Annotated in this window: 49 protein-coding genes; 11 read left to right on the top strand and 38 right to left on the bottom strand. The window is 48.5% G+C overall.

The window, feature by feature from the left end; all coding sequences use genetic code 11:
• Positions 1–280: 280 nt before the first annotated feature.
• From HMPREF2909_RS02090 to HMPREF2909_RS02050, 9 genes are all read right to left on the bottom strand, one after another.
• Positions 281–562 (bottom strand): F0F1 ATP synthase subunit epsilon, encoded by a 282-nt coding sequence (locus HMPREF2909_RS02090; RefSeq protein WP_071415044.1) that lies wholly within the window; start codon positions 560–562, stop codon positions 281–283.
• Positions 562–2,019, bottom strand: coding sequence for a F0F1 ATP synthase subunit beta (gene atpD, locus HMPREF2909_RS02085; protein ID WP_071415043.1), 1,458 nt, complete (start codon positions 2,017–2,019; stop codon positions 562–564). The genes HMPREF2909_RS02090 and atpD overlap by 1 nt, the downstream gene beginning before the upstream one ends.
• 10 nt (positions 2,020–2,029) lie before the next feature.
• Complete coding sequence (locus tag HMPREF2909_RS02080) at positions 2,030–2,977, bottom strand: F0F1 ATP synthase subunit gamma (protein ID WP_071415042.1); 948 nt, start codon at positions 2,975–2,977, stop codon at positions 2,030–2,032.
• Complete coding sequence (gene atpA / locus HMPREF2909_RS02075; RefSeq protein WP_071415041.1) at positions 2,977–4,635, bottom strand: F0F1 ATP synthase subunit alpha; 1,659 nt, start codon at positions 4,633–4,635, stop codon at positions 2,977–2,979. The genes HMPREF2909_RS02080 and atpA overlap by 1 nt, the downstream gene beginning before the upstream one ends.
• 50 nt (positions 4,636–4,685) lie before the next feature.
• A complete protein-coding gene (locus tag HMPREF2909_RS02070; protein WP_071415040.1) occupies positions 4,686–5,504 on the bottom strand; it encodes a F0F1 ATP synthase subunit delta in 819 nt (272 codons plus the stop codon).
• 11 nt (positions 5,505–5,515) lie between these two features.
• A complete protein-coding gene (locus HMPREF2909_RS02065; protein WP_021617779.1) occupies positions 5,516–6,034 on the bottom strand; it encodes a F0F1 ATP synthase subunit B in 519 nt (172 codons plus the stop codon).
• Positions 6,035–6,070: 36 nt separating this feature from the next.
• Complete coding sequence (gene atpE / locus HMPREF2909_RS02060; RefSeq protein ID WP_021617778.1) at positions 6,071–6,301, bottom strand: ATP synthase F0 subunit C; 231 nt, start codon at positions 6,299–6,301, stop codon at positions 6,071–6,073.
• Positions 6,302–6,361: 60 nt separating this feature from the next.
• Positions 6,362–7,180, bottom strand: coding sequence for a F0F1 ATP synthase subunit A (gene atpB / locus HMPREF2909_RS02055; RefSeq protein ID WP_021617777.1), 819 nt, complete (start codon positions 7,178–7,180; stop codon positions 6,362–6,364).
• A gap of 96 nt (positions 7,181–7,276) precedes the next feature.
• Positions 7,277–8,326, bottom strand: a complete 1,050-nt coding sequence (locus tag HMPREF2909_RS02050; RefSeq protein WP_021617776.1) for a homoserine O-succinyltransferase — start codon at positions 8,324–8,326, stop codon at positions 7,277–7,279.
• 289 nt (positions 8,327–8,615) lie between these two features.
• Between HMPREF2909_RS02050 and HMPREF2909_RS02045 the strand changes: the two genes are divergently transcribed.
• The 4 genes from HMPREF2909_RS02045 to HMPREF2909_RS02030 are packed head-to-tail and all read left to right on the top strand — an operon-like array spanning position 8,616 to position 10,785.
• Positions 8,616–9,305 carry an AzlC family ABC transporter permease gene (locus tag HMPREF2909_RS02045; protein ID WP_071415039.1) on the top strand — a complete coding sequence of 230 codons (690 nt, stop codon included), beginning with the start codon at positions 8,616–8,618 and terminating at the stop codon, positions 9,303–9,305.
• Positions 9,302–9,637: a branched-chain amino acid transporter permease gene (locus tag HMPREF2909_RS02040; protein WP_071415038.1), complete on the top strand. Its 336-nt coding sequence runs from the start codon at positions 9,302–9,304 to the stop codon at positions 9,635–9,637. The genes HMPREF2909_RS02045 and HMPREF2909_RS02040 overlap by 4 nt, the downstream gene beginning before the upstream one ends.
• 12 nt (positions 9,638–9,649) lie before the next feature.
• A complete protein-coding gene (locus tag HMPREF2909_RS02035; RefSeq protein ID WP_071415037.1) occupies positions 9,650–10,042 on the top strand; it encodes an arsenate reductase family protein in 393 nt (130 codons plus the stop codon).
• Positions 10,021–10,785 carry an acetyltransferase domain-containing protein gene (locus tag HMPREF2909_RS02030; RefSeq protein ID WP_071415036.1) on the top strand — a complete coding sequence of 255 codons (765 nt, stop codon included), beginning with the start codon at positions 10,021–10,023 and terminating at the stop codon, positions 10,783–10,785. Before HMPREF2909_RS02035 ends, HMPREF2909_RS02030 begins: the two co-directional genes overlap by 22 nt.
• A gap of 32 nt (positions 10,786–10,817) precedes the next feature.
• On the opposite strand, the gene HMPREF2909_RS02025 is transcribed toward HMPREF2909_RS02030, so the two are convergent.
• On the bottom strand, positions 10,818–12,299 hold the full coding sequence (locus tag HMPREF2909_RS02025; RefSeq protein ID WP_071415035.1) for an amino acid permease: 1,482 nt from the start codon (positions 12,297–12,299) through the stop codon (positions 10,818–10,820).
• Positions 12,300–12,376: 77 nt separating this feature from the next.
• On the opposite strand from HMPREF2909_RS02025, the gene HMPREF2909_RS02020 reads away from it, so the two are divergent.
• Positions 12,377–12,688, top strand: a complete 312-nt coding sequence (locus HMPREF2909_RS02020; protein WP_071415950.1) for a YhbY family RNA-binding protein — start codon at positions 12,377–12,379, stop codon at positions 12,686–12,688.
• 108 nt (positions 12,689–12,796) lie between these two features.
• Here HMPREF2909_RS02020 and HMPREF2909_RS02015 read toward each other — a convergent pair whose 3' ends face one another.
• The 8 genes from HMPREF2909_RS02015 to HMPREF2909_RS01980 form a co-directional block, all read right to left on the bottom strand.
• A complete protein-coding gene (locus tag HMPREF2909_RS02015) occupies positions 12,797–13,867 on the bottom strand; it encodes a LacI family DNA-binding transcriptional regulator (protein WP_071415949.1) in 1,071 nt (356 codons plus the stop codon).
• Positions 13,868–14,029: 162 nt separating this feature from the next.
• Positions 14,030–14,908, bottom strand: a complete 879-nt coding sequence (locus tag HMPREF2909_RS02010; RefSeq protein WP_071415034.1) for a carbohydrate ABC transporter permease — start codon at positions 14,906–14,908, stop codon at positions 14,030–14,032.
• Between the two features lies 1 nt (position 14,909).
• A complete protein-coding gene (locus tag HMPREF2909_RS02005) occupies positions 14,910–15,815 on the bottom strand; it encodes a carbohydrate ABC transporter permease (protein WP_148130779.1) in 906 nt (301 codons plus the stop codon).
• A gap of 132 nt (positions 15,816–15,947) precedes the next feature.
• Positions 15,948–17,321, bottom strand: a complete 1,374-nt coding sequence (locus tag HMPREF2909_RS02000) for an ABC transporter substrate-binding protein (protein WP_071415032.1) — start codon at positions 17,319–17,321, stop codon at positions 15,948–15,950.
• A gap of 45 nt (positions 17,322–17,366) precedes the next feature.
• Positions 17,367–18,923, bottom strand: a complete 1,557-nt coding sequence (gene arfA / locus HMPREF2909_RS01995; RefSeq protein ID WP_071415031.1) for an arabinosylfuranosidase ArfA — start codon at positions 18,921–18,923, stop codon at positions 17,367–17,369.
• Positions 18,924–19,765: 842 nt separating this feature from the next.
• Positions 19,766–20,155, bottom strand: a complete 390-nt coding sequence (locus HMPREF2909_RS01990) for a tryptophan synthase subunit alpha (RefSeq protein WP_084797206.1) — start codon at positions 20,153–20,155, stop codon at positions 19,766–19,768.
• Positions 20,156–20,347: 192 nt separating this feature from the next.
• Positions 20,348–21,157, bottom strand: coding sequence for a sulfite exporter TauE/SafE family protein (locus HMPREF2909_RS01985; protein WP_373604532.1), 810 nt, complete (start codon positions 21,155–21,157; stop codon positions 20,348–20,350).
• A 68-nt stretch (positions 21,158–21,225) separates the two neighbouring features.
• The gene (locus tag HMPREF2909_RS01980; RefSeq protein ID WP_071415029.1) at positions 21,226–22,713 is read right to left on the bottom strand and encodes an APC family permease; all 1,488 of its coding nucleotides are present in this window, start codon (positions 22,711–22,713) and stop codon (positions 21,226–21,228) included.
• A gap of 188 nt (positions 22,714–22,901) precedes the next feature.
• Here HMPREF2909_RS01980 and HMPREF2909_RS01975 point away from each other — a divergent pair, with 188 nt between their 5' ends.
• Both HMPREF2909_RS01975 and HMPREF2909_RS01970 read left to right on the top strand, forming a co-directional pair.
• Complete coding sequence (locus HMPREF2909_RS01975; RefSeq protein WP_071415028.1) at positions 22,902–24,254, top strand: Abi family protein; 1,353 nt, start codon at positions 22,902–22,904, stop codon at positions 24,252–24,254.
• A complete protein-coding gene (locus HMPREF2909_RS01970) occupies positions 24,235–24,870 on the top strand; it encodes a 5' nucleotidase, NT5C type (RefSeq protein WP_071415027.1) in 636 nt (211 codons plus the stop codon). Before HMPREF2909_RS01975 ends, HMPREF2909_RS01970 begins: the two co-directional genes overlap by 20 nt.
• 188 nt (positions 24,871–25,058) lie before the next feature.
• On the opposite strand, the gene HMPREF2909_RS01965 is transcribed toward HMPREF2909_RS01970, so the two are convergent.
• The 17 genes from HMPREF2909_RS01965 to HMPREF2909_RS01890 all read right to left on the bottom strand — a co-directional run bounded on the left by HMPREF2909_RS01965 (position 25,059) and on the right by HMPREF2909_RS01890 (position 49,788).
• Positions 25,059–25,460: a (deoxy)nucleoside triphosphate pyrophosphohydrolase gene (locus tag HMPREF2909_RS01965; protein ID WP_071415026.1), complete on the bottom strand. Its 402-nt coding sequence runs from the start codon at positions 25,458–25,460 to the stop codon at positions 25,059–25,061.
• 21 nt (positions 25,461–25,481) lie between these two features.
• On the bottom strand, positions 25,482–26,327 hold the full coding sequence (locus tag HMPREF2909_RS01960) for a type II restriction endonuclease (protein WP_071415025.1): 846 nt from the start codon (positions 26,325–26,327) through the stop codon (positions 25,482–25,484).
• A gap of 8 nt (positions 26,328–26,335) precedes the next feature.
• Positions 26,336–27,106 carry a DNA-methyltransferase gene (locus HMPREF2909_RS01955; RefSeq protein WP_210387853.1) on the bottom strand — a complete coding sequence of 257 codons (771 nt, stop codon included), beginning with the start codon at positions 27,104–27,106 and terminating at the stop codon, positions 26,336–26,338.
• A 21-nt stretch (positions 27,107–27,127) separates the two neighbouring features.
• Positions 27,128–27,958 (bottom strand): DNA adenine methylase, encoded by an 831-nt coding sequence (locus HMPREF2909_RS01950; protein WP_071415023.1) that lies wholly within the window; start codon positions 27,956–27,958, stop codon positions 27,128–27,130.
• Positions 27,959–28,539: 581 nt separating this feature from the next.
• The gene (locus tag HMPREF2909_RS01945) at positions 28,540–29,277 is read right to left on the bottom strand and encodes a TetR/AcrR family transcriptional regulator (protein ID WP_084797205.1); all 738 of its coding nucleotides are present in this window, start codon (positions 29,275–29,277) and stop codon (positions 28,540–28,542) included.
• Positions 29,278–29,383: 106 nt separating this feature from the next.
• Positions 29,384–30,760, bottom strand: coding sequence for a GH1 family beta-glucosidase (locus HMPREF2909_RS01940; protein ID WP_071415022.1), 1,377 nt, complete (start codon positions 30,758–30,760; stop codon positions 29,384–29,386).
• 507 nt (positions 30,761–31,267) lie between these two features.
• Positions 31,268–33,727 carry a glycoside hydrolase family 2 TIM barrel-domain containing protein gene (locus HMPREF2909_RS01935; protein WP_071415021.1) on the bottom strand — a complete coding sequence of 820 codons (2,460 nt, stop codon included), beginning with the start codon at positions 33,725–33,727 and terminating at the stop codon, positions 31,268–31,270.
• Between the two features lie 85 nt (positions 33,728–33,812).
• The gene (locus tag HMPREF2909_RS01930; RefSeq protein WP_071415020.1) at positions 33,813–34,265 is read right to left on the bottom strand and encodes a hypothetical protein; all 453 of its coding nucleotides are present in this window, start codon (positions 34,263–34,265) and stop codon (positions 33,813–33,815) included.
• A 1-nt stretch (position 34,266) separates the two neighbouring features.
• Positions 34,267–35,682, bottom strand: coding sequence for a glycoside hydrolase family 3 N-terminal domain-containing protein (locus HMPREF2909_RS09280; protein WP_210387851.1), 1,416 nt, complete (start codon positions 35,680–35,682; stop codon positions 34,267–34,269).
• Complete coding sequence (locus HMPREF2909_RS09275) at positions 35,628–37,349, bottom strand: glycoside hydrolase family 3 C-terminal domain-containing protein (RefSeq protein WP_210387850.1); 1,722 nt, start codon at positions 37,347–37,349, stop codon at positions 35,628–35,630. The genes HMPREF2909_RS09280 and HMPREF2909_RS09275 overlap by 55 nt, the downstream gene beginning before the upstream one ends.
• A 57-nt stretch (positions 37,350–37,406) precedes the next feature.
• Entirely contained in the window at positions 37,407–39,068 is a 1,662-nt protein-coding gene (locus HMPREF2909_RS01920; protein WP_071415019.1) for an MFS transporter, read from the bottom strand.
• On the bottom strand, positions 39,069–41,669 hold the full coding sequence (locus HMPREF2909_RS01915; protein WP_071415018.1) for a family 78 glycoside hydrolase catalytic domain: 2,601 nt from the start codon (positions 41,667–41,669) through the stop codon (positions 39,069–39,071).
• Positions 41,670–42,127: 458 nt separating this feature from the next.
• Positions 42,128–43,426 carry an ATP-binding protein gene (locus HMPREF2909_RS01910; protein WP_071415017.1) on the bottom strand — a complete coding sequence of 433 codons (1,299 nt, stop codon included), beginning with the start codon at positions 43,424–43,426 and terminating at the stop codon, positions 42,128–42,130.
• Positions 43,423–44,139 carry a LytR/AlgR family response regulator transcription factor gene (locus tag HMPREF2909_RS01905; RefSeq protein ID WP_071415016.1) on the bottom strand — a complete coding sequence of 239 codons (717 nt, stop codon included), beginning with the start codon at positions 44,137–44,139 and terminating at the stop codon, positions 43,423–43,425. The genes HMPREF2909_RS01910 and HMPREF2909_RS01905 overlap by 4 nt, the downstream gene beginning before the upstream one ends.
• Before the next feature lie 50 nt (positions 44,140–44,189).
• The gene (locus HMPREF2909_RS01900; protein ID WP_071415015.1) at positions 44,190–45,464 is read right to left on the bottom strand and encodes an MFS transporter; all 1,275 of its coding nucleotides are present in this window, start codon (positions 45,462–45,464) and stop codon (positions 44,190–44,192) included.
• Between the two features lie 174 nt (positions 45,465–45,638).
• Positions 45,639–48,392, bottom strand: coding sequence for an alpha-L-rhamnosidase (locus HMPREF2909_RS01895; protein ID WP_084797204.1), 2,754 nt, complete (start codon positions 48,390–48,392; stop codon positions 45,639–45,641).
• 13 nt (positions 48,393–48,405) lie between these two features.
• Positions 48,406–49,788, bottom strand: coding sequence for an MFS transporter (locus tag HMPREF2909_RS01890; protein ID WP_246815494.1), 1,383 nt, complete (start codon positions 49,786–49,788; stop codon positions 48,406–48,408).
• A 193-nt stretch (positions 49,789–49,981) separates the two neighbouring features.
• Here HMPREF2909_RS01890 and HMPREF2909_RS01885 point away from each other — a divergent pair, with 193 nt between their 5' ends.
• A complete protein-coding gene (locus HMPREF2909_RS01885; RefSeq protein WP_084797203.1) occupies positions 49,982–50,692 on the top strand; it encodes a TetR/AcrR family transcriptional regulator in 711 nt (236 codons plus the stop codon).
• Between the two features lie 81 nt (positions 50,693–50,773).
• On the opposite strand, the gene HMPREF2909_RS01880 is transcribed toward HMPREF2909_RS01885, so the two are convergent.
• Positions 50,774–51,712, bottom strand: a complete 939-nt coding sequence (locus tag HMPREF2909_RS01880) for a M15 family metallopeptidase (RefSeq protein ID WP_071415014.1) — start codon at positions 51,710–51,712, stop codon at positions 50,774–50,776.
• 31 nt (positions 51,713–51,743) lie between these two features.
• Complete coding sequence (locus HMPREF2909_RS01875; protein WP_148130778.1) at positions 51,744–52,826, bottom strand: serine hydrolase; 1,083 nt, start codon at positions 52,824–52,826, stop codon at positions 51,744–51,746.
• 87 nt (positions 52,827–52,913) lie between these two features.
• On the opposite strand from HMPREF2909_RS01875, the gene HMPREF2909_RS01870 reads away from it, so the two are divergent.
• Positions 52,914–54,716 (top strand): DUF4037 domain-containing protein, encoded by a 1,803-nt coding sequence (locus HMPREF2909_RS01870; RefSeq protein WP_246815493.1) that lies wholly within the window; start codon positions 52,914–52,916, stop codon positions 54,714–54,716.
• Here HMPREF2909_RS01870 and HMPREF2909_RS01865 read toward each other — a convergent pair whose 3' ends face one another.
• Complete coding sequence (locus HMPREF2909_RS01865; protein ID WP_021617728.1) at positions 54,717–54,932, bottom strand: hypothetical protein; 216 nt, start codon at positions 54,930–54,932, stop codon at positions 54,717–54,719.
• 68 nt (positions 54,933–55,000) lie between these two features.
• Here HMPREF2909_RS01865 and HMPREF2909_RS01860 point away from each other — a divergent pair, with 68 nt between their 5' ends.
• Together HMPREF2909_RS01860 and gdhA are read left to right on the top strand one after the other, a co-directional pair.
• Entirely contained in the window at positions 55,001–55,618 is a 618-nt protein-coding gene (locus HMPREF2909_RS01860) for a DUF4125 family protein (protein ID WP_071415011.1), read from the top strand.
• Between the two features lie 152 nt (positions 55,619–55,770).
• On the top strand, positions 55,771–57,120 hold the full coding sequence (gdhA, locus tag HMPREF2909_RS01855) for an NADP-specific glutamate dehydrogenase (protein WP_071415010.1): 1,350 nt from the start codon (positions 55,771–55,773) through the stop codon (positions 57,118–57,120).
• The last annotated feature ends 551 nt before the right edge of the window (positions 57,121–57,671 follow it).

Below are 57,671 nucleotides of genomic sequence, written 5' to 3'. Positions count from 1 at the left end.
TGACAGCGAGCCAAAACCAACAAAACTACATACACAAAAACTTGACACCCTCCTCGTTGGCGCGTGAAACATGGAACGCTATACCACAGCACGTTTCACGAAACACTCGCCCACTCGCTCTTATCTGTCGGAATAATCCGAAGAATAAAACCCAATCAATAAAAAACTCGCACAGCCGAGAATAAGAGAATTCGAAAATACGAAATTCATATAATCTCAGCTGCGCGAGTTCAACAAAGTTCAAAGTCCGTACACTACAAACTGCCGAACCTATCAAGCGCTAGAAGGTCTCGTCAACCCCCACGGTCAGAGTATTCTCTTCGAAAGACAGGAAGCCTGCCTTTACGTTGAAAGTCTCCTTATCCTGAGCATCCGTGGTAACTGTAACGACGCCTTCGCCCACCAAAGCAAGCACAGGCTCATGGTCTGGCAAAATACCCATGTAACCTTCCATAGTTGGAACGACTACAGAGGTAGCAGTGCCACTCCATAACGGCTTGTCTTCGGAAATAATATGCACGTCCATAGTGCGCCCAGCACGAGCGCCACCAGATGCAGCCATTACGCCAATTCCTTCTGCATGTCGTGCCACTTAGCTTCGAGGTCATCAATACCACCGATGCCAGTAAAGGCCTGCTCAGGAATATGGTCATACATACCGTCGCAAATGCGCTTAAAGGCTTCAACGGTCTCATCAGCAGATACGTAGGAACCTGGACGACCGGTAAACTTTTCTGCCACGTAGAAGTTCTGACCGAGGAACTGCTCGATACGACGAGCGCGCGCTACGGTGGTCTTATCTTCTTCGGACAGTTCATCGATACCAATCAGAGCAATAATGTCCTGAAGTTCCTTGTTACGCTGCAAAATAGCCTTAACGCGGTTTGCGGTCTCGTAATGAGCCTGGCCCACATAACGAGGGTCAAGAATACGAGAGGTAGAGCTCAACGGATCTACTGCTGGGTAAATACCCTTAGCTGCGATGTCACGAGCAAGCTCGGTTGTTGCATCCAAGTGTGCGAAGGTGGTTGCAGGAGCAGGATCGGTGTAGTCATCTGCTGGCACGTAAATTGCCTGAAGCGAGGTAATAGAGTGACCGCGCGTAGAGGTAATACGCTCCTGCAAGGCACCCATTTCGTCAGCCAAGTTTGGCTGGTAACCTACTGCAGAAGGCATACGACCGAGCAGAGTGGACACCTCAGAACCTGCCTGAGTAAAGCGGAAGATGTTGTCGATAAAGAGCAACACGTCCTGGTTCTGTACGTCGCGGAAGTACTCAGCCATGGTCAAAGCAGTTAACGGCACGCGCAAACGGGTACCTGGCTGCTCATCCATCTGACCGAACACAAGCGCGGTCTTTTCGAGAACGCCTGCTTCTTCCATCTCGCCGATCAAATCGTTACCCTCACGGGTACGTTCACCAACGCCAGCGAATACAGACACACCACCGTGGTTCTGGGCAACGCGCTGAATCATTTCCTGAATCAAAACGGTTTTACCCACACCAGCACCACCGAACAGACCAATCTTTCCACCCTGTACATAAGGGGTGAGCAAATCGATAACCTTAATACCGGTTTCGAACATTTCGGTCTTGGATTCGAGCTGATCGAAGGCTGGAGCATTGCGGTGAATCGACCAGCGTTCCTTCACCTCGATCTTCTCGTCTAGCTTAGCGTTCAAAATATTGCCGGATACGTCGAATACGTGTCCCTTGGTTACATCGCCAACTGGCACCTCGATAGGGCCGCCAGTATCGGTAACAAGAGAGCCACGCACCAGACCATCGGTTGGCTTCAAAGCCACAGCGCGCACGATGGAGTCGCCCAAATGCTGTTCGACCTCCAAAGTAATGGTTGTAGCGCTCGAGCCTTCTTCGCCCTGTACACCGTCGATAGTAACGGTTAGAGCGTTGTAAATCTCTGGCAAGCGTCCAAATGGGAACTCAATATCGATAACTGAGCCCTGGACTCGAATAATACGGCCTTGTGCAGGGGCATTATTTTCAGTTTCTGCCATGTGCGGCCTCCTATTCTTCCTCGTTGTTCAGTGCATCAGCACTGCCGATAATTTCGGTAAGTTCTTGGGTAATCGAAGCCTGACGGGAAGCGTTGAGCTTGCGCGTTAACTCCTCTACGAGGCTTCGAGCATTATCCGTAGCAGTGTGCATAGCATTTTGCCTACAAGCTGTTTCAGATGCCGCTGCGGTAAGTAGACATTCATGAATACGTGATTGCAGATACTTTGGCAAGATATGATCGAGCACCTCTTCCGCGCTTGGCTCGAAAGAGTACAGCGGATACGAGCTATGACCGAAGGTCGTTACTGAGTTCGACGACATCTTCTGTTTATCGGCCACGCCCTCATAGCTATCGTCTACCAGCTCCACTTCTACCGGAAGCATGCGAATAATACGCACCTTCTGGGTAACCATGTTAATGAATTCGGTAAAAACGATATAGAACTCGTTTACGCCGCCTTCACGCGCTGGCTTCATATATGCTTTGTACAGTTCTTCACTGATTTTTTCTGCAATATCTACCCCAGGAGCGTCAGTATGACCTTCCCACGTAGCTGCTACGTCACGACCGCGGTACTTGTAGTACGAGACACCGCGGCGACCGTAAACGAACAGTTCGGGCTTTTTACCGTCTTCGTCCAGACGGTTAAGCAAGGCTTCTGTTTCGCGGATAATGGAGGAGGTATATGCTCCAGCCATACCGCGATCAGAGGTGAGAGCAAGTACTGCTACTCGATTATTTTCTTCTGATTTGCCCAAGATTGAGTGCTTGAGCACTGTATGAGAAGCCATTGCCTTCACAGCATGGAAGATCGCATCTGAATATGGCTTCGCGGCCAAGGCTACGTCACGAGCCTTGGCAATGCGCGAAGACGCAATCATCTCCTGAGCGTTAAAGATCTTCTCCAACGACTCAGTGGATGCTATGCGTGATTTAAATGCGAGCTGGGAAGCCATTACTTATCTGAGTCCTTTGCCTTGTCCTTAGCCTTGCGTGCAACAAGCTTTTCCTGTTCCACTTCAGCTGGTACGAAACCAGGAGCAGCAGTGTGGTCAATAAGCGGCGTGCCGTCTACCTTCACATAGGTATCGCGATATGCGTCTACTGCAGTAGCAAGCTTCTCTTCTGTTTCGGAAGTAAAGTCGCCGGTTTCGCGAATAACATCGAGAATATCGGTGTTGTGAGCTACGTAGTCGAGCAGTCCCTTTTCGAATGGAAGAACGTCGGCCAACTCGAGATCGTCGAGTTTACCGTGAATACCTGTCCACACGGATACTACTTCCTGTTCGGAAGAGTATGGCGTGTACTGAGGCTGCTTAAGCAACTCGGTTAAGCGAGCACCACGGGTGAGCTGAGCCTTCGATGCTGCATCCAAATCGGAAGCGAACATTGCGAAGGATTCCAAGGAACGGTACTGAGCCAAAGAAATCTTCAAGGTACCAGAAACCTTCTTCAAAGCCTTAGTCTGAGCCGCACCACCCACACGAGACACAGAAATACCTACGTCTACTGCTGGGCGCTGGTTAGCGTTGAACAAGTCGGACTGCAAGAAGATCTGACCATCGGTAATAGAAATAACGTTGGTTGGAATGTATGCAGATACGTCGTTTGCCTTGGTTTCAATAATTGGAAGACCGGTCATGGAGCCGCCACCCAAATCGTCGGATACCTTAGCACAACGTTCCAGCAAGCGAGAGTGCAAGTAGAACACATCACCAGGGTATGCTTCGCGCCCTGGTGGACGACGCAGCAGCAAGGAGATGGAGCGGTATGCTTCTGCCTGCTTGCTTAAATCATCGAAAACAATGAGCACGTGCTTGCCGTTGTACATCCAGTGCTGACCAATTGCAGAACCCGTATATGGTGCGATGTACTTAAAGCCTGCGGAATCGGATGCAGGAGATGCCACGATGGTGGTGTACTCCATAGCACCAGCATCTTCCAAAGCACTGCGCACGGAAGCAATGGTGGAACCCTTCTGACCGATAGCTACGTAAATGCAGCGTACCTGCTTCTTAGGGTCTCCAGACTCCCAATTGGACTTCTGGTTAATAATGGTGTCGATTGCGATTGCCGTCTTACCGGTCTGGCGGTCACCAATAATCAGCTGGCGCTGACCGCGGCCAATTGGCGTCATTGCGTCAATAGCCTTAATACCGGTTGCCATTGGCTCGTCAACTGGATGACGATGCATAACGTCTGGAGCCTGAGCTTCCAGAATACGGCGTCCTTCGCTAGTGATGTCGCCAAGGCCATCGATTGGGCGACCCAATGGATCGACAACGCGACCCAAGTAGCCGTCGCCTACTGGAACGGACAGAACTTCGCCGGTACGACGAACTTCTTGACCTTCTTCGATACCTTCGAAATCACCAAGGACTACCACACCGATTTCGCGTGGATCCAGGTTAAAAGCCAAACCCAAGGTGCCATCGGCAAATGTTAACAATTCATTTGCCATGCAGCCTGGAAGGCCTTCCACGTGGGCGATACCATCGCCTGCCGTCTTAACATATCCAACTTCTTGAGTTGGAGCATTGGACGGAGTGTAGGAATCCACGAATTCGTCTAATGCCTGACGAATCGAGGCGGGATCAATGGTCAAACCTGCCATTTTCACTCCTTATTTGTGTTCTTATTCGCGCGCGTCTGAGTTCTCACGAACTAACCGAGCGTGCGCTGCAAAGCCTTTAATTGTGCTGCTACAGTCGTATCTGTTACGCGCGCTCCGTGCTGGATACGCATACCTCCTATAACGCGGGGATCGACAACGGAATCAATAAATACCGATGTTCCCAGCTTCTTAGAGTATGCGCTGTCTATACGCGAACGCTGTTCTTCGGTGAGCGGCACGGCAGTAATCACTGTTACTACGCGGTCGCCTTCATGGTCCGAAATACGTTCGGTGAGCCAGTTGAGCGCGGAGAGGAAGCGACGACGACGAGGCTGATGCGCCACGTGGTCAATCAAAAACTTCGTTAACGGATGCAGTTCGTCTGTGCGCACTACAGCGTTAAGCAGTCGAGCACGAGCATCCCACGATGCGCGTGTATCCGACAAGCCAGACAGAACTTCTGGTAGATTGAGCAATGCCGAGTGAACGCGAGACAGTTCTGCAGACACCTGCGAGGTAACGCCCTGCGCATCCGCTGCATAAAATACAGCCTCGACTGCAATATCTTCTAAAGAGTTCACTAAATGCATTGTCTTGCTCCAGCGCTTACGCACCAGAGAGCATAAAATCTGCTCAGACAGGTCGTCTACGCGACCGCCGAAAATCGTGTGCACAAGAGCCACACGCTCGTCGGTTGCGCGACCTGGGTCTGTCAGTTCTCGCTGCAAACGAGTATTGTCATCGAGCACAGCAGTAATATCCAAGAGTTGACGTGCTATGTCTAAAGCATGCTCATCTTGCTCCTGGAGGCAGCCAGCCCACGCTTCGCGGGTTAGTCGCGCAGATGCTAATGATGCTTCACCATGCATATGTCACCTCCTTAATGTTCAAGCTCGTTAATAGCGTCGTCAATCATGGACGATTGCACATCGCTACTGGTTAACTTGCTGCCCAAAATCTTGCCAGCAAGAGCTGTAGCAATTGCTCCAACTTCGCCCTTTAAGCTCACCAATGCCTGAGAACGCTGCACTTCAATAGCTTTTTGTGCAGAAGCAGTTACCTGATCTGCTTCTTTTTGAGCGGTCTTCTTGGCGTCTGCAATAATGCGCGTAGCTTCTGTGCGCGCGTCATCGCGGATCTTGGAGGCTTCTGTACGAGCGTTTCGGAGCTGATCTTCGTACTGCTTTTTCTTTTCTTCTGCTTCTGCCTCTGCTTGAGCAGCTCGTTCGAATCCGCCCTCGATTTTATTGGCACGTTCATCAAAAATTTGATTGAACTTAGGCATAAAGAAGAAATAGAAGAAAGCTGCGAGGATGACGAGGATAACAGCTGACCAGAAAAGGTCGTAGCTTTCCGGCAAGAACAGAGCGATTCCGTTTGCTTCTTCTGCTAAGAGCATGTTTCCTCCTTTCCTTTCACGTTGTTTCGGTACAGTTTAGCGAGCCATCATGAATGCTACGAAGCCGAGCAAAGCCAAAACTTCGATAATTGCCAAACCGATGTACATGATCACGTTAAGCTTGCCGGATGCTTCTGGCTGACGAGCAGTAGATTCCAGAGCCTTACCGAACATGATGCCCAAACCGATACCAGGGCCCAGAGCTGCCAAGCCGTAGCCGAGAACAGAGAGGTTACCTGCAACCGCTGCGAGAGTTACGAGATCCATGATTATCCTTTCGTTTAATGTCTGTATGCGTTTGTTACCAAGCGCCTACAAAGTCTATTTTTATTCTTCCCCGAGGCTTTGATTAATGTATACGCAGGAAAGAATGCAGAAGATAAACGCCTGCAAAGCTGCGACGAATATCTCGAAAGCTGTTAAAGCGAAACCGCCAACAAACCAGATAACGCCTACGCCCTTCATTGCAGCCTGCTGGGCTTCAATGATGTAGAAGTTCGACATTGCCAATGTAATAGCCACCAACAAGTGACCAGAAATCATGTTAGCGAAAAGTCGAAGAGTTAAAGAGAATGGTCGAATAATAACAATCTCAAGCAACTGAATAGGCGTGAGCAGAATATAGACAGGCCATGGCACGCCAGCTGGGAACAGTTCTTCCTTAAGGAAGCCTCCCAAACCATGAGAGCTAATGCCAGCAGCCCAATACTGGATTGCGGTCCACAGTGCGAAAACTAAAGGCATAGCAATAGTTGCTGTGGCTGCAATATTTGCGCCTGGAATAATACCGCACAAGTTGAAAACCAAGATGGTTAAGAACATGGTGGTGATCATTGGCACGTACTTCTTGCCGCGCAGTTCGCCAATAATGGCGTACACAATATTATTGCGCACAAACTCAAGCAAGAATTCCACAGCTCCCTGCCAGCGTCCAGGAACAACCTTTGCGCGAGCAGCGGTTAAACCTAAGACCAGCAAGATAAGAGCTGTTGCTACAACGCGCACCAAAATAATGCGGTTCATAGCAAAAGGAGTACCTTGGAAAAGAATGACTGGAGGTAAGAAATCTTTAAGTGACGGAAGTTCCGGCCCGCGTTCGGCTAGAACTCGAGCGGAAAACGCAGCAGCGTTTAATAAACCGTTCATCTTTCGTCTCCTTAGTGCATAGTCTTATGCAAACCCAACTAAGCTTACTCCACTTCACGACATTAGTTCTGTAATATTTACACTATGTGAACAGTGTCATCCCTGAGTGCGGACAGCGTCGCGAACTCCATAGGTAGTGCCCTTAAACGGGGCAAAGTTGTCTTCGCGAGGAGCGCCTGGTTCGTGCTTAATATTGCGGTCGGTACCGAGCTTTCCTTCGGCCTTAAGCCCTGGAATTTCAGTCAAATCGTATGGTGTGGTCTGGTACACCCAGTTGAGCCAGTTACGCCACAGCAAGTTCGCATGCGCACGCCAAGAGAAGAGCGGCGATAGCGTTGGGTCATTATGTGGATAATAATTCTCAGGAAATGGAACATTATCCAAACCACGCTTCATATCGCGCTCATATTCGCCAGCCAAGGTATCGCGCACATACTCCCAGTGACCCAAGATAAAGACTTCCGAGAAATCGCGCGTGGCTATCAAACCCGAGCCAGCGCGTTCTCCGCGCGTAAGCACCTGCAAAGCGGGATGCGCGGCAATCATATCTTCGTCCATACTTGCTACGCGCGAATGAGGTTGCAAGCAAATCTCGTCGAAACCGTTCGTTAAGAAGTTGTACTCGTCTTGTAGCCACTGCTCAAAAACGCCAAAAATCTTACTGGACTCAATGTGCTTTTCGATGCCGTAGCGGTAGTAGAGGCCGGCCATCGCTCCCCAGCACAGATAAACAGTGGAGAAAACGTGGGTTTGTGCCCAATCGATAATGTCTTTGAGCTCGTCCCAGTAGTCAACCTGCTCGAACTCGAGGTGCTCAACCGGGGCACCCGTAATAACGAAGCCGTCGTAATAATTGTCTTTGAGAGCGTCGCGGGTCTCGTAGAACTTAATAAGATGATCGGCGCTCGTGTTCTTCGTCTCGTGCGAGCTGACGCGCATAAAGTCGATGTCTAGCTGCAGTGGTGACTTCGACATAAGGCGCAGAATTTGAGTTTCCGTTTCGATCTTCTTGGGCATGAGATTAAGAATGCACATGCGCAGCGGGCGCACCTGCTGCTCCTGTGCATCACGCGCGCTCATCGCGAAAATGCGTTCGGCGTCGAGAATCTCTTTTGCGGGAAGACCTTCCGGGAATTTAATAGGCATACATACCATTATGTAACAGGTGAGGTACGAATGAGGTATTGGCAATTACGTGGTGAGCCATGCAGCATCCCACACTTCATGCCATACTGCATTCTGGGGCGCAAAAACGGCGCTAAATCTGCCGTGCGTTATACACCGTCGCAGCGCCTCATGCGCCACAGCCCTTAGCACACTTAGCCCCCACCCTCACCTCGTGAGATACCTCTTGTATAGTGCCGAGCAACCGTTAAGATAAGTGTTTTAAGTACGCAGAGAAAGAAAACAGAGAGAAAGAACACCACACAAATCCATGAATTCCAAAATTACGCGCGCCCTCGTCGCCGCATTCCCCCTCACCATTCCTATCGGTTTCGCTTGGTTCTTCCTCGGCGTCTCCTACGGTCTACTCATGGAATCGAAAGGTTTTGCCGTCTGGTACACCGCGTTTATGGCGGCCTTCATTTTTGCGGGGTCTATGGAATTCATTACCGCCGACCTGTTGCTCGGCGCCTTCAATCCGCTGCTTGCCTTCTTTATGGCGCTTATGGTTAACGCACGTCACCTCTTTTACGGTTTGGCGATGCTGCGCAAATATAACGGTGTAGGGCCGAAGAAATGGTATCTCGTATTCGGCATGGCAGACGAAACTTTCGCATTAAATTCCTCCGCTCGTATTCCCGACGGCATCGACCGCGGCTGGTTCTATTTCTGGACGACCGCACTCAATCAGTTCTATTGGGTGGTCAGCGCTGTTTTCGGCTCCCTTATCGGCGCACTTATTCCGTTTAGCACGAAGGGTATTGATTTTATTTTGGTGTCCATGTTCGCCGCGATTTTCTTAGAGGAATGGCTCAGCTCGAAAAAGCACTCCTCTGCTGCTGTGGGCGTGCTCGTGTCGCTCGCAAGCCTGCTGATTTTTGGCCCGAACGCTTTCCTTATCCCCGCTATGGTGGGCATTTTAGCTATTTTTACCGTCATGTACTGGAGGCGCAACCGATGACTATGACCGCTCTTCAAGCCGTTCTCATGATTACCGCGGCAGCCCTTGGCACCATGATTACGCGTTTTCTGCCTTTCCTTGCTTTCCCCGAGAGCAAGCCGATTCCGAAGTTTATTACCTATTTAGGCGAGGTTCTTCCTCTGGCCGTTATGGGCATGCTCGTTGTGTATGCGCTGCGCAATACGCCAATCACGACAGGTGCGCATGGTATTCCTGAGCTTATTTCTTTGGTTGCGCTCGCCCTCGTTCACATCCGTTGGCGAAATCTCCTGGTAAGTATTGGAACGGGAACCGTAGTATATATGGTATTAATCCAAACCATCTTCGCGTAGAAAGGGTCCGCGATGAGCGCTTCATACACCGTTTTGTGTCATCCGCGTTGCTCCACCTGCAAGAAAGCTCTCGCCTGGCTCGATGAGCACAATATCGAGTACACGTGGCGAAGCATTATCGAGGAGAACCCAACAACCGATGAGCTCTCCCAATGGACGGCAGAAAGCAATCTCAGCATCCGTCGCTTCTTTAACACTTCGGGTATGGTCTACCGTTCTGCGCATGTTAAAGATCAGCTTGACGATTGGGAGAAGAACCTCTCGGCCGATCAGGTGCGCGCGCAGGCTGTAGAACTGCTAGCTACCGATGGCATGCTGTGCAAGCGCCCGCTGGTTATCGATGCCGATGGTCATTTTGTTGCGGTAGGTTTTAAGGAGAGCGAGTGGCAAGCAGCACTTCTGTAGAACGCCCGCGATACCTCGTTATCGATTGGCTGCGCGGTTTAGCAGTTATCTGCATGATTGCCTACCACACCGTTTGGGATTTTGTCACACTATGGGAGACTGATTTTTCTGGACCTTGGCATCGCACCCTTTTCGAACCGACGGTCACTTGGATTCCGCAATATATCGGCTTTACTTTTATATTTATTGCTGGTATGAGCTTTACGCTCGGTTCGCGTCACCTTGTTAAAGGTCTGCAGCTGATTGCCTGGAGCGCTGTTATTAGCCTGATTACATGGTTCGCTATTCCCGAAGACCCGGTTCGCTTCGGCGTTCTGAACCTGCTAGGCTGCGGCATGATTGTTTTGTGGGCACTCGACCGCGTTCTGCCAGGACGGGCAAGCACGCTCGGTTTCGTTGTTTCTCTAGCTCTTTACACTTTCTTCTTTGACGCTCAGCGCGGCACTATTTGGGGCATCGATCTGCCCGACGCTTTGTATCGCAACGATGTAACTGCCTTCTTTGGCTTCCCACCGTCGGACTTTATATCCTCGGACTACTACCCTCTTATTCCTTATGTTTTAGTTATGATTGCCGGCTACTGTGCTTTTAATACTCTTGCTCGTACGAACCGCTTAGCGCTTCTATCCGTAGATTACACGGGCGCTCTTGGCCGCGCACTGCGTTGGATGGGTAGGCATTCGTTGATCATTTATCTGTTGCATCAGCCTGTTATATTCGGCGCGCTTTATCTCTTAGAGTAAAAGGCCCAGCTCCCACGAGCCAGGCCTTAGCGCTACTTCACCGAATCTAACTGCGAATGTCTATAGGAATAGAGGAAGTAAATCGAGATTCCGATAGCCAGCCAGACGGCGAAGCGAATCCATGTGAGCACGGACAGGTTCACCATAACGACCAAACAAGCCAGCGCCATAATCAGCGGGAACCATGGGCTTCCTGGCACGCGGAAAGCGCGGTCTAAATCGGAACGACGGCGGCGCATAATCGGAACACCCACGCATACGAGCACGAAAGCACTGAGCGTACCAATGTTCACCATGTCTGCGAGCACGGCAACATCCAAAGTGGAGGCGATAATCGCAATGCCCAGGCCTACCAAAATCTGCAAGCGAGCAGGAATACCCTTAGCGTTGGTGTGCGAAAGACCGCGAGGCAGCAAACCGTCACGGCTCATCGCAAAAATAACGCGCGTTAAACCGAGCAGAAGCACCATAACAACAGTGGTTAAACCAATCACAATGCCGAAGGAAATAATGGTTGCGGCCCAGTTAGCGCCCACGAGCTCAAACGCGGAAGCCAGCGAAGGGCTACCCTGCTTGGCCAAAACCTTGTAGGAGACCATACCCGAGGTAACGATAGCCACAAGAATATAGAGCACAATCACCATGCCCAAGCCGAGCGTAATGCCGCGAGGAATGGTGCGCTTCGGATCTTTGGCTTCCTCCGAGGCGGTGGCCACTACATCGAAACCAAGGAAAGCGAAGAACACAAGCGCCGCACCGGAGAAGATGCCGGCGATACCGTACATGGTTACCGGCTGACCGGTTGCCCACGCAATCAGCGGCTGCTCAAGGTTGGCAGACACCGCGCCCGTCCCTACCGATACAGCTGCCTGAGATTCAGGAATAAACGGTACGAGATTGCTAGACTTAAAGTAGAAGAAGCCGACAATAATAATAAAGAGAACAACACCCACCTTCAGCACGGTAAGCGCTGCATCGACGCGGCTCGATAATTTCGTGCCGATGAGCAGAAGCACAGTAAAGAACATAACCACAACAAATGGCGCAAAATCAATCGAAAAATGCTCGGAAACTTGCCACGTTGTGTTTATATTTATGCCTATTAAGCGCAGGAAATCGTGCAGATAAACGCCCCAATATTTGGAGACCACCGAACCGGCCATAAGCATCTCCAAAATAAGATCCCAGCCGATAATCCACGCAATAAATTCGCCCAGGGTTGTGTAGGTAAACGTGTATGCCGAGCCTGCAGCCGGAACCATGGAAGCGAACTCCGCGTAGCACAGCGCCACACCCGCGCACACAACACCAGCAATAATAAAGCTAATAATGGCAGCCGGACCTGCATGGAAGGCAATAGTTTGCGCACCGATAGAGAAGATGCCCGCGCCCACAGCAACGGCCACAGCCATCGTGGCCAAATCCCACACGCCCAGTTCGCGCTTCAGCGAGTGCCCCTCAGCATGCGTTTGTTCAACGGCTGATTCAATTGATTTTGTTCTAAAAATTTTCACAGGCTACAGTTTAGCGCACAGCCCCGTTTTTGCGCGTATGCGCGCGGTTTTATGAGATATGCCGTACCATGGCATACATGACGACTTTAACAAAACCTCAGATTAAGCAGTTGCGCGGTTTAGCTCATCAGCTCAGCCCGCTCTTACTGATTGGAAAAAACAATATTACCGAAACCGTTCTGTCTCAGACAGAACAGCTTCTCGATGATCATGAGCTGATTAAAGGCCAGCTGCAGGAAGGTTCTTTGCTGACTGCAAAAGAAGCTGCTGCCGAGCTGGCCGAGGAAACGGGTGCCGCGGTTGTGCAGACCATCGGTCACCGTTTTGTGCTGTACCGCGCTTCTCGTCGCAAGGATTACAAGAATCCTATTCGCTTAGTACGCGACTAAAACTGCGCACAGAATCTCTAAAGCTTCAAACAAACGAGTCGATATTCGCCATTGAATATTGACTCGCGCTTTACTTTACAGTTTTCTTACAGTTATTTTATAACATTTTTACAGTTGACATGACTGCCGCACTTCTACAGTACACGGTGACGAATAACGCCGTGTTGAACCTTTATAGCCTTCAATGCGCTCAATCAAAAAGTTCACAGCATGTTCAGCGTAATCATCCACATGAGGATTAATGGTGGTGAGCGTTGGATTAGAATAATGAGCTTCGGGAACGTTATCGAAACCGACCAGCTCTACATCGCCAGGAATAGCAATATTATTTTTAGCAAGCTCGTGAATCATGCCGAAAGCAAGAGCGTCGTTGGCGCACACCATAACCTGCGGCATTTCGAGTTTGCCCTGCTCAACGGCAGCGAGCAGATCCTTGACGAGCTGAGCACCGTTCTTGTGATCCAAAAATTCACTGTGCAGCAGGTAGCGGGAGTCAAGCTCAAGCCCTGCGTTTTCGAGCGTATCGATGTACGCGCGCGAACGCATGTCTACCGTACCGAACTCGGAGGCTTTAATGCGCGCAACGTAATCAGCCTCGCTCTCTAAGTTGTTGCGAAGCGGCGCGCCAGCAAAAGCGATGCGTTTCTTTCCGGCGACCAGCAAGCGCTCAACAACCCCGCACACGCCCTCGTAGCTGAGCATGGTGACGCTGTCGACTTTATCGAAAGCGTTAAAATCTGAGGCGAGCACAACCGGATACGTCTGTTGGAAAATAACCGAATCCTCTTTAACCGGCTGACCAGTGAAGAAAATCCAGCCATCTGCAGGTAGCTGATGCGTTTCGTTAACAATCGACTCAACATCCTGATTATGGTAGCCGTATGTGCTCGTGAGAACGCCGTAGCCTCGCGAGCGCGCCGCCTGAATAATGCTGTCGGTGAGGTAGGGGTTAAACGGCTGCGAGAAATCCGCTATGCCTAGGCCGATGAGTTTAGTGGCGCCGGTACGCATACTGCGCGCGGCGAGGTTAACCTGGTAGCCCAGTTTGTTCATAACCTCGCGCACACGTTCGCGCGTTTCGGGACGCATATTGCCCGTGTTATTGAGCACGTTCGAGACAGTTTTAATGGAAACACCGGCTTCTTGAGCCACTTGGGTGATGGTAACTCTATTAGACATCGGAGAATCCCTCGTTTTCTGGATACGCTCAATGGCATGGGCCATTTGTGTTTAGTATATAGTGAACTCTTTACCCCAGTCCTTAGGAAAGCAAGGCATGCCATCAAGCTCACGCTCAGTAGCATGCCCTCGAATGGAGGAGAAAAGGGAAGAGAAGATTGTTTATGCCTTCACCGAACCGGCGGTTAAGCCGCCTATCCAGTAGCGTTGCAGGAAGAGGAAGGCGAGAATCATTGGCACAATAGATAGGAACGCGCCCGATGTTACCAAGTTCCACACCTGTTCAGATGCTGCACCTGCTTGAGACTTCACCTGCCAATTCGTAAGACCTACGGTGATTGGGAAGAGCTTTTGACTGGTAAGCACTACCTGTGGCAGGAAGTAGTTGTTCCACGCGGCTACAACCGACAGGAGGAAAACGGTTGTTACAGCTGGACGCATGATTGGCAGCGAGACCTTAAAGAAGGTGTACATTTCATTCGCGCCATCCACGCGGGCTGCTTCAATCATTTCGTCTGGCAGTGATTCATGACAGTAGATGCGCATAAGGTATACACCCATCGGATTGAGCATACTTGGAAGCAGAACTGCCCAAATGGTATCGGTCAGCTCGAATTTGCTCATGAGCAAGAAGGTTGGGATAACCAGAGCTGTCGATGGAATCATTAATGCACCGAGCACGATATTAAAGAAGAGGTTCTTGCCGCGGAAACGGTATTTTGCAAAACCATACCCAGCGAAAACAGCAACTGCTGTGGCCAGGAAGCCCCCTACGAATGCGTAGAAGAAGGAATTTAAGATCCAACGCCAGTAGATACCACCCTGATAATTCGTAAGTGCAACAATATTGTCCCATAAGGCAAATTTCTTATCGAACCACAAGCTACCATGTGCACCGAAGAACAGACCAGAGTTTGTTTTCGTAGCCGCCACAAACAGCCACCAAACTGGAACAATAAAGTAGATGCAAGCTACAACAAGCACGCCAACGGTAAAGGCACGAGGCTGCTTCTTAATTTTATGTGCTGGAACCTGAGCCATCTTAGTCCCCCAATCCAGACTGTTTGCGAGTTAAGCGCATAAAGATCATGCTGAAGATAACAACGATAAATCCGAGCGCAAACGATACGGTTGCCGAGTAATTTGTTTGGTTGTAGTTGAAAGCCAACGCCTGTGCATACATGTTCGGCGTATATTCTGGCTGAATAATTGTTGGCGCTTGGTTGCGCAAAACATTTGGCTCCGTGTAGAACTGAAGGGTACCAATCAGCGAGAAGATAGTGACCATAACCAGCGAACCCGATACCATCGGTACTTTAATGCGCGTTGCAATCTTAAATTCGTTAGCACCGTCGATGCGAGCCGACTCATACAAGCTCGGTGAGATAGATTGCAGTGCGGAATACAGAATAACCATATAGTAGCCAGTCCACTGCCAAGTAACCACGTTAACCAAAGCACCGAAAATTCCTTGAGAGCTCAAGATTTCTGGAGCTGGAAGACCAAACAGTTCGAAGATTGTGGTAAACGGCCCCATGTTCTTGGAATACATAAAGCCCCACATGAGCGCACCGATAACGCCTGGAACTGCATACGGTAAGAAGATAACCAAACGGCTCACAGAAGCGAAACGATTCTTTAACGAATCCATCAGCAAAGCAAAAATCAATGCTAAACCGAGCTGAACCGGAACCATAACAATTGTGTAGATAATAACGCGGCCTAAACCGGTCAAGAAAATTTTATCGGTAAAAACGCGCTGATAATTTGCTAATCCCGAGAAGTGCTCACCGTGAACCTGCGTGTACGTAAACAGAGACACAATAAACGCGTAAACGAGCGGGATAACAAGGAAGAGTACGAAAATAATGAGGAACGGAGCGGTAAAGATCCAGCCCCACAAGCCTTGGCGACTCAAACTTTTAACTTGGGTATTTGTATTTTTCACCTTAATGTCCTCTCAAGCTTTCATTCGCCATTGAATGCGGTGAAGGAAAAGTAAGGAAATGTGGGGCGGATGGAGAAACCGCACGAGGCGAGCCGCCCCACTCTATTGGAAAGGAACTATGCGAACGAGGTTTTACTTGGTGGTAAAGCCTTGCTGCTTAGCGTAGTCATTGAGAGATGTGGTTAGATCTGCAAGACCCTTCTTAGCATCTTTGCCGTCACGCACAATGCTGGTAAAGGCCTTGGTCTGTGCGTCATAAGCGTAAGTTTGGAATGGAAGGAAGTCTTCGCCCTTGTACGCTTGTGCCGTTGGAATAGTTACTTCGTTAATCTTCTGGTTGCCGAAGAATGGATCTTCCAGATTCTTAAAGAAGTCGGATTCGAGCATCTTGTTCCATGCTGGGAATAGACCTGCTGTTGTTACACCAATCTTCTGAGCTTTATCGGAGTCGAAGAGATCGTGTGCCACCTGTGCTGCAACCTTCGTGTTTGCAGCCTGATCTGTTACTGCCCATGCAGAACCACCCTGGTTTACAGCAGGAGTGGAATCATCCCACACTGGAGCCTTAGCCAAGCGGAAGATGCCCTGCTCAAAACCGTCCAAGCCCTTCAAATAACCGCCGAGCCAAGAAGCCTGAACATACAGAGCGTACTTACCCGACACCATGGAAGTGTTCCAATCAGTGGTGTTTGCGTCTGTAGTATCGACGAGGCCTTCCTTAACAAGCCCCTGCCAGAACTCCATAACGTCTTTCACGCCCTCGGAGTTAAAGTCGATGCCTACCTGATCTGCCTTTTCTGCAGAGTAGGTGTATGGCTTAGCACCCTTTTGTGCGAACAAAGCCATGTTCACAGCGGTACCGTTCGGGTTCCAGTCAGACAGATATCCTTCGAAGCCCGCAGCCTTTAAGTCGCGACCAACCTGAGCAAATTCTTCCCACGTTGTTGGAACCTTCAGGTTGTACTTATCGAATACTGGCTGGTTCACATACATAACGAATGGACCCAAATCCACAGGAATGCCGTAGACAGAGCTACCGCCACCAACGGTTACGCCGTTCCACGCACCCTCGGTATATTCGCTCTTGTACTTATCCATGCCGTACTTACTCAAATCTACCAAGTGCTTTTGTGCACCCGATACAAACTGAGGCATCGCTTCGTATTCAAGCTGAATAATGTCTGGGCCGCCCTTGCCAGCCTTAATAGCGTTCTGGAACTTTACATACTCTGGGCTACCCTGACCAGCATTGTTCCAGCAAACCTGCACATCGTCATGCGTTTCGTTGAAGTTATCGACAATCTGTTCGATGGCTGGGTACCATGCCCACACCGTAACTTTTTCTACGCCTTCCTTCTTTACCTTATTCTGGCAGCTCGCAGAATCGTTCTTGTGAGCATCAGTTCCTTCTTTTTGGGAACTGTTTGAAGCAGATGGGCTACATGCAGCCAAACCGATTGCCAAACTAGCAGCAGCAATACCGGCTAGAACCTTCTTCAATTGCATCGAGTACTCCTTTGTCCTCTTTGTCTTTCTCTTACTTCACTACTGTTATTTCACTTCCACAGCCGTCCACGACACTGCTGGCAAAGTAAGAGTTACTCGCGCGCCCTGCTCGTCGAGTTGAGCGGAGGTGTTGCGAGATGGTGTTACGCGATTGTGATCGTCTGCAGTGTTGGCTGCGTAGATGTCGTCGTCGTGCACCGTTGTTGCTTCTACAGTGCTAAATCCTGCGTGAGGCAACGAAATTTCTACGTCTGCAGCCTGCTCGAGCGAACGGTTCGTCAGGAGAATAACGTGCGATCCGTCTTCGCGCTTTACGACTACAGAATTTACTGACTCTACTTCCCCGTACGCCTTTACAGCGATTGGAGTAGATGATTGCTTTGGCTCCAAAACCGTTCCGCCCTTGGTGAGCTTGGCGGTTAAGGCGAATGGGTAGAAGGTCGTTTGACGCCATGCGTCGCCACCCTTTTGAGTCATGATTGGAGCAATCACATTCACCAGCTGTGCTAAGCTGGCAGCCTTTACGCGGTCTGCGTTCTTGAGCAACGTGATCATAAGATCACCGAAGACGACAGCATCCATCGCGTTGTACACATCTTCGAGCAGGTGTGGCGCAACCGGCCAATTTCCAATACCTTGAGGTACCTTGCTTGGCTCAGCACTCTGATACCACACGTTCCACTCGTCGAAGCTAATATATACGTCGTGATTACTGCGCTTCTTCGCCTTCACAGTATCGATAATGGCACCCACTTCCTTAATAAAGCGATCCATATCGACGCCGGATGCCATGAAGCTTTGCAGATCGCCATCGTAATGAGCTGGCTCATAGTAGGCGTGGCACGACAGGAAGTTCACCAGATCGTATGTGTGTTCAAGCACGGTTTCTTCCCACTGACCGAAGGTCGGCATATCGTGAGCCGCCGAACCGCACACCGCTAGCTGCAAGTCTGGATCGATTTGACGCAAACCGCGCGCAACATCAGCCGCTAGCACACCGTAATCTTCTGCCGACTTATGACCGAGCTGCCATGAGCCGTCCATTTCGTTGCCCAAGCACCAGAGGCGAATATCGAATGGCTCTTCGGCACCGTTTGTTTTGCGCTCATCCGATAGCTTGGTTCCGCCAGGAATATTGGCGTATTCCACGATGTCGAAAGCTTCTTGCAGACCGCGTGTACCAAGATTGATGGCTTCCATCAGCTCGTTTGGCTTACCATCGACGGACACCTTCTTAAGCCATGCATCCATTTCGTGCAGACCAAACTCGTTCGTTTCGGTCGAATGCCATGCTGTATCAAGACGACGAGGACGCTGTTCTACTGGACCGACGCCATCTTCCCAGCGATAGCCAGAGACGAAGTTTCCGCCCGGATAGCGGATCGTTGTGGCACCCAGTTCGCGTACCAGCTCGATAACATCTTGACGGAAGCCGTTTTCGTCCGCGCTTGGATGACCCGGCTCGTAAATTCCCTCGTATACGCAACGTCCGAGATGCTCTACGAAAGATCCGAAGATGCGGTTTGGAACTTCAGAGAGTTCGAATTCATCGTCCGCTACGATACGCGCGGATAATGCTGATGGATTGTCGGCGTGCGCCATATGCTGCCTCCCGTTTAGATATAACTCATACTTACTGCTTCCTCATCATTGGAGATTTAACCGTTTCGAGTAAATGGAACGTAAGTAAAAGTAAGTAATTTGAGCTAGTACAACCTTGTATTAATGATTTTTAGTATATCGTTTACCTAAATATTTGACTAGCGCGACACGCCGAGAGATTTATATGGCTCGGCTTGCGAAGGATTCGCCTCGCGCCACCTGTGGTGTAGCTAGGGTTTGCTGTTGCAGCTTTTACATCTGACCGCGCGCGCAAAGGTTGCCACGGAAAATGGCTGTTTGTGAACGTTCGCTTTGTGGCAGCTTTTGCACGTGACTTCTCGTGTGAAGTTGACCTCTTTAACTGTTACAGCTATAGACAGCGATACACGTTACAGCAGTCAGAACCCTCATACAAAGCCTGGTAAAAGCTTTACCGAGTACAGATAATCAACAGCTGTAAAAGCTAAAGCTCAAAACGTACCCCATCGCATGTGATCGAGCGCACAGTTTCACACTGAGATTACATTTTTCTCAGACTTTTCTCAGGTTCTTCTTGGGGTGTTGTTCAGCTTCGGACGGTTATATATAAATCATGCAAGGAAAACCGCACAGGAACCCGAACTTGAGTTTCAGGCAGAAGGACGCTGAGCTGATTCTTCCCCAAGAAAATTGAACCCTCTTCTTCTTTTCTCTTACACCTCGACGCTTGCAGCAGAATGCACGCCGAGGTTTTCTTTTTCTCCGACAATCTGGGTGTCACGAATGAGTTAAAATGCAAATCATCTCGCACACCCCTATTTTGGCTGTGCGAGATGATTCACATTTCAGCTCATTTACTGCGCCTACAAAGCATCCTTCATGCTCTTCACGAACGCACCAATATGTGCCGGCGCTTCCGTGCCGTACCGTTTGATCAAGCGGATAATCGCCGAACCCACAATCGCACCATCCGAGATTGCGACCATATCATGCGCCTGCTGCGGAATCGAAATTCCAAACCCAACCGCACACGGAACGGACGTATTCTCGCGAATCGTTGCAACAAGAGAACTCACATCCGTGGTAATCTCCGCACGCTCCCCCGTCACTCCCAAACTGGAGACAACATAGATAAAGCCTCGAGTCTCGCGCGCGATCATGGCGATGCGGTTAGCGGAAGTTGATGCGATAAGCGAAATAAAATCAACGCCATGTTGCGCGAAAAATGGTATGCAGAACGCAAGGAAATACACGTATCCCTAAGTGTAAAAAGAATGCTGCGTTCTGACCCTACGAAAGAGTGTCAGACCTTCAAGTTGGAACGAAGTCGAAAGAGGGCGCGGCAGAGCTGAGCGCGAAACGTGGCTGAGAGCTCTGAGCGGTCATAATGGTCTTCCTTTGAACTGTTATTGGCAACCGTAGCGAGAAAAAGCTCAGCTCGTGAGCTATCTTCCAGTATGTGAGACTTTGAGCGCGGATAGTACGCTTTTTACGAGCACGAGCAGCAGGAAGAAGTTGAACATCCACAGGTTGATGGTTGGCGCGAGAAAAGCTGCCAGCCGCGCGCCTGCAGGGGTAACGAGCATGGCTGCGACGCCAATAATTCCAGCGGCTTTGAGGTCGACGATGTTAGCTTTAAGATTGCTGATAGTGCCGCTGATTGCACCGGGCATCATGGCCAGCAGGGAGGTTCCGCGCGATACCAGATCGCTGGCGCCGAACACGACGCTCATGCCCGGAACGAGCACCGCGCCGCCGCCTACGCCGAGCAGAGCGGACAGAACACCCGAGATGATGCCGAGCAGCACCATGCCTGTACCGGTGAGCCAGGTGACGGTGACGTGCGAGATGCGCGACGGGCTTTCGAAGAATTGGCTAATAACAATGCCTACAAGGAATACAACGAAGGCCCAGCGTAAGAATTTTTCGGAAAGTTTTTGCAACAGTTTCGAGCCGACCCATGCGCCGGTGATAGTGCCGATAATAACCAGTGCGCCCATCGCCCAATTTACGTGGCCGCCGAATGCGTACGAGATGATTCCACCCAAACTTGTCAATGGCATGGCTGCGAGCGATGTGGCCGATGCTTGGCGCTGCGTAAGGCCGTAGAGCAGCAAGCCGGGAACCATAACCGTTCCACCGCCCACGCCGAAAAGGCCGGAGAAAATACCGACTGCGATGCCAATGGCGAGGAGGAGAAGGACGGAGCGCGTGTTTTTCTTCATGATTGCCATGGTAGGGCGAGCGGCGAACAGGTGGCGTATGGCGGTGGGGTAAATACCGTCGCAACGCTACTTACCCCACCACTGTGCTAATAAAAAACTCAAGCCTTCTCATTCAATCGCGAATGCCTGTAGGAATACGCGAAGTAAATGGTAATGCCAGCTGCAAGCCACACAAGGAATCGAGTCCAGGTGAGAACAGACAGGTAAAGCATCACAACGAGGCACACTGCTGCAACAATCAGCGGCAACCACGGGCTTCCTGGAGCCTTAAACGCGCGCTCCAAATCAGGACGCTTCTTGCGCATGATTGGCACACCCACGCACACGAGTACGAAGGCGCTCAGCGTACCAATATTCACCATATCGGCGAGAACACTAATATCCAACGTAGAAGCAATCAGCGCAACAACAATACTGGAAACAACCTGCAGGGTTGCTGGAACGCCACGCTTGTTGGTGTGCGAAATGCCTTCTGGCAGCAGCTTGTCGCGGCTCATAGCGAAAATGACGCGGGTTAAGCCCAGCAGCAGAACCATAACTACAGTGGTCAAGCCAACGAGAATACCAAACGAAATAATCTGAGCGGCCCAGTCAGCGCCTACAAGCTCGAACGCGGCAGCCAGCGAAGGGCTCTTCATCTGAGCGAGCTTATCGTAGGAAATCATGCCCGAGGTAACGAGAGTAACCATAACGTACAGGAAGATAACGATGCCCAGGCCAATGGTAATGCCAAGCGGAACTGTGCGCTTTGGCTCCTTTGCTTCTTCGGCTGCGGTCGCAATAATGTCAAAACCGATAAACGCGAAGAAGACGAGTGCCGCACCCGAGAGAACACCGCCAAAACCGTACATGGTATCTGGCAAGCCGAGAGCTTTCTGCAGAAGCGGCTGTTCAAGCGAGGTGAGTACGGACGAGCCGGAACCGGTCACGGCTTCTACGGACTGCTGAGGAGGCACGAACGGCGTGAGGTTGCCAACTTTAAAGTAGAAGAAGCCGGCCACAATAATAAAGAGGACGACGCCTACCTTCACAACGGTAAGAACAGCGTCGAAATCGCTGGAAATCTTCGTGCCCATAAGAAGCAGAACGGTAAAGAAAGCGACGATAGCCATTGGCGCGAAGTCAATGGTAAAGTGCTCGGATACGTGCCACTGCGTCTCGACGGGGAAGCCGATAAGGCGGAAGAATTCGCGGAAGTACAAGCCCCAGTATTTGGAAATAACTGACGCGGCCATAAGCAGTTCGAGGATAAGATCCCAACCGATAATCCATGCGATAAATTCACCCAAAGTAGTGTAGGTAAAGGTATACGCCGAGCCAGCGGCCGGAACCATCGACGCGAACTCCGCATAGCAGAACGCCACACCCACGCAGGCAAGACCTGCGATAAGGAAGCTCACAATAGCTGCCGGACCCGCATGGAACGCGATAACCTGCGCACCTACAGAGAAAATACCTGCACCTACGGATACTGCCACAGCCATCATGGCCATATCCCAGACACCTAAGTTACGTTTGAGGGAATGACCCTCTGCATGAGTTTGTGCCAACGCAGACTCAATTGATTTCGTTCTAAAAAGTTTCACATGGATACTGTACCGTGTTCCCTCGCGTTTGTAGAGAGAAAGAGGGCGAAACAGGGCTGATTATTTTACCTAGTGGGACAGTATTGCTAGGTGAGACAGAAAATGACCACTAGGTGGAACGCGCTGTGGCATTTAAAGCTCTACAATTGAGGAGAGATTCGTTTTGAGCAGCAAACGATGGGAGAAACATGGACGTTCCAGACACACCAGACAAAGAATCGCAGCGCCTCGAAAAATTCCTCCGCGCCCGCGAGCGCGCACGCGATGCGTATAGAAACAACTTCAACAACGATTTCGATACGCTTAACACGGACGAGCAGATTAAGTATTTTAAGCGCCGCGGTATTACATTCGAGCGCTACAGCGAGAATAAAGCCAAGACGTTTATGCTCGAAAGCACGTACTTCTTTAAGCTCAAAACTTTCGCCACGAATTTCTTAACCGATCCAGATACGAATACTTTTATAAACCTCGACTTCGCTCAACTGCGCGATGTGTCTATTCTCGATTACCGTTTGCGCTCGCTGATTAACTACTTTTCGAGCAATATTGAGCACGCTTTACGTATCCGCTTTAACCGCGTTCTTGAGCATTTCGACGACGATAGCGATGAGGCTACACGTCCGTACATTGAGTATCGTCGCAAGGCAAACCCTCGTTATGATGTGAGTCGCGAGCTCAGTCGCAGTATTTACACGTCGAATCTTATTCAGCAGTACGATTTCGCCCAGATGAAGCCGGTCTGGCTATTATGGGAAACTACGGATTTTCATACGCTTATTATGAGCTACCGCTCGTACGTGTACTCGAAAAATCTCAGCGACGTAATCGATAGTCTATTCACGCCGTCTCGCAAAATTCGTAACGCGGCAGCGCATCATAATAGCGTGCTTATTCCAACGCGTCAGGAAAAGCGCGACTATAGCGAGCTCTACTATCTTGCCAATATTTTCCTGCCATGGGGCGAGCACACGCACGCTGAGCATCTTAAGCGCGCCGATGTTATGCGCACGATTATGCACGAGCAGATGGTCAGCCAGTTTGCCTCGCTCCTGCTCGTGCACGTGAATCTTGTGGCGAGCGCTGCTGTGCGCCAAAGCGCGGTTAAAGAGGTGAAAGATTATCTGAGCCGTCTCGAGTATCACTGGGATTGGTACGCGGGGTCGAACAGTTCGTGCCCGACGTTAACGCGCAAGCTTACGGCTATTAAGACGCTGCTCGAGAGTTTCTGCTCTTTTATGGAGACGCTCGATAATGATGCGCTTAACGAGGACGAGCAGCTTCTTCTTCTGCCTCCTACCCCACGCGCCGAGACTGAAGAGATGCTGCATTATATGGAAAACTGCTTTATTGAGGATGTGCGCGATAATATTCATGAGCTCAACGAGTTTGAGGAAACGAGCACGGATGAACTGCAGTCGGAGTTACAGCTGATTGAGGACGCCGATACAGATTCTCAGCAGCCGCCAAGCGAGGAAGAGATGCTCGCTGAAATTATGAGGCAGATTGAGGAGATTAAGCATGACGAAGCGCGTTCCTGAACAGTACGAAAATCAGCGTGTGGGCGTGCAAGGCTACCGCGTTTTAAACCTCGACCTCGACGGCGTGTGCGCGGATTATAACGCGGGAGTAAAAGAGTATTGTGTGCGTCACGGTTTAATGAGCGCGAGCGTTACTCCTCCCATGCACACGTACGCTTTATGGGAGAACGAGGGATGGCCGTTCCACAACCTGCAAGAGTACATCGAGATCCATAAAGCTGCCGCCCTTGAGGGACTGTACGAGAACTTGCTCGCTCTGCCCGGTGTTACTCAGGTTCTGCACCGTTTAGCGCATGAGCACGTGTACATTCGTATTGTGACACACCGCTTGTTCGTGTCCGGTCGGCACGAGCGCGTCGTGCAGGATACCGCGCGTTGGCTCGAAAAGCACAAGATACCATATATGTCGCTGTGTTTCGCAGGATTAAAAGATTCGATTGCCGCCACGGTTCACATCGATGATTTGCCTGCAAATATCGACGTTTTGCGCGCAGCCGACCAGCAGGTTGTTGTGTTCGAGCAAGATTACAACCTTGATTGCGCTGGATCTCGTATTCGCGATTGGAGCGAGGAGAGCGTTGATTATGTGCTAGAGCTGTTTGAGAACGCTCAGTAACGCGCAAGCGAACCACACTCTCAGGTTTCTTTCAGGTTTTCCTCGGGGCGTTACTCAGGTTCGTGCGGTCATATATAAAACATCAAGCAAGGAGGTAACACACTTCCCCAAGAAAACTTAACCCCTTCTTCTTTTCTCTCTCTTTTCTTTAAGATTCCTCTACGATATGCAGAGGAATCTTTTTGTTATTACACTATATTTTCCTGTCTAAGAATCTCCACCGCTTCCCTATACGCTGGCGCCCACTGCAGTGTTTTCAAATCAGCTGGCTTTAGCCATCTGGAATCCATATGCTCAAGAAGCTTTAACTCGCCAGACACAAGGTGAGCGCGATACGTCTTCATAACGACAGTTCCAAAGGAATAATCGTACGTTGCTTCATTCACGTAACTAAGCACTTCAATATGCGCGCCAAACTCTTCTCGAATTTCGCGTTCCAATGCTGCTTCAGGAGTTTCACCTTGCTCGATCTTTCCACCAGGAAACTCCCAGTATCCTTCTAAATCCTTACCTTTGCCACGTTGAGCACAGAAAATTAAGCCATCTTTTTCGATAGCAGCAGCTACGACGGGGATGATTTTCTTAGTCACATTTACTCCAGGAAACTGATACTAAACGAATATCGAGTTAAATATTCCTCGCTCCAGATCAGCAATGTTATAGAGGTGTTCTAATACATCGAAAGTCTCATGTAAGTTTCTACGAGCGCTCTTCCACCCGCCTCCGTCCGTAATCCACACAAATTCAGTATCAGGAATACTCTTAGCTTCCTCTGCAATCATTTTATAGCTTCGTGACGTCTCATTTAACTTTGAGCCTCCGCTGGAATAAAAATTCGTCTCAATCAGATATATCCGCTGGTCGGTTTTAACAACGAAATCCCAGCGTTTTGTTGATGTACCTTCGGCTGAAATTGCAGATAGGTCCACTCCCCAGGTCTGTTCTATCTGCGTGAGATACATTTCTTTATAATATTCAAGTCCTGCTTTCTTCAGATACACTTCAACCAAGCGTTCCATTTGGTGACCGCCCCGGTTTTTTCTAGCATTACTATCGAGCCCTGTTTCGATTCCTAGACAGTAATCAACGAGATTGTTGATGATATGCTCTCCTATTAAGGAGAGCAAACCGGTCTTTTTCATAAATGCTATATACTGCTCCACGGAGTAATTCATCCGAGAAAAATCGTATAGAAATGCTCCCTCTTCATCCTGCGCATATATCTCATGCTGCCTAACAGCCAATAATGTAGGAATACAACGAAGTGTTTCAGGATATCTCTTTAAAATTTCCCTAAAGTCTTGCTCAATGTCTTTAGAACCAACTAGAGAATTCAGAATATTGAGTTCCACTTTCATGGAGTCTACATTGGCATACACTTTCTCAAAATTGACATAAAAATTGTACTCATTAATGCTCGGTCGCATCTCACTAAGCCACTGGTCGAAGTTCCTCATCTCTCTCCTTAATGCTGTAGGCGTCTGATAGACAAATCGATATATTCTTGTGAGCTATCCACACCTATATAACGTCGATTCAACATTTTGGCAGCTACACCCGTCGTTGAACTTCCGCAAAATGGATCCAAAACAAGGTCACCTGCTTTGGTCGATGATTCAATAATCCTCTTCAGTAGGTATAGCGGCTTCTGCGTTGGATGTTTACCCTCAGTCTTCTCTTTCACGGAAGTCAAACTGCCGGTCCATACATCCTTCATTTGCTTTCCACCATTTTCCTCTTTCATGAGTTCATAATTAAAAGTATGTTTCACCTTTTTTTCACCTTTCTTCGCCCAAAGGATGGTTTCTGTGCTATGAGTAAAAGCTCTGCAAGAAAGATTTGGTGGTGGATTGGTCTTCTGCCAAGTAATATTATTAATTATCTTGAATCCCTCTTGCTCTAACGCAACACCGATACTATAAATGTTATGGAATGTTCCGCTAATCCAAATGGTTCCATTCTTTATTAACAGATTTTTGCAAAGCCTAATCCACTTCCTATTAAAATCATGTTTCTCCGCAAAAGAAGATAGTCTATCCCAATCTCCCTTATTCACAGATACCATCTTCCCCGCAGAACACGAGATACCATCATTACTCAGGAAGTATGGCGGATCTGCAAAAATCATATCAACAGATTCAGGCTCCAACTTTTCTAAGACTGAAAAAGTGTCATCGCAAAAGAGTGCAACATCATCTTCTTCATAGTATGGAGACAGGCCCGGCAAATACAACATACACATCTCCTCTATATTCTCTCAATAGTTACTTACAAGTACTTCTTTGCCTTTTCGCTTCGACGCAACGCTATTAATACCTCTACGAACGTCTACCTGTTGAATACTGTATCCTGCATACAGCTCATGTACGAGAGGGACATCATTGTTACTGAGCAATACTTTTACCCCCAGACTATCAAGTTTTCTAAACAGCTCTGCTAATCTTTCATGATCTTCAAGAGAGAAGCCATCTTTGGTGTAATCGGTGAATCTCGCCGTATCACTCACAGGTACATATGGGGAATCAAAATATACAAAGTCACCGGATTTTGCAGTAGCACAGGCTTCTGCAAAACCACCTTCTAATATTTCAACATTGTTATCTCGTAGATATGTTCCTATATCTCTCAAATTATTCGGGTCGATGGAAGGACCATCCACTTTATTGTTATAGGGCACATTAAACAAACCTTTTGAATTCACACGATATAGTCCATTAAAACAGTGCTTATTAAGCCATATCATGAGTGCAGCGCACTCCGCATCTAACTCGTTAGATGCAATTTTTCTATTATATTCTTCTCTAACATTTAGATATTTTGCTTTATCGCATGTTCCTTCATCGAGTTTATTCACTGCTAAAATAACAGGTTCGGAATCATTCTTCAGCTGCTTATATATATTAATCAATTGCATATTCGTATCATTAATAACAGCATATTGCGGTTGAAGACTAAGTAGCAAAGCACCCCCTCCTATGAAGGGTTCAAAATACCGATTGAAAGTATTAGGGATACATTCCTCAATTTTTCCAAGTAGCTGCCTTTTTCCACCTGCCCATTTAACAAAAGGTTCTAACTTGGTATTCATATTTAATTCCTTCTTCATGCAACTTGCCGGAACTGATAGATATACCATGATTATCGAACCAACAGTTCCGTTAATATTTCTGACAGTACCCTACCTGATTTTCTTTAACTAGGTTTATACCTCTAGCTTAACCGCGGATGCGTAACTGATATATCACCTATTAGAGTTACAAAAAACTTTGAGGCATAGAATACTGACCGCTTTCGAAGCTCCTCACTAATATCCGTAATGCCAACAAGTTTTCGTTAGAATTATTAATTACCAGCCAAAAATGTAGATATCACCCACATGAGCACGAGAATTCGTAACACCTTGGCTGCATTATTTAAGAGGAGCTCCTCACCCCCCCCCCCGTTACACACCTCCCAGCACTTTCCCAGCGTTCTACTGGAGTGTCACTCAGATTCACACGGTTATATATAAACCAACGCAAGGAAGAACCGCACAGGAACCCGATGCTATCAAGCGAACGGACGCTGAGCTGGTTCTCCCCCAAGAAAACTGAATCCCTTCTTCTCTCTTTCTCTCTTACGGTAGTGGTCACCTCAGGCAACTGAAGTGACCACTACTGATTTACTGATTTATTTCTTAAATTCCACAGGATCTATGTATCCTTCCCACACATCTAGGGGGAACAGTTCTGCACAAAATTCCATCCACTCATTCACAAGATTCATAGAATCATCAGCTAGCCAACGCAATTGCAATCCGCCCATCACGCTCATCGCTAGAGACCATAGTTCATAAAAACGTTCTCTATCAGAGGCATACGGCTCCGGCAGCATCCAATTAATCTCAGAAACAATACTCCAGAAACGTCTGTGACGATTAATGAAGTAATCATGTGCAGGATGCTGAGGGTCTAAAGATTCTGCATACAAAATAGTAAACAGCTTCACCAGCATAGTTCGCTCACAGTTAGTCAACACAATATTGAGCGTAAAACGCGGAAAATAGCAATGCTCTCCTCCGTCTGTATCGCATGCGAGCGCGTTACTGTAGTTAAAATTGTCCATGGCCTGAGAATCATAAATCTTCTTAATAACCAAGCGCAGCAAATCGTCTTTACTGTCTACGTAGTAGTAAATCAAAGCTTCCGTAATGTTTAAGTCTTCAGCAATATCGCGCAACGACATGCCCCAAAACCCTTTTTGCGCAATTATTCTTGCTGCAGATTGAGCGATTTGTTCGCGTCTTTCGTCGGCAGTCATTCGCTTTTTATGTGTAGCTTCGCTCAGCACAAGTTTTCGCGCCTGACTTTCTCCATCAAAGCTCAAAACATGCGATTGACGGAACTGCTCCCATGGTTCGAAATACATTGCTTCCTCTTCACTTGCCCTATGGAGAAGCCCTAGCTCTGTGTACTATATAAGACTTAGTGTACCGAGAGCTAGGGCTAGGGGGGGGGAGGCGGTCAGCCAAATTTTATATCGCGTTCGCGCGCACAATCTCGTTATAGCGCAGCGCGGAATCCTTCCAAATACGCTCCTGAGTATCGTAATCGACGCGCACAATACCGAAACGCTTCGTATAACCCCATGCCCACTCGAAGTTATCGAGCAGAGACCACGCGAAATAGCCAGCTACTGGAGCGCCCGCTTCGATAGCATCGGCTACCGCGTTCACATGCGCGTTTAGATAGGCGACACGCTGCGGATCGTGAACAATCTTCTTGCCCTCGTCCTCGCTCACCTCGTCGTCCCACGCAGACCCGTTTTCCGTTATAAACAGCGGCAGACCTGGGAAACGCTCTGCAAGTTCCGTAAGCATGACGGTAAGCGCTTGAGGCTCTTGACTCCAGCCCATCGCAGTCAGTTCGCCTGTAGGTGCCATGCCGCGCACATGCTCTTGCGCTGGTACCGGGTTACCGATTTGAGACAGTACCTGCTCGCTACCCTGTACGTGCGTGCTCGAATAGTAGTTAATACCGAGGTTTTGCAATGGCTGATGAATGATGTCTAGATCGCTCGGCAGCACATAATCCCAGTTGGTAATATGCTTGGTAGCCTCGAAAATCTCTGGATCGTACTTACCCTCAAGCATTGGTCCGAGCCATACCTCGTTAGACATAAGATCGGCGCGACGCTTAGCAGCTACATCTTCTGGAGCGTCCGTTTCTGCCACGTTTGCAGCCAAGTTAAGCGTTACGGATACATCGATATCACCACCCAAAATCTCGCGCAAAGTAGTTACCGCTAAACCGTGTGCGAGGTTTAAGTGGTGAACCGCGCGCAGCGCTTTATGGTAATCAGCAACACCCGGAGCGTGTACGCCGTTACCGTAACCGAGGTACGCTGCGCACCATGGCTCGTTTAAGGTAATCCAAGAATCAACTTTCTTACCGAAAGCGCGCGCCACAACAGCCACATACTCAGCGAACTTATATGCGGTCTCGCGGTTTGCCCAACCGCCGCGGTCTTCCAAATACTGAGGCAAATCCCAGTGGTAGAGCGTAACGAAAGCCTTAATTCCTGCGGCGTGAAGCGCGTCAATCAAACCCTCATAATATGCAATACCCTCAGGGTTAACCTCGCCATTGATGTCTGGAATAACGCGCGCCCACGAGATGGAGAAACGGTAGGCACCAACGCCCAGCTGCTTCATAATCTCAATATCTTCTGGATAGCGATGATACTGATCGCAAGCCACGGAGCCATCGGACTTATCGATAACCGCACCCTCGCGAAGGCACAGCGTATCCCAAATGGATGGCGTGCGCCCGCCCTCAGCAGCAGCGCCCTCTACCTGGAACGATGCGGTTGCAGTGCCCCACACGAAGTCTTGTGGAAATGAACGTGACATAAATTTTCTCCTTTGAAATGAGTACGTTACTAGTGTAACTTAATCGGTTCATATATTGAAAATATGGTAACTTCGCACATCGAAATATGTCGAAATTGCTTAAAGAGTGCATTTTTCTCAGCATTCTTTCAGGTTCTTACTGGGGTGTTGCCCAGCTAAGCGCGGTTATATAGAAGCGTCGCAAGGAAGACCACCCAGCAGGTTCTTCCCCGAGAAAACTTAATCCTCTTCTTCTCTCTTTCTCTTCCTCGAAGACCGTTTCACACGCGTGAAGCGGTCTTTTGGGTTGTGGGGGCTAGTTTTTGTGCTTCTTTGCGCTGTCAATCATGACGCGCGCAGACACGTCGGGGTTCACAACGTCTCAAACAAACAGAGCATAAGAAAACCTCGCTGGAGATGATGAGGAACCAGCGAGGTTATATTCCCTACAGCAGTATCAGCTACAAATTTCTGAAGTCTCAGAAACTCTATCGCACAAACATGCATTCAACAGGGAAGCATCTTCGCCTACAGATCCAGCTGAGCTGTTCGCCCACGATTATCGCGCACAATCAAGCGTCCCGTAGCATCTTCAGGCACTTCTACTACAGCCAAAGCTCGACCATAGTATGTTCCTGACTCACCGCTAACAAAAGACGCCTCGTTATACGGCGAAGCACAGCCAAAACCAAGCAATCGCACACCTTTACCCTCAACGCTGGCAGATAACTGCCCGCGTTCAAGAGGTTTGACTTCACCAGCATTATCCGTATAATCTACATGAATAAATTTCACGCGCGAATTTTCTGACTCTGGCTCGCACGAAGCAGTCAAACGTGTTGTCTCTCCTGCTGAATGTAAAGCATAACGGCCTATTTCCTTGCCCGAAACGTCATAAGCCACAGCTTCCACCACGCCTGGCTGCCACGTGGTATCGAAGCAGGCAATGCAGTCACCGCGCATCTTCTTGCGTCCGACCTGCACACCATTGGCGAACAGAGCCACCGATGCTGCGCGCGCATACACTTCCACGCGCGCATCCTTACCCTCGCAACCGTTCCAGCTCCACGATGGAATAGCGTTGCTCATTTTCCAGGCGCTTGGCGAATGCTTGTCGTGCGTATGATTCACTGGAACCACCGCAATATACGGCCCTTTATCACCCTCAGCCTCCAAAGCTACGCGCGTATAGTAGGCTTCGCCCAGGAAGTTTCCTACGAGATCCACGCGACCGGAGCCGGCAGTCATCCAGCCACACTCGTTGGTCAAGGACGCATAATCCTCGTACTCCCACGCGCCTACAGAGGTTTCGCCCAGATAATCCGTGCCTGCCCACACGAAATCGCCAATCAAACGCGGGTTCTTTTTAGCGAGCTCACGGAACTTGTACGCGTCCGAGCAGAAGGTTTCCGAGCCTAAAATCAAGCGATGCTTGTACTTTTTCAGGTCGTGCTTGTAACGGTTAATACCGTAGTTATAGCCGGCAATATCCATGGCCGCAAACGCGTCGCGCGTCACCCAATCGCATGGCGGCAGCGAGGCGCCAATCTTCATAAAGTCCGCGCCCATAATGCCGGCCATATTGTTAAAGAATTCGCTTCCGCTGGCTTTATGCTTCACCGAGTCGCCCTCGCCGACAGCTTTACGGCGCGCGGCCTCTTCTGCCTCTTTCGCGGCTTTCTCGTCCGAGTACTGACCGAAACCGATTTTGTTAAGGAAGTTAAAGAAGATATTGATTCCGCAGGTGACCGGTCGCGTGTTATCGAGCGAGTGGAGATACTCGGTCATGCGCGTGGTCAACTCGATGCCGCGTTTTTGCGCGGTTTCTGCAACCTCGTTACCGGTTGAATACATGATGACGCTCGGATGGTTCTTATCCTTGTTCACCATATCGCGCAGATCGCGCTGCCACCACTGGTCGAAATAATCCACGTAATCGTGCTGCGTCTTGTGAATATACCAGTGATCGATATATTCATCCATTACGAGCACACCCAGCTTATCGCAGGCATCGAGCAGCGCCTTAGAAATTGGGTTGTGCGCGGAACGGATAGCGTTATAGCCGGCTTTTTGCATCAAGCGAACGCGACGTTCCTCCGCATCTGCATAGGTTGCTGCACCCAAAATACCGTTATCGTGGTGAATGCAGGCGCCTTGAATAATTACGCGCTTGCCGTTAAGCAGAAAACCCTCGTCTGTCCACGCAATCGTGCGCACACCAAAAGTTTCGCTCAGACTATCGCGAGCGCCATTATCGCTCACATAGCCCATCTTCATCTCGTACAGATGGGGATTCTCTAAGCTCCACAGCTCAACGTTTTCAAGCTCGAATTCGATGCTGCCCTGTGGCTCCACCCTCAGGCTTCGCGTATCCCCCATGTGGGGGATAGATAGAGTGACTGTTCCCGCAGCAGTCGCCTCCACCTGCACAGCCAATCGCGCGCGGTTACCGTCTACAGATACTGTGCGAATGGTTACGCCGTTATGCTCGAGATGCTCAGGAGATTCAGCCGTCCACAACTGTACGGGGCGGTAAATACCGGCTCCCGAATACCAGCGAGAATTAGGCTGATCGACATTGCGCGCAATCACGCGCAGCTCGTTGAGCGGCTCGTTATTCGCCTCACCCGAAGCAGCGCCACGCTTCACATAATCGGAAATATCTACATAAAAATTCGTGTATCCGTATGGTCTAAAGCTCAGTTTCTCACCGTTAAGCCATACCTCTGCGTTATGGTAGACGCCCTCAAACTCTAAGAACTGCACAGCCGGCGCATCTGCAGCCACATTAAACTGCTTTACATACTCATAGTCTGCGCCTTCGAACCAGCAGCCGTTGGTACCGGACGATGCCAAGCGCGAACGCTTTTCGTACAACATAGCATCATGAGGAATGCTAACGGCAGTAAATTCTGTGTCGTCTGGATAGCCCATTTCCGCGTTAATGCGGCGGTAAGACCATCCCCCATGAAAAGTTGTTGCGCGCATGGCACACTCCGTTCAATAATGTTCAGTATTTTCTCGGTGGTGGGTGCGCGGCAAAACGGCCACGCACCCAACCTCTTCGTGTTGTTTACTCTTGGTTCTTGCTCACTCGCATAAAGGAGCTAAGAATAACCAGAACTGCTGCGGCAAACATGGCGCCAATACCGTACAGTGCACTGTTCATATCGGCCAGGCTTTGCGCGTTGCGGTTAAAGGTCATAACCGAGGAGAACAGGTTAATGCGGTCTGCAAAGAACACGGTAGCTCCCCACACGATGAGCACTGCTTCCACTACGTACGCCAGATCCAGGAGAACACCTACACCTGTTTTGTTAGAAGCACGCAGCTGACCGAGCACCAAGATGAGCAGCTGGATAGCTAGGGCAATAACGCCACCCTCAACGGTTACCATGTTCAGCGGCAGGTTACCGAAAGTAACTGTGCCTTGATTAATGAAGTAGAAGACCAACGCTACTACCTCTACGATAAAGGCGAGCACTCCTACATAAAAACCGAGAGACAAATTCTTCAGAGCCTTCATCTTAGTTTCCCTTCTGTGCGGTCTGTGTACTTTGTGCGAACTTGCGACGGCTGAGCGCATACATCACAGCTGCTGCAGCGGTAAGTACGCCTGTTACGATGCTGGTTGCCAACAACAGGTTGTCGTACCACGTATTCACACGCTTCAAACGAGAGGTGGTGTTCAATCCGTCCATTGCATTGGAGTTAGCGATGGCGTAGTACTGCCAAATCATGTTGCGCTTCAATGCTGCAGACATTACCGAATCCTTTGCCACATCTTTGTCGTTCCAGTATGGCCAAATCTTCTTAATCGCTGCCATCGAATCGTCACCCGTGGAGGTGGTCATGGTTACGCCGTTAATAGCTGCCTGACGCAGGTTCTTATATTCGCTATCCATAATGAAGTCTTCGGAGACCAATCCCCTGAAGCCCCATTCGTTGCGCAGAATATTCATCATCAAACCAGTGTGAGCATTGGTTGCACGCACACCGATACGGTTGTAACCGGTCATCATGCCGAGAATATCGCCATCTTCTACGCCCATCTGGGAAGCACGCAGCTCACCTTCACGAGCCTTCTGCTCAGTCATAAACACAGCAATACCAATACGGTTAATTTCTGTATCGTTAAAGGCGTAGTGCTTACCAGCCAAAATCACGCCATAAGCACGGCTTGGCTTCACCGAAGCGGTTACCATTTGTGCAGTGAGCACTGGATCTTCCGAATAGTATTCGTGGTTTCGCGCATTGTAGGCATTACGATGCAAATCGGTGCCCAAGCCCCACAAAATGGTGGTGTTAGCCCAAATCGAGTAGTTGCCCAAGAGCTTACCCCATTCAGCAGCGAGCTGCTTGCTAAAGGTTTGGCCAATAATCGACTCGTTCGCCATAATACCCATAGAGTAGTTAGCGTTCTTATCCTTAGTATCAATCGCGTATGGGTCGCCGGACGACTTATCCTTATTCGCATACTGACCCAACGTGTAGGATGCGAAACCGTTAGGACCATCGTTCTGCACAGCTTCTGGAGATCTAATAGACACCACTGGCTTGGTGGAGGTTCCACCGAAAGCAGTACGAATCATGGCTTCAGATAAGGTCATCTGATTCATGAGCTTCTGGAAGTCCTTATTGTCAGGACTCTTTACACCCTTAAACTGAGCCAAAGTCAGGTTGTCGTCAGCACCCCATGTAGCAGCCTTTTCCTTGGTGTTCACAGTAATCTGGTAAGTGTCGTTGGTCAGACCGTCCTTAAGCATGTCCTCGGTAGCAGTCAGATCCTTGTACACCTTTGGCCAGGTGCCGTTCCAGTCAGAGCGAGACAAATAGGTGACTGTATCTGGCATCCACTTGTTCAAATCAGCATCTTCGAACTGATTTTCTACCTTCGTACCATTCTTGGTGGTAGCGAAAGTGGTGGTGTCGAGCTTATCCAAGGTCCAAGTTGCGGTCTCATCGGAATCGCATTCAATACGTTATCTACTGCAGCGTGTGCACCGTTGCCTACGGAGAAGTGGTAGTCACCCGCATCGAGAATATAGGTTCCCTTGGTTCCCTTAGCATTCTTCGCTGTAGAGTCCCAGCTGGCCATATACTGTGCGTCAGCAGTAATCGTTACGGTTTGGGAAACGCCTGGAGCGAGCTCGTCGGTCTTTTCGAAGTCAAGCAGTTGTACTGCTGGCTTTTCTACACCGTGCTCCTTATCGTAATCCGTGTATGGAGCCGAAACGTGGAGCTGAGCCACGTCCTTGCCGGCGCGCGTACCAGTATTGGTTACGGTCACCTGCGCGGTTACGGTCTTCTTGTCCAAATCAACAGACACAGCATCAAGCTTTTGGCTAAAGCTGGTGTAGCTCAAACCATAACCGAATGGGTAGGTAACCTCAGCATTGTAATCCCACGAATCGCCGGCGGTAGCGCCTGCAGACGAGGTTGCGTTGCCCGCGCCTGCTACAGCATCGGCATAACGGGTTTCGTAATACTTGTAGCCCGTGTAAATACCTTCTGCCTGAACCAGCTCGGAGTTAATCATATGCTTAGCATCGGCGTTCTTCCACTGGTAGTCGCCATAGTTTACGGCTGCTGGAGAGCTCTGATTATTGCTTACCCACGTATCTGCCAAGTGTGCCGATGGGTTAGCAGCACCGGAGAGTAAATCGGCAATACCGTAGAAACCGTAAGCGCCTGGCAGACCGATCTGCATAATAGCATCGACACCATCGTTATCTTTTACTTCCTGCAGCTGCATAGTGTTCGCGGAGTTTACGAGAACAATAACCTTACCGCCGCTGGCTTTCTTTGCGGTCACAGCAGCGTCGATCAGAGCACGCTCGTTATCGTTCAAACCGAGCGGATCGGTCTGGTTGAGCTTATCTTCCTCGTTCACACCTGCTTCGCCTGGCATATAGTTGCGGTTCTCACCGGACGCGCGGGCAACCGTCACAATCATAACGTTGTTATCGGCAAGCGAATCTCTCCACGACGGACTTGCCTTATCCAAAGCTTCCTGAGAAGGCTCTTTATTGCTAAAGGTTTCGCCGATCATCGGAGCAGTAATGCGCGTAACCTGCGAAATCTGACCGAAGTTGTTAATCTCCGTGCTGAACTGATCCTTCATACCGGTATACAGTTTTTCCGCAGTTTCATTAATCTTAAAGCCCTTAGCTTTCAAAGCCTGCACGAAATCAACGGTATCCGCATCCGTTCCCTGGTTCATCGACAGAGACGAACCCATATCGCCACCCTGCACTGGATAGTAGCTGGAGAAGCCCAGAAGGGAGACCTTCTGAGTTTCGGCCTGAGACAAAGGAAGAGCACCATTGTTCTTCATGAGCACAGAGCCTTCTTCGCTCATGCGCTCACCCAAGTCTTGAGCTGCCTGAACAAGTTCCTTCGTGCTCTTGTAATCCGACTTGTAGGTATAGGTCTTGGCAGCATCAACCTTCGAATCCGATACCCATTCCGTGCTGTGCGTGCCCAGGAACTTATTAATATCGGTTTTGAACCCGTTAATTGCACTGGTTGCGGTAATGGACAGCGCTAGACCGGCAGCAAATACTGTGGTTGCACCTCTCCACGCCCTCGTTGGCGTACCTTTCTTCATGGAATTCTCCTTCTTTAGGAAGCCTTATATGGTCTAAGACTTCAAAACTTGTGATTTTTATCTTTTCTTGACCGCGCGGGCTGCGAGTTTAACCTGATACTTGGCTTCTTCTTCCTCGAAGTTCAAGCCCTTCTTCGCGCACTTGGCGCGCAGCTCCTCGAGGCGTGCCTGCTCAGCTTCGCGCTCGGCCGCTTCCTGCTCGAGACGCAAACGCTCTTCTGGCTCGATCCATTCGCCGCCTGCTGCCAAAACTGCAGCTTTTTGATGTTCGACGATAATGGCATGATCTTCTTCTATATGCTTTTCTACGTTAAGGAAGAGCATCAGAATAACGATGATGGAATAGCAGATCAGTTCCGAACAGATATAGCATCCGGCAAGCACGGTCTGTACCATACCGTTTTGCGCAGTAACCAGCGGATTATATCCTGCTGCAGACAATAAAGCGTTGATTAAACCATTTCCTAGACCGGTCATGCCCACCATGATGGCGCCGTACACGCTCATAGTAAAGCCATCTGAGCGGAAACCGTTTTTTGCTTCTAAATGATCGAGAACGTCGGAAAGCAAAGCCAAAGTCACATACATTGCAGGAATAGATCCCACGCCTTTGAGAACAACACCAATAACTACAATCGGTAGACTATGCACATTAAGAAGGCTGACTGCACCGCCCAGCACAGCTAAAACCATACCGCCAGCAACAGCATTGCGCTTGCCCAATTTATGAGCAATTGGCCATGCCAGCAACATGCCGATAGCTGTTGGAATACCACCAATTAAGCCCAGAGTAGACATGGCTGCTCCTGCTGCAGCTTCCGTGTTCACGCCATCGAACATCCAGCGCGTGTAATAGCTCATAGAACCGTTTTTCACCATGCCGGAAAGCTGGAAGAGGAGGAAATACAAAATAATAATCCACCAGTATCCGTTGCTCATGCACACCTTGGCTTGCTTAGCCATAGACAGTTTTTCTTCTTTAATATTGAGCTTCATATTTTCTTCAGTAATGCGTTCGCGCGTGAAGTAATATTCGAGCACAATACCTAAAGCAGTCAGAACGCACAGCACGATCATGGCTACGCGCCAGTTTGCGTAGCTAGCAGCAGTGTCAATACTTCCCGAACCGCCATCTACAAAAAGATAGCTTTGCAGCACAATAGGCACAACAATGCTCGCAGCCACACCAATAGCAGCCACACCCGCAGCATTCGACATAGTTGCCAGAACTCCACGTTGATTCGAGTTACGCGTAGACAAAGCCACCATGGAGCTGTGTGCAGTGTAGAACAGTGGATAAGCCACAGCGTAATACATGTTATAGCTCACAGCTATCCATACCATCTGCACAGCAGGAGAGCTTCCTGTTGGAGTGAGGAATAGTAACGCAATAGCTACCACAACGAAAGGAGTGGATAAGAACATATAAGGACGAGCCTTACCCTGCTGGGTGCGCGTATTATCAATCAAGCGTCCCACAACGAGGTTTCCAGCAATCACAAAAATAACCGATACCATCGGCAGCACGGTCGAGAAAATACCGAACTTAGAGCTATCTGTCCATCCCAAAACATCGGAATAATAACGGTTTAGATACGAACCAAAAATTGCGTTCGAAATAAACGCCATAAAAGGCCCCACGAAATATCCTAAAAGCATTTCTGGCGCTTTAACATTCGCCGATGTAATGCGCGTTTTTAATACGGGTGAGTTAAACATTTAAGCGCGAACCTCCATGTTCGAGTTAGCGGTAAAAGTAGACGTGAAGGTGTGCGTACCATTGCTCACCTCATGCACACTGCCATCAGGAAGCACCACCTCAGCACGAGTGCTGACGGGAACGTCCACGGTTAAAACAAAAGTGCCGTTAGAATCGAGAGTCCAGGAGCTGCTGACCACACCATATGGCGTGCGCGTGCTAGCTTTCGCCCATGTTAAGCCGCCACCAACAATAGGTTGAACGCGGAAGGTCTTATATGCTGCGCTGGTTGCTTCCAAACCTGCTACGCGCGAATACAAGAATGCTCCCACAGCGCCCGAAGCGTAGTGATTGTAGGAAATCATAATGTCGGTGCCATCGTCGCCGATTGGGCATTCGCCGTTTTCATCGAGACCGTCCCAGCGCTCCCAAATAGTTGTTGCACCTTGCTTGACTTCATAGAGCCAGCTTGGGCAAGCATCATTAAGCAGCATGGAATAAGCTACATCAGGTCGTCCGTTATCGGCGAGAGCAAACAAAATATATGGTGTTCCTGGGAAACCTGTACCAATCTTATAATCGTTTGACTCTACTAAGCGCGCAAAATTACTTACTGCTGCTAAGCGCTGATTTTCAGGGAACATACCTAAATAAAGCGGCAGCACGTAGGCAGTTTGAAACTCATTAATGAGCTTGCCTTGACCGTCAGTAAAAACATTAATATAGGCTTGAGCTACACGATTTGCTAAAGCGTGATACTGTGCAGCATCTTCATCGTTACCCAGAACTTCAGCAACACGAGCTAAGGTGCGCGCTGTATTATTTAGGCTTGCAGTAGCAGTCCATGGAGAGCGTGCTTGCCACTGACTCATCTGAGGAACGTCTGGAGCAACCCAATCTCCAAAATGGAGAACAGACGGAGTATTCCAAATATAGCGTTTATCTCCGCGACCCCATAGACTAGCCCAGAACAAGCATGCTTTTACATACTTCTTCATAGTGGCATACATAGAGCGCAAAATCTCTTTATCTCCACGCGATTGGTAGAGTGCCCATGGCACGAGCACGCAAGCGTCACCCCACCAATCAATAGCCATTTGCGGCATCGTTGCTGGGAAACCGTAGCCTTGCACAGGCACAGTATTAGGAATACCCCCACCGCGAGTTTGTTCTGCTTTCACATCGCGCAGCCATTTATCGAGAAAACGGCTCATATCAAAGTCAAAGCAGGCTGTTGGAGCAAAAACGGCAATATCTCCCGTCCATCCCATACGTTCATCACGCTGAGGGCAATCAGTAGGAATATCCACAAGATTGGACTTCGAACCCCACATAATATTGCTATGCAGCTGGTTCAACGCGTTATTGGAGCATGCAAAAGATCCAATTTCTTCCATCTCGGAATACAATGCTATGCCTTGTACATCAAAAGCATCAGCATCAATACCGCTTACGCTAATATAGCGAAATCCCATGTAAGTAAAACGCGGTGCATAGCTTTGCTCTCCTGCTGCACAGGTGTATACAATCTGAGCTTTTGCAGTGCGCAAAAAGGTCATGTTTAACGATCCATCTGGGTTCAATATTTCCGCATGCTTGACGGTAATAACTTGACCTTCGCGTGCATCGCGCACACTGAAACGTACAATACCCGCAAAGTTCTGGCCAAAATCATAAATCAGTTCGCCGTTATCGCTGCGCTTCACAAGCTGTGGCTCAAAAACCTCATGCTCGCACACACGTGCAGAATAGTCAGCGCGAATCTGTGGATGAATACGCAGTTTTTCTATACTCGCCGCACGCCATGACGCTGCATCGAGCTGAACGCGTGCATCATACACTTCGCCATCATAGAGGTCTGCCGAACGAACAGGTGAATCTATCGTCACTTGCCATGAGCTATCTGTTCCAATAATATCTGTGCTGCCATCAGAGTAATCGATGCGCAGCTCAGCAAGCAAAGCCTGACGTTGTGCGCTCACACGGTTCTTGCGTGTAAAAACGAAAGAACCCACAGCCCATCCGCCCGTAACTGTAGCTTCTAAACGAGCTTCATTCGACTGGCGTAAATAATCCGTTACGTCATAGGTTTGATACTGCAGATTCGTTTTATACGAAGTGAAGCCAGGCGCAAAATAATATTCAGACACACGCTCACCGTTAATCGTAAAATCATACAAACCCATTGCTGTTGCATAAAGGCGAGCGCGAGCAATTGTTTTACCTGCTGTTGGACGTACAACGCGATAGAAAACCATTGGACGAGGCGATACTTTTTTCTCAGTAAAACGGTAGCTGCCATCGCTAATCCATTGCGCTTGCCATGGAGTATCGAGGCGGCCCGTTTCGAAAGTGGTATGAGTGCTGGCTGTGCGACCGTAATTATCGCGTATCTCAACGTCTACAGGATATTGAGTAAAAGCCTGCAGTCCAGCGCCAGCGTAGGCGAGAGCAACCTGATTAGTGGTTGTTGTTTCCCAATCTGCTATGCGCACACGTGCTTCTTGCAGGCTGGTCTCTGCTAAATCACTGGTTACGGCAAAAGATATACGGGGATGATGTTCGTCTGTAACGCATCCCGCTTCCCTGTTTTCTACGGTGAGATGTTCTACGCCTAACACAGCTTCCCTTTCGCCTTTGAACTCTCTGTGATATCTCTAATCTAAAAGTTCGCGGATAGGGAAGCGAGCGGGTCTGCATGAAATGCATTTTGAGCGTCATAAAATGCATGGAGAAGTATATGGGTTCGTTCGATTTACCGGGGTTTTGTAGGTTGTAGGTTGTAGGTGCGTGGAGGTTGTGAGCGCGGAACGCTGACAATGCGTACGCTCGAAAACCCCTCTCAATTCTCGCTCGTAAGTACGTAGAAGTTGCTAGCGTGCAATGCTAATAATGCTCACGCGCACTTTTAAGAGTGATTGGAATCCTCATCCGTGCGTGAATCATGAAACGCTATACCAAATCAGGTTTCACAAACCATCCACCTAAGCGCTCCGGACTGCCGCACAAGAATGATCAAATAAATCAAACCAAACCCACAGCTAAAATCCCAAGAACCCCAACTACCCTCTCGGAAGCCCTACCCTTCCCGGCGCAGAGGAATCATAATATTCAAGCTAAAAACCTTGTCCTGCGCGTTCATGGTCATCACGCCTCCATAGCGTTGAGTGACCAGTTGCATAGATTTCACACCGAAGCCGTGATACCGCTTATCTTTTTTACTCGTTTGCGGCAGTCCGCGTACAAAGCGAGGCATACGCCCGCACGAGTTTTCTACGTGAATAATAATCATACCGCGCGCCTCTTGCACTTTCATGCGGATATAGCGCTGCTGTTTGTCCTCAATCTGTACGGTTGCTTCCATCGCGTTATCAATAGCATTGCCGAAAAGCGAGTAAATATCTGCTGGCTTCATAAAAGATAGATGAGAGCCGTCAATCATACGGTCAAAAAGAATACTGCGCTGTTCGCAGATTAATGATTTATGCGCTAACAGCACGTCAAGCGTTTCGTTTCCTGTGCGCAACGAGGAATCATAAATGCTCACTAAATCTTTCAGATCGTTAATTTCTTCTTGAGTTACGCGACCTTCTAAAACAGTCAGCTGCTTTTTTAAGTCATGCGTTTTTATATTGATGAGATTAATTGTTTCTTTATCGCTTTCAAATTTTTGACGTTGCTGATTGAGCAGCTGGGAAAGAAACTCGTTATCGCGTTGCGCGGTTTCACGTTCAGTAATTTCGCGCAGTAAAACGAGCAGAAAAATACACGTGACTAAACGTGTGAGAACGAACATAAAATAAGCGTTATTTGCGATGCGTGTGTGAGCGATAAACTCATCAAATAAAGTAGAAAATACATTAACGCACAGCATAATACCAACAGCAACAAGAATAAAACTATTAGCAATATGTTCAGGTAGACGCCCATGCAGTGGCTGAGCGAACAGAAAATATCCGCACGCTAAAAACGCACAGAATAACAGCGGATACGCATACCATTGGTTATACAAAATACTGGCTGTTCCCTCGGAGTTAAGTATAGGAAAACCAATCTGAACTATTTGAGCGCAACTATAACATGCATGTTGTAAAGCTACGGTTCCTGCAGTAATAAAAAGCGCTTGCTTCCATGTGAGCTCCACACAGAACCATACTGCCAGATAGCACAGTGCATAAAAAACGAGAGATCGAGCGATAACTGCCCATACGACAGGAGGAGTAAGAAGGCTGCTCCAAGCCCAAGCAATACTACTGAATACAATAAGACTTGCCAGCGCTCGAACCAATACATTATTACGTTTGCTCATATGAGCGCTACACACAGCAGCTGTGGCGAGCAGTTCTAGCATAAAACCGGTTTCGCGGAAGAAAATCATAACATCATCCCCTCGTTACCCATGGCTGCAGCGAAACCCTGCATAAAAGCCTTATGATACGCACGACCTATAGGCACACGATCGCCACTGCTCACGTGCAACTGCGTGCTGCTGATGTTCATCACGTGATGAGGATTAACCAGAAACGCTTTCGAGCAGCGCAAAAAGCCTTTAGGCTCGAGCAGCTCTTGGACTTTCTGCAAACTTCCTGCGCTTGTTAAAATACCCAACTCCGTGTGGTAGTGCACATTATGACTGCGCACTTCAATATATTCAATATCGCTCACACGCACACGCACACCGCTGCCGCGGAAAGTAATAACAATGGAATCGTCGGCTTTTGCACATACTGCAACAGCGCGTTGCATTTTACGCTCAAAATCTGGGTATATGTACGGCTTAATAATGTAGTCAAGAGCATTAACTTCGTAGCCTTTTGCAGCGAACTGCGCCATATTGGTTACAAAAATCAGCACTGCTTTCTGGTCGAGGCGACGCAAAGAATAAGCTGCATCCATGCCATTCATATTTGGCATTTCAATATCCATGAAAACAATATCCCACACGGGTTTGTAGTCATCGAGCAAGATCGTGGGATCAGTAAAACGAGTTATTTTAAATTGCGCGCCGTGTGTGTTCGAAAAGGCGTCGAGAAACTTCGATAAGGTATCTGCTGCCTTATCGTCGTCTTCTACTAGGGCAATATTCAGCATCGTCGCCACCTCACCTCGTATCTCTTCGCGCAGGCTAGTCTTCGCTAAGCTTAGGATTGCCTCGTCTCATCCGTTCCGTAACGCTGCTGTAAAGCAATCATTGCACAACCTGCTATTGCTTCTACAATAACAACTCCAGCAAACCCCCACATGGTATATGTCAAAGTCTCTGGTGACGCCAAAGCAGGTGTTACGAGCGCAAATAAGCCGCAGATAAGACGAGAAACACCGTTAATATATCCTTGAACCGTCGCACGAATGCTCACAGGAAAAGACTCCTGCGTCCACACTTTATAGATAGCTTCTCCTGCCAAAGGAATACCCGCGTAAAGCAAAGCTGTGGCAGACACAATAATTCCCAGGTTAGAACCAGCCAGAGCCATAATAATAATGGAGGTAAACGTGAGAACTAGACCAACAGCAAAAGCCGTATTACGATGACGTCCTCCCGCTACAGTGGCGAAAACAATATTGAGCACGAGAGTAATGAGGTTCAACCCGATTCCTAAAGCTGTGGCGAGGCTTTGCGAGGCACCTGATTGCGCGAAAATATAGGTTTGGAACTGACCCCATGTATTCGCCAGCAAGTTCCACATAATATAGAACACTGTGATGGTTACGAGAAAGCCCGTCAGCGCTTTTCTATGTTCTCCGCTAAAGAGCGAGAGCATAGAAACTTTCTGATTATTACTTCCATCTGCTGATAAGAGATGATGCCTCTGCTGAGCTTGCTCATGAACAGCACGTAAACCAGGAGAAAGTAAACGCCACAGTGTGGTTATGATGCCCAGGACTGCGAAAACAGCGAAAACAATACGTCCACCTATTGCGCCGGCAAGTTTTGAGACTGCAAAGGCTGCGCTATAGGCTACAAACATGCCTGCTTGCCAGAATACTTGACTTGTGGAAATCAAACGCGAACTGGTGGCAGCATCGGGCGCATCGAAAGACAGCACAGTAATAGCAACAGGAACCTCAGCACCAGAAGCAATGCCGGCAATAATAATACCGGTCATGAGCATCGAAAAATCTGTAGCGCATACGCACAGGACAGCGCCCAGCATATAGAGCACATTAATCCAGTTGAAAAAGATAACGCGACCAATTTTATCGGCAATCCGACCACCTGCAATTGACCCGCCTGCAATAGCAAAAGAAAGCACTCCCGACAAAAGACCTACTTGCGCATCGGTTAAGCCTAAGCCAGATTGCCACACGGTTATTGTGGACGCTAATCCTACAATAATTCCCGATGCCAAAGTAGCACCTAATCCAGCAGCTACTGCCAGTTCTGTGTAATTGTGAGTTCGAGCTGTATTAGCCACCTGACGTGCGCTCCTTGTATACGGTATACATCATTGTCTGCAGATGAATCATATAGTATGAGCACGGTTCGGGCGCAGCAATGTGCACTGCACGAAATGCAGAACAGACGTCACAAAAAACACAATACTGCTGTGCAGGTGTGCAACAGCAGTATTGTGAGGGGTTGTTCTGTCTTAACTCAACTTAATCTTTATATTATGTTCGCCGGCAGTTAGCTCCTTACCGTCAAGGGCAGGAACAATGGCTGTTGAACCATATGGCACCTCCACATGAACGTCAACAGCAGAACCGTCATCGTTTATCTTCCAATCAACACGCGCCTGACCAAATGGCGTTATATGTGCGGTCGAGGCATGATCAAGACCACCTCCAACAAACGGATTTACTGCAAAACGTTTCCATCCCGGTTCCAGCGACTCCAAACCACCTATACCAGTGTGAAGCCACTGTGCCACAGAGCCCAGAGCATAATGGTTAAAGCTAGTCATTCCGCCTGGATTAATGGACCCATCTGGCAGAAGCGAATCCCAACGCTCCCACGTGGTGGTAGCACCCATAGCCACTTGATAGAGCCAACTTGGACATTGAGTAGATAGCAGTAACGAATACGCTTCCTGTATATGTCCTGTAGCAGATAAAGCAGGCAAAACATACGGCGTTCCCGCAAAACCAGTGCTTACTTTACCGCCTGATTCACGCACAAGATTAGCCAAACGCTCACCAGCGGCAGCAACAAGCCGTTCAGAACCCTCGAATAATCCAAAAGCAATCGATAATGCGTAAGCACACTGTGTATCAGAAGTCATGCGCAAACCGGTGTGGTCATTGCGCTGCACAAAACGAGCAATATACCCCGTGCGGATGCGCTCATACAAGCTTGCATAATGTTCTTCTTCCTCACCTTTACCGAGTGCGGCAGCAATGTATGAGGCCTGCTTGCAACTACGAGCAAAGAATGCTGTAGCAACCAGCTCTTTTTGAGTAATCGCCTGCGTTGGGTCTTCTGGAGGAGCACTTGGGTCAAGCCAATCTCCTAACTGACCAAGCGGATAACGTGGTTTGCGATCCCACACTCCGTCAGAACTTAAATACCCTTCTACTTCAGCAATCCAGTCATGAATAAGATTCCATGACTGTTCAAGCAGCTGCGCATCCCCATCATCCATATAAATAGCCCATGGCACCGCTACTGCAGCATCACCCCAAATTGCAATCGCCTCTGGTTTAGCCCACACACCCAGTGGCACAAATGGAACAAAGAATGGCACCGTACCACAGTTGAGCTGCTCACTGCGCACATCGGTGAGCCAGCTACCCAAAATATTGTGCACATCATACAGATACGATGCAGTTGGAGCGAATAGGTCAATATCGCCCGTCCAGCCCATGCGTTCATCGCGCTGTGGGCAGTCAGTTGGCAAAGAAACGAAATTTGACTTCATCGACCACAGAGCATTGCTGTGCAAACGATTGAGCAGCGTGTTCGAGCTATTGAACCAACCTGTGCGACGCATTGTGGTGTGGTAAACGCTGCACATGAGATCGTCTGCTGCCAGCTCTCCCGGATAGCCAGAAATAGTAGCATATCTAAAACCATGCATCACAAAACGAGGTTGCCACCAAGCGTCTTGCCCGTTAGAAATATAGGTATCGTGCTGCTGACCACGACGTAAGGTGCGCGTAGCTAAGCTTCCATCGCTATCAAGCACTTCTGCATGCCTCAGCTCTACAACATCGCCAGTTTTTAGACCTTTCATATGCAGATTAATAAGTTGCGAGCAGTTTTGACCGAAGTCTAACAGATACGTTCCATCTGCTTGCTTACTTATCGATACTGGACGGTTTTCGCCTTGCGCCCGTACAGCTTCTTTCGATGCTGGTTTAACTTTGTACTGATCATAGACCACTTCAGCCACGGGACCCCACTGTCCAATCGTACCTTGGGTTGTTGTTTCGTCGAATCCTGGCTCATCCCATCCCTTTTGCTCAAGACGAGCATCATAGGTTTCGCCTTCATACAGGTCGGAGCGCACAATTGGACCGCGTGCAGCATGCCAGGTTTCATCCCACGCATTTGAGTAGAACTTGAGCACTTGTCTATTATCGAGACGCACTTCTAACTGGGCTTGTACACCAATGCGATCACCGTAGACGTTAGGAATTCCACCATCGAAGCCGAGGCGTCCACGCCACCAGCCATCACCTAGGAGGAAGCCAAGCGCATTAGTTCCCTCATGAAGCATATCAGTTACATCGTAGACCCACTGTTCTACGCGATCACGATACACCGTCCACCCTGGGTTTAACACATCCTCACCCACAGTATGTCCATTAATATGCGCTTCTACAAGCCCTAAAGCACTCAGATACAGGCGAGCGCGCACGGGTTTGCCTGGCACATTAATCTCGGTGCGCACCAACGGCAAATGGCGATGATCAGTCTCCGGCTCACTCCACGCAGGACCCACAAAATCTGCGTTGAGCTCCCACGCCGCCATACTTGATTCCACACGCACAGCAGCCGGCTGCACGTCACTTCCCACCAATTGCACACTCAGGCGCGCTTCCTCTCGTGGAGCCAATGGGTCAAAAGGCCAATCCACTAACACATGAGACTGTGCTGGAAGCTCCACACTATCTTGTGTTCGAGCAACTTCCACACCTTCTCTTACTACACTGACCAACACCCGATCACCCTGCGTTGGAATTCCCTCGTAATCCCAGCTTAAGCGTGGTGATGTGTGTGCTATGCCCAATACATCGCCAGAATAATGTTCAACACGCACTGCACTGACGCGCACATCACTAACGTACTCGCCACCGCAATAGTGCTCTCCCCGCACCCCATTCACCTGAGCACCACTCACGCGCTCACCACTAAGGTAATCATTCTTTGTATCAACTACTTCGTCATTGTGTGAATTCATCGTTGAATTCTCCTTATTTGGCACCATGTATTTCCTGCAATTGACGTTCTTCGTCTGTGCCATACTTCTTTTGCAAGCCAAGCATCCACAGACCCGCCAAACTCATCACAAATACAACACCTGCGAATCCCCACATGGTTTTCTGAATAACACCAGGAACCACAAGCATAGGAGTAATCAGCGCGAATAAACCGCAACACAAGCGAGAGAAACCGTTAATGTAACCCTGAATAGAAGCACGAATTTCAATAGGGAAAGATTCCTGCGTCCATACCTTATAAATTGCTTCACCTGCTAAAGGACTACCCAAGTTCATAAAAGCAGTTGCACCAACAATAACCCAGAGGTTTGTACCAGCCAAAGCCATAATAATCATTGCAGACAACTGAATAACAATACCCGCAACAAATGCCTTATTGCGGTACTTACCACCTGCAACCGAAGCAAAGGCTATATTCAGAATAAGGGTAATAAAGTTCAAAATAATACCCAAACCGGTAGCAAGAGACTGACTTGCACCTGCTTTCGCAAACATAAAGGTTTGGAATTGACCCCACGTATTTGCTAAGAGATTCCATCCAACATAGAAAATCAAAATAGCAGCCAAGAAACTCAGCAGCATAACCTTGTTACGTCCGAAAAGAATCTTTGTTACAGATACGTTAGTGTCATGCGCAGTAACACCCATCTGCGCATCACGAGCGTCTGCTTCATCATGAAACTTCTTAAAGGTTGGAGAAGTAACACGCCATACAAAAGCAATAACTGCGAATATCGCCAAAATTGCAAAGACTACGCGACCGCCAGTAGCGCCGGAAAGTGCAGAAACCAAGAAGGCGCAAATAAAGGAAATAAACACACCCAACTGCCAGAATACCTGAGTAAGAGATACCAAGCGAGCAGCGAGAGAATCATTAGGAGCGTCATGCGAAACCACCGTCATAGATACTGGTAAATCTGCGCCAGAAGCCCATCCGGCAATAATCAAACCAGCAAGCAACGTCCAGAAGTTTTGAGCAAAGATACATACAACTGCTCCAACAGCATAGAGCAAATTAATCCAGTTAAAGAAGAAAACTCGCCCAATCTTATCGGCAATTCGACCGCCCATAAGCGAGCCAAAAGCGATAGCGAAGGTCATAATACCTGAAAGCTGACCTACTTGAGCATTCGATAACTGTAAACCTTCTTGCCACACAGTAATTGTTGCCGATAAGCCAACAATAATACCGGAACCAAGCATTGAACCAATACCTGCTGCAACTGCTAGCGAGCTATAGCGACCTAAGCTTTGTGAGCTTTCTGTCTGAGACACCTGTGTCATGTTATACCTTTCATCACGTCTGCGTGCCTGAACATTCTCAGCTGCGATACCGTTATCGCGAACTTGATTCATATCTTAATTACTAATTTACAGGTTTGCAAGTTGTAAGTAGAAAAATATAAATCCTTATGAAATGCACTTACCAAGGCATTGTTACGCAACGCAACTTACACATGTGTATGTAATGATGCGTACGTATGCGATAGAACAGCACCCCAGCACATGTAGAATAAGACCAGAGATTGCCGCTCGATGGAGGAATGTTATGGCACATACTGCAACATCATCGCAAACAGACGCCACCAGTGAACGTGCGCTCATTTCTGAACTAATTACTGCACATTCAGAGAAAATCGCGGAACGCCCAGCTCGTCGGCGCAAAAGTGCTCAAGAGCGTTTCGAAGAAATTATTGATGTTGCTGTACGTTTAATTGGCGAGAAGGGCTATTTTGGTACCAGCCTGCCCGATATTGCACATGAAATTGGCATTTCACATACTGCTGTTTTGCATCATATTAAGAATAAACAAAATCTTTTAATTGCCATTATTGAGCGTCATTACGATCGTTTTGATGCTATGCAGAATTATTTAGCTCAGTTCAATGAGGATGGCGAGCACTACGGTGAAAAAGCATGTATTCCTGAAGTGTTACGCCGTGTTGTTGCACAAAATGTGGAGCAGCCAGAAATGGTGAAGGCTTTTGAAATTTTGAACACTGAAGCCATCACTCCTTCACACCCTGCCCATGCGTATTTTGCTCAGCGTCCGCAAAAGTTTAAGGAACAATACCGTCAATATGAGTGGGCTGTGCCTGAAGGTGTTGATGGTGAGTTTGTATTTTTACTTGCTTTTGCTGCAATGTACGGATTAGAAGGACGCTGGTTAACGAATCCCGAGAGTATTGATTTCATCGAAGAATGGGCAAAATATGAGGATTATCTCTTCCCACTACCACAATGGGAAGGTTGTCGTTAAGAGCGAGAAAAAATCGAGAGAAAGCCAAAGCAAACAAGGGAGCGAAAACGCCCCAACACATCTAGGAATACCCACCCTCTCCTACACCGGATCGTTCAAATGATCTAGAAACTCCTCCAAAGTCCAACCTTTGGCGGTTATGTATTGCGCAATACCTCGACCAACATAGCGGAAATGCCAATCTTCGTAATCAACGCCGGTCGATTGTTCTTTACCACGAAGGAAACGCAAAATAAAACCATACTGAGGAGCTAGAGATTGAATACGCTGCGCAAGAGCAGGGTCTTGCACATTAATATCTTCAGCCGTACTTAAATCCACAGCTAATCCAGTTTGATGCTCGGATTGCCCTGCTGGTTGCGAATATGTTTTTACCTGCGTTTCCGCCTGCTCACGATTCCAATCAGGATGAGCAGCCAGTTCATCGTTCACATACCCCTCAAACAGTTGCGTCTGGTAAGCCACACTGCGATAGCAAGAGATAAAATGAGCGCTTGAATCCACCTCCTGAGCGGCGTGAAGAAATTCAGACAGTTCATCAGCCACACGCGAATCGATGCTACACCTATTATTCAACTCCATTAGCTGTGGATTCATTTCCTCGCGAGGATGCTCACGGTTCACTAATACTAAGCGCCAATCATCGGCAGTAACACCAAATTTTTCTGCAATAGTCTGCTTAGTTTTGCTTGAACCATGCTTACCTGGACCATACTTATGAGCAGCATCAGAATTCTTCACTACAGCAGACTGGGCGCTTGCTTTGCTCCTTAATTTACTGCCCACTTTACTATTTGCTTTACGGTCAGCAGCTTGCTGTTTCACACTCGCAGCACGACTACTCGTTGCAGTAATAAAATCAGAACGCATGCGCTGAACTGCACGTTCTCCCCACAGTGACCAGCCTGCCACAATAGCCACAATGAGCACAATAACCATGCTCTGAATGCTTGTAGCACGTTGCTGCGATGGCAATTGTTCAACGCCTAACCACTGTCTCTTTTCCGCACGTTTCTTCATATCTTGCGAACTTCTCTGCCTACTTCGCTGCTTATTTCACTACAGTCTTCGCTGTCATCTGCTCATCGTGAACGCTGGCTAAACTATGCGCTAAATCAGAAAGTAAATCATAACGACCATAGGCTGTGCTCATCACAGCCATCACGTAATCACCCGTGTCGCTTTTTACTATACCTGCATCGTTTTGCGCGAGAACATACTCATTGATGTCATTCCATCCAGCCTTTGTATAGGTAGTACCTCCCACTCCTTGATTAATAAAGGAGTTGAGCGTATGGGTATAATAATCTGCAAACCATTGCCTAGAGCTATCTGTTAAAGCGGCATTATAGAAAGCTTCTGCATTGGTCGCTGGTTGTGCGCGCATGGCGTCGGTAGCAAAAAGATAATCGTAACCAAGCACCCACATTTTGGCTAAATCAGCGACAGGAATCCACCAATACTTCGTGCGCCCCAGCTCTGTATTAATATTCACGCCGGCAGTCCAGTTATGCAAAGCTCCTACGCCATAACTGTCAATTAACTGCTGGTAACTGTTGTTATCGGAATTAACAATAGCATTTTGCACCAATTGCGCAGTAGCTACATCTGTTGCAGCTGGGTTAAGCACTCCCTGCTCAAAATCAGCCATAATAACCGGTCCCTTCATAGAAGAAGCCGTATAATTTGCGGTTGACTGCTTGTATCCGAGTGTTTTCCCTGATGCTAAATCAACCACAACAAAAGACACGTTATTACCGGTGCTTTCGATGGCAGCAATTTTCTGATTTAGTTCGTCAGTTTTTTCCTGATTCAAGCTAAAACCTGAAGAAGTAAGAGCATGTTTATTCGTGAGACTATCGATGCGTACTACTGCTTGCATAACGAGATTATTGGTATTTTTATCGTATAAACCGCTGTTACGCGCTTGACGAAGAAAGCTGTGAGATTCATCGCTAGTATGGGAGGATTTTTTCGCTCTGCTCGCTTTACTGGCTCTGCTCGCAACGTGTGCGGTTGTGCGTTGCACTCCAACAGCTATACGCATAACCCAGCTCGCACCAGAAATAATCACAGCAAGAGCTATAAGAGTAGCAATAATACGATTTTTATACTTCTTCATTAAGTGCAACACGCACGTCACCCTTGAGAACCCTCCGCTCGTCTCATATACCCGCCTTCATCATACACACAAGCCTGCAAAAGACTTACAATGGTTTCTATGAGCGAGCATTTCAATGTAGAAAAGTTTTATGCCGGTCTTGACCAGATTTTTGAACAGCATCGCGCAAGCATTGATGCTTTACCGTATTTAGAGCAGGCGCTTGACCGCGCTTGTCAGCTCAACGATAGCAGTGCTGAGCTTAGTGTTATCAGCGAATTTTTAGGCTTTGACCGCTCTCATGCGCGCCATGATCATTCTCGTCTGCTCTGCACCCGCGCATTGCAATTGCGTCAAGAACTTGGTTTGGCAGACAGCGCGCAAAGCACGATTATTCTTATTAATGTAGCCACAGCCTACCGTCAAGCAGGAGATTTCGAGCAAGCGCGCAGATATTATGAGATGGCTGCTCGCGAAGCCGAAACAACGCTGAGCAATACTGACCGCCAAAAAGCCGCTTTATACAATAATTTTTCTATTCTGTGCAGCGAAACTGGCGAATATACTGAAGCTATCGAGCATCTCACCCGCGCTTTAGATCTTATGCAGCTGTCAAGTAAAGACCCTGAGAATGACCCTGATGTGGCCACAAGTTTAACAAATTTGGGCATGTTAGAAGTAAAAACGGGTATGCTCAGCCAAGCATTAGAACATACCAAGCAAGCGCTCAGCATTTATGAACGTAATAGTGCTCTACAACAGTCCGCGCATTTTACCTCTGTTTTAGCTGGTTATGCTTACGTTTTGTTTGCATACGGACGCTTGCAGGAGTCTATGCACTATTATGAGCAAGCAGTACCTTTAATTGCTCAGTTTTATGGCACTTCGAGCGATTACTACACAGATACTGCCGAGAATTTACGCATAGTACGTGAAGCGTTAGGCGTTGATGCTGCCCAGCCAACGCCACAGCATATTGCCGGATTAAAACTATCTCGCCAGTATTGGAAAGCTTATGCCGATGAGCTCTTTTCTGGAGATTTAGCTCCACTGCGAGCGCGATCTGCTGTGGGTTTGATTGGGCATGGTTCGGAATGTTATGGCTTTGATGATGCGATTTCGAGCGACCATGATTTCGGCCCGCGTTTATGCATATGGTTAACAGCCGAAGATTATGAACAGTATGGCCAGCAACTTCAAGAAAGATATGAAGCATTACCTTCTGATTTCATGGGCTTTAAGCGTTCTGTGCAGTCCCCTCGTGGCGGCGGTCGTGACGGAGTGATGAGTATTGATAGTTTCTTTGAATCTATAACTGGTATGGCGAGCGCACCTGAGCACTCTGGTGAGGAACACCTCTGGCTGAGCTTAGATGAGGCTACTTTAGCTGCTGCTACTAATGGCGAGATTTTTGCTGACCCATGTGGAGCTTTTTCTAGCCGTCGTCAAGCTTTTAAAAATATGCCTGAGGATGTGCGCTTGTATTTGATTTCTCAACGTTTAGGCATGATTGCTCAAGCCGGTCAATATAATTATTCACGCATGCTTCAGCGCGGAGACGAAGCAGCGGCCGCGTTAAGTGCGCACGAATTTGTGATGGCTGTATCATCTTTGATTTTCTTACTCAATAATCCTCTGACGGTTGGTTATGCACCTTACTATAAGTGGCGCATGGCAGCTCTGCGTAAGTTGAGCCGCGGCATGGCCATTCAATTAGCAGATATCTGTGAGCCTTTGGAGTTAATTGCCGCGCAAGCTTTGGATGAGAAAACTCAAGAACGCATGGACTTTATATGTTCTCGTATTGTTGAGCAGCTCAATACTGACGGTTTGAGTTCAAGCACAGAGGACTTTTTGGAATGGCATCGCCCATATGTTGAAGAGTTGATTTCTTCCGATAGTACACTACTGCACAGCATGTAGTTATTCTTCGCTATGCGGATGTTGCAATCTAAAGACTAACCACATGAAAAATGTTGATATAGCAACGCCACCAAGGATTTGGATAATGCCAACGAAAGTAAAAAGTGAGGCCCATCCTTCAAAAAGGAGTTTTATAAGAGTATTAATAATGAGTAAAACAACAGCATATACGCATGTTTGTTGCCATACTTTTAATCCTGAAAACCAAGTGCTCATCAGAGCCTTCTTCCACCAAACAGTGTTTCACTCAATGTAGTACTACTATTAAACAGCAAAGGAGCGGTATGAGCGAACAGATATCTGTGCCTGATCTTGCCGAAAGCATTGTGCGCACAGAATGGCATCAGTTTCAACAGGTCAATAATGAGGGCGGTCGCGCGAATTGTCAGGGTAATTGGCCTACTTTTCACGTGATGCGATTAAGCCAATTTCTCACATGGACGGTTGAACTGTTACGAAGTTATGAACGAGACTTAGCATCAGGACGTAACTTGCTGATGGAAAAATATGCGTGGATGATGGCATCTACTCAATCTGAATATTTTCATAAAGAGCTCGAACCGTATCTCCTGCAGCTGTCAGATGAGCGCATAGAGATACAAGAAAAAATTATTGATCAGCAACTTCAGTGGGCGCGCGATTTTCATGCGCAATACCTAACTTTGGGCGATAATATGCGGGTTTTAACCACAAACCAAGATACAGACGATGCAACAAGTTTCGAAACATATTTGCGCGGCGAGCTAAGCACATACTCTAACGAAACAGTGCTGCTCTACAGTCAATTTATCAAAACTTTAGCACGCGAAAACCGTAATCTTACACACGAAATAATAACGTGGACAGTCAAGCTCAGCGGCTACGAAAATCTAGATGCTGCGCAACAGTATCTCACGATGTGAACACTTTGATGGCGCGAAAAGCCTGAAAATTAGCGCGTTTTCATACTCGTAACATTTTCTTAGTCGCTCTCGCCATGCCCCTGCATATTCTAGTACTTACAGTTTTCACGAGAAACTCTTCACCATATAACAGATGAAAACGAGGACTAATCATGGCAATTACTAATGAATACTTACAGCGTGTTTATGCTCAAGCAGAGAAGCGTGACGGAGATCAGCCAGAATTCTTGCAGGCTGTTCGCGAGGTTTTCGAAACTCTCGGACCAGTTGTAGAAGCTAATCCACAGTACGAAGCTAATGGCATTCTCGAACGCTTTATTGAGCCAGAGCGCGCAGTAAAGTTCCGCGTATGCTGGGTTGACGATGAAGGTAAGACTCAGGTTAACCGCGGATACCGTATTCAGTTCAACAGCGCTATTGGACCATACAAGGGTGGCTTGCGCTTCCACCCAACTGTAACCGAGTCAGTTGTTAAGTTCCTCGGTTTCGAACAGATTTTGAAGAACTCCCTGACCACTTTGCCAATGGGTGGCGGTAAGGGTGGTTCAGACTTCGACCCTAAGGGCAAGTCAGATGCTGAAGTTATGCGTTTCTGCCAGGCATTCATGACTGAATTGCAGCGCCACATCGGTCAGTTCACCGATGTTCCTGCAGGCGATATTAACGTAGGCGCTCGCGAAATTGGCTATCTCTTCGGTCAGTACAAGCGCATTCGTGATGAATTTACTGGTGTTTTGACTGGTAAGGGCTTGGAATGGGGCGGCTCTTTGGCTCGTACCGAAGCAACCGGTTATGGTTTGTGCTACTACACTGCTGAAGCTTTGGATAAGTTGCGTGGCGATTCCTTCGAAGGCAAGACCGTTACAATCTCCGGTTCCGGTAACGTAGCTATTTTCGCTACTGAAAAGGCTCAGGCTTTGGGTGCAAAGGTTGTAACTGCTTCTGATTCCAATGGTTACATCTACGATCCAAACGGCATTCAGCTTGACGTTGTGAAGGATATTAAGCTCGGTCACCGCGGTCGCATTAAGGAATACGCAGATCGCGTTCCAGGTTCCGAATACCACGAAGGCTTCACTGGCGTATGGACCGTTCCATGCGACATCGCTTTGCCTTGCGCAACTCAGAACGAAATTGACGAAGAGTCTGCAAAGACCCTCGTAAAGAACGGCTGCACCGTGGTTTGCGAAGGTGCTAACATGCCTTCCACTCCAGAAGCAATTGCTGTATACCAGGCCAACGGCGTACTTTACGGTCCTGCAAAGGCTGCAAACGCTGGTGGTGTAGCAGTATCCGGTCTCGAAATGAGCCAGAACTCCTACCGTTTGTCTTGGAGCTTCGAAGAAACCGACGAGAAGCTGCACGATATTATGAAGGACATCGTTGCAAGCTCTCTCGAAGCTGCTGAAAAGTATGGCAAGAAGGGCGATTTGATGGCTGGTGCAAACATCGCTGGTTTCATTAAGGTTGCTGATTCTATGGTGGCTCAGGGCGCTTACTAAAGCCTGATTACCACTGTCGGTAGCAAGACATCAAGGAAGCGTCTGTGTAGGTTGTGTTACACAGACGCTTTTCGTTGTTGTTGGGGCGATCCGGAGGTGAGGGATTTTCCGAAATTGTTATGTGAAGTAACATAGCAATTGGGAGCACGGACATATTATTGGAGGTTTTTATGTCTCGTGTTGATTGAGTCTCATGCGATCGTGCGACGCCCTTTTGTGTTGTATCTTTCGTAGCCATTCATTAGCGATGAGTGGTAAAGCTTTTACAACTCCTGATTCGAGAGGTCAAAAAAAACTGTAACACGTAGCACTACCGATAGCTATGAACGATAAAGCAATAAACCGAAAACACGTAGTCAAGCGAAAGTTCTTTTACCCTTCAAAGTTGGAGGGTATCAGGAATTTTGTGTAAGTGGTGGGTTGCCCTATGGAGAGTTCTATTTAGGGTCTTGAGGCTAGTTACAATGACGTTGTGCTTGACCTGACCTATTTTAGTTCATCATATAAGTGGTTCGCTAGGTTAGCTGGTATGCTGTGCACACCATAACCTT

The organism is Alloscardovia sp. HMSC034E08, from assembly GCF_001813415.1.
Taxonomy (GTDB): Bacteria; Actinomycetota; Actinomycetes; order Actinomycetales; family Bifidobacteriaceae; genus Alloscardovia; species Alloscardovia omnicolens.
Note: the sequence above shows the minus strand (reverse complement) of the source record. Positions and strands in the feature narration are given on the sequence as shown.

Bases quoted from the DNA above. Each gene is read 5' to 3' on its own strand.
- HMPREF2909_RS02090 (WP_071415044.1), bottom strand. From the start codon at position 562: ATGGCTGCATCTGGTGGCGCTCGTGCTGGGCGCACTATGGACGTGCAT.
- atpD (WP_071415043.1), bottom strand. From the start codon at position 2,019: ATGGCAGAAACTGAAAATAATGCCCCTGCACAAGGCCGTATTATTCGA.
- HMPREF2909_RS02080 (WP_071415042.1), bottom strand. From the start codon at position 2,977: ATGGCTTCCCAGCTCGCATTTAAATCACGCATAGCATCCACTGAGTCG.
- atpA (WP_071415041.1), bottom strand. From the start codon at position 4,635: ATGGCAGGTTTGACCATTGATCCCGCCTCGATTCGTCAGGCATTAGAC.
- HMPREF2909_RS02070 (WP_071415040.1), bottom strand. From the start codon at position 5,504: ATGCATGGTGAAGCATCATTAGCATCTGCGCGACTAACCCGCGAAGCG.
- HMPREF2909_RS02065 (WP_021617779.1), bottom strand. From the start codon at position 6,034: ATGCTCTTAGCAGAAGAAGCAAACGGAATCGCTCTGTTCTTGCCGGAA.
- atpE (WP_021617778.1), bottom strand. From the start codon at position 6,301: ATGGATCTCGTAACTCTCGCAGCGGTTGCAGGTAACCTCTCTGTTCTC.
- atpB (WP_021617777.1), bottom strand. From the start codon at position 7,180: ATGAACGGTTTATTAAACGCTGCTGCGTTTTCCGCTCGAGTTCTAGCC.
- HMPREF2909_RS02050 (WP_021617776.1), bottom strand. From the start codon at position 8,326: ATGCCTATTAAATTCCCGGAAGGTCTTCCCGCAAAAGAGATTCTCGAC.
- HMPREF2909_RS02045 (WP_071415039.1), top strand. From the start codon at position 8,616: ATGAATTCCAAAATTACGCGCGCCCTCGTCGCCGCATTCCCCCTCACC.
- HMPREF2909_RS02040 (WP_071415038.1), top strand. From the start codon at position 9,302: ATGACTATGACCGCTCTTCAAGCCGTTCTCATGATTACCGCGGCAGCC.
- HMPREF2909_RS02035 (WP_071415037.1), top strand. From the start codon at position 9,650: ATGAGCGCTTCATACACCGTTTTGTGTCATCCGCGTTGCTCCACCTGC.
- HMPREF2909_RS02020 (WP_071415950.1), top strand. From the start codon at position 12,377: ATGACGACTTTAACAAAACCTCAGATTAAGCAGTTGCGCGGTTTAGCT.
- HMPREF2909_RS02015 (WP_071415949.1), bottom strand. From the start codon at position 13,867: ATGTCTAATAGAGTTACCATCACCCAAGTGGCTCAAGAAGCCGGTGTT.
- HMPREF2909_RS02010 (WP_071415034.1), bottom strand. From the start codon at position 14,908: ATGGCTCAGGTTCCAGCACATAAAATTAAGAAGCAGCCTCGTGCCTTT.
- HMPREF2909_RS02000 (WP_071415032.1), bottom strand. From the start codon at position 17,321: ATGCAATTGAAGAAGGTTCTAGCCGGTATTGCTGCTGCTAGTTTGGCA.
- arfA (WP_071415031.1), bottom strand. From the start codon at position 18,923: ATGGCGCACGCCGACAATCCATCAGCATTATCCGCGCGTATCGTAGCG.
- HMPREF2909_RS01975 (WP_071415028.1), top strand. From the start codon at position 22,902: ATGGACGTTCCAGACACACCAGACAAAGAATCGCAGCGCCTCGAAAAA.
- HMPREF2909_RS01970 (WP_071415027.1), top strand. From the start codon at position 24,235: ATGACGAAGCGCGTTCCTGAACAGTACGAAAATCAGCGTGTGGGCGTG.
- HMPREF2909_RS01960 (WP_071415025.1), bottom strand. From the start codon at position 26,327: ATGAGGAACTTCGACCAGTGGCTTAGTGAGATGCGACCGAGCATTAAT.
- HMPREF2909_RS01955 (WP_210387853.1), bottom strand. From the start codon at position 27,106: ATGTTGTATTTGCCGGGCCTGTCTCCATACTATGAAGAAGATGATGTT.
- HMPREF2909_RS01950 (WP_071415023.1), bottom strand. From the start codon at position 27,958: ATGAATACCAAGTTAGAACCTTTTGTTAAATGGGCAGGTGGAAAAAGG.
- HMPREF2909_RS01945 (WP_084797205.1), bottom strand. From the start codon at position 29,277: ATGTATTTCGAACCATGGGAGCAGTTCCGTCAATCGCATGTTTTGAGC.
- HMPREF2909_RS01940 (WP_071415022.1), bottom strand. From the start codon at position 30,760: ATGTCACGTTCATTTCCACAAGACTTCGTGTGGGGCACTGCAACCGCA.
- HMPREF2909_RS01935 (WP_071415021.1), bottom strand. From the start codon at position 33,727: ATGCGCGCAACAACTTTTCATGGGGGATGGTCTTACCGCCGCATTAAC.
- HMPREF2909_RS01930 (WP_071415020.1), bottom strand. From the start codon at position 34,265: ATGAAGGCTCTGAAGAATTTGTCTCTCGGTTTTTATGTAGGAGTGCTC.
- HMPREF2909_RS09275 (WP_210387850.1), bottom strand. From the start codon at position 37,349: ATGAAGAAAGGTACGCCAACGAGGGCGTGGAGAGGTGCAACCACAGTA.
- HMPREF2909_RS01920 (WP_071415019.1), bottom strand. From the start codon at position 39,068: ATGTTTAACTCACCCGTATTAAAAACGCGCATTACATCGGCGAATGTT.
- HMPREF2909_RS01910 (WP_071415017.1), bottom strand. From the start codon at position 43,426: ATGATTTTCTTCCGCGAAACCGGTTTTATGCTAGAACTGCTCGCCACA.
- HMPREF2909_RS01905 (WP_071415016.1), bottom strand. From the start codon at position 44,139: ATGCTGAATATTGCCCTAGTAGAAGACGACGATAAGGCAGCAGATACC.
- HMPREF2909_RS01895 (WP_084797204.1), bottom strand. From the start codon at position 48,392: ATGAATTCACACAATGACGAAGTAGTTGATACAAAGAATGATTACCTT.
- HMPREF2909_RS01890 (WP_246815494.1), bottom strand. From the start codon at position 49,788: ATGAATCAAGTTCGCGATAACGGTATCGCAGCTGAGAATGTTCAGGCA.
- HMPREF2909_RS01885 (WP_084797203.1), top strand. From the start codon at position 49,982: ATGGCACATACTGCAACATCATCGCAAACAGACGCCACCAGTGAACGT.
- HMPREF2909_RS01880 (WP_071415014.1), bottom strand. From the start codon at position 51,712: ATGAAGAAACGTGCGGAAAAGAGACAGTGGTTAGGCGTTGAACAATTG.
- HMPREF2909_RS01870 (WP_246815493.1), top strand. From the start codon at position 52,914: ATGAGCGAGCATTTCAATGTAGAAAAGTTTTATGCCGGTCTTGACCAG.
- HMPREF2909_RS01865 (WP_021617728.1), bottom strand. From the start codon at position 54,932: ATGAGCACTTGGTTTTCAGGATTAAAAGTATGGCAACAAACATGCGTA.
- HMPREF2909_RS01860 (WP_071415011.1), top strand. From the start codon at position 55,001: ATGAGCGAACAGATATCTGTGCCTGATCTTGCCGAAAGCATTGTGCGC.
- gdhA (WP_071415010.1), top strand. From the start codon at position 55,771: ATGGCAATTACTAATGAATACTTACAGCGTGTTTATGCTCAAGCAGAG.